48 protein-coding genes and 1 pseudogene (2 of these 49 only partly in view) are annotated in these 57,458 nt (G+C 71.2%); 24 read left to right on the top strand and 25 right to left on the bottom strand.

The window, feature by feature from the left end; all coding sequences use genetic code 11:
* Positions 1–542 carry the 3' portion of an ankyrin repeat domain-containing protein gene (locus ACIQCZ_RS11805; protein WP_402282155.1) on the top strand. Its footprint begins 199 nt before the window's first position, so only the last 542 of its 741 coding nucleotides appear in the window; its start codon lies beyond the left edge, outside the window; it ends in the stop codon at positions 540–542.
* 61 nt (positions 543–603) lie between these two features.
* Here the strand turns inward: ACIQCZ_RS11805 and ACIQCZ_RS11800 are convergent, their stop codons facing one another.
* The 4 genes and pseudogenes from ACIQCZ_RS11800 to ACIQCZ_RS11785 all read right to left on the bottom strand — a co-directional run bounded on the left by ACIQCZ_RS11800 (position 604) and on the right by ACIQCZ_RS11785 (position 5,163).
* On the bottom strand, positions 604–1,314 hold the full coding sequence (locus tag ACIQCZ_RS11800; protein WP_402281629.1) for a GntR family transcriptional regulator: 711 nt from the start codon (positions 1,312–1,314) through the stop codon (positions 604–606).
* A gap of 149 nt (positions 1,315–1,463) precedes the next feature.
* A complete protein-coding gene (locus ACIQCZ_RS11795) occupies positions 1,464–2,765 on the bottom strand; it encodes an amidohydrolase family protein (protein WP_402281628.1) in 1,302 nt (433 codons plus the stop codon).
* 84 nt (positions 2,766–2,849) lie between these two features.
* Positions 2,850–3,525 (bottom strand): annotated as a pseudogene (locus tag ACIQCZ_RS11790) (amidohydrolase family protein).
* A 708-nt stretch (positions 3,526–4,233) separates the two neighbouring features.
* Complete coding sequence (locus ACIQCZ_RS11785) at positions 4,234–5,163, bottom strand: TIGR03619 family F420-dependent LLM class oxidoreductase (RefSeq protein ID WP_402281626.1); 930 nt, start codon at positions 5,161–5,163, stop codon at positions 4,234–4,236.
* A 269-nt stretch (positions 5,164–5,432) separates the two neighbouring features.
* Here ACIQCZ_RS11785 and ACIQCZ_RS11780 point away from each other — a divergent pair, with 269 nt between their 5' ends.
* The gene (locus ACIQCZ_RS11780) at positions 5,433–5,825 is read left to right on the top strand and encodes a hypothetical protein (RefSeq protein ID WP_402281625.1); all 393 of its coding nucleotides are present in this window, start codon (positions 5,433–5,435) and stop codon (positions 5,823–5,825) included.
* A gap of 190 nt (positions 5,826–6,015) precedes the next feature.
* Positions 6,016–6,561, top strand: a complete 546-nt coding sequence (locus ACIQCZ_RS11775) for a YciI family protein (protein WP_402281624.1) — start codon at positions 6,016–6,018, stop codon at positions 6,559–6,561.
* A gap of 243 nt (positions 6,562–6,804) precedes the next feature.
* Here ACIQCZ_RS11775 and ACIQCZ_RS11770 read toward each other — a convergent pair whose 3' ends face one another.
* Positions 6,805–8,259 (bottom strand): glyceraldehyde-3-phosphate dehydrogenase, encoded by a 1,455-nt coding sequence (locus ACIQCZ_RS11770; protein WP_402281622.1) that lies wholly within the window; start codon positions 8,257–8,259, stop codon positions 6,805–6,807.
* A gap of 363 nt (positions 8,260–8,622) precedes the next feature.
* Here ACIQCZ_RS11770 and ACIQCZ_RS11765 point away from each other — a divergent pair, with 363 nt between their 5' ends.
* Both ACIQCZ_RS11765 and ACIQCZ_RS11760 read left to right on the top strand, forming a co-directional pair.
* Positions 8,623–9,063: a hypothetical protein gene (locus ACIQCZ_RS11765; RefSeq protein ID WP_402281620.1), complete on the top strand. Its 441-nt coding sequence runs from the start codon at positions 8,623–8,625 to the stop codon at positions 9,061–9,063.
* 654 nt (positions 9,064–9,717) lie between these two features.
* Positions 9,718–10,050, top strand: coding sequence for a hypothetical protein (locus tag ACIQCZ_RS11760; protein WP_402281619.1), 333 nt, complete (start codon positions 9,718–9,720; stop codon positions 10,048–10,050).
* A gap of 67 nt (positions 10,051–10,117) precedes the next feature.
* On the opposite strand, the gene ACIQCZ_RS11755 is transcribed toward ACIQCZ_RS11760, so the two are convergent.
* Together ACIQCZ_RS11755 and ACIQCZ_RS11750 are read right to left on the bottom strand one after the other, a co-directional pair.
* Complete coding sequence (locus tag ACIQCZ_RS11755; RefSeq protein WP_402281617.1) at positions 10,118–12,193, bottom strand: SpoIIE family protein phosphatase; 2,076 nt, start codon at positions 12,191–12,193, stop codon at positions 10,118–10,120.
* A 375-nt stretch (positions 12,194–12,568) separates the two neighbouring features.
* The gene (locus tag ACIQCZ_RS11750) at positions 12,569–13,087 is read right to left on the bottom strand and encodes a transglycosylase SLT domain-containing protein (RefSeq protein ID WP_402281616.1); all 519 of its coding nucleotides are present in this window, start codon (positions 13,085–13,087) and stop codon (positions 12,569–12,571) included.
* 616 nt (positions 13,088–13,703) lie between these two features.
* Here ACIQCZ_RS11750 and ACIQCZ_RS11745 point away from each other — a divergent pair.
* Positions 13,704–14,204, top strand: coding sequence for a nucleoside deaminase (locus tag ACIQCZ_RS11745; RefSeq protein ID WP_402281615.1), 501 nt, complete (start codon positions 13,704–13,706; stop codon positions 14,202–14,204).
* Positions 14,205–14,463: 259 nt separating this feature from the next.
* Here the strand turns inward: ACIQCZ_RS11745 and ACIQCZ_RS11740 are convergent, their stop codons facing one another.
* Positions 14,464–15,093, bottom strand: coding sequence for a ScbR family autoregulator-binding transcription factor (locus ACIQCZ_RS11740; RefSeq protein ID WP_402281613.1), 630 nt, complete (start codon positions 15,091–15,093; stop codon positions 14,464–14,466).
* Between the two features lie 576 nt (positions 15,094–15,669).
* Here ACIQCZ_RS11740 and ACIQCZ_RS11735 point away from each other — a divergent pair.
* On the top strand, positions 15,670–16,365 hold the full coding sequence (locus ACIQCZ_RS11735) for an HAD family hydrolase (protein ID WP_402281612.1): 696 nt from the start codon (positions 15,670–15,672) through the stop codon (positions 16,363–16,365).
* A 632-nt stretch (positions 16,366–16,997) separates the two neighbouring features.
* Here ACIQCZ_RS11735 and ACIQCZ_RS11730 read toward each other — a convergent pair.
* Genes ACIQCZ_RS11730 through ACIQCZ_RS11715 form a run of 4 tightly spaced genes read right to left on the bottom strand, consistent with a single transcriptional unit; the run spans position 16,998 to position 20,411 of the window.
* Positions 16,998–18,242, bottom strand: coding sequence for a cytochrome P450 (locus ACIQCZ_RS11730; protein ID WP_402281610.1), 1,245 nt, complete (start codon positions 18,240–18,242; stop codon positions 16,998–17,000).
* The gene (locus ACIQCZ_RS11725) at positions 18,239–19,192 is read right to left on the bottom strand and encodes an amidohydrolase family protein (protein ID WP_402281609.1); all 954 of its coding nucleotides are present in this window, start codon (positions 19,190–19,192) and stop codon (positions 18,239–18,241) included. The genes ACIQCZ_RS11730 and ACIQCZ_RS11725 overlap by 4 nt, the downstream gene beginning before the upstream one ends.
* Positions 19,189–20,076, bottom strand: coding sequence for an NAD(P)-dependent oxidoreductase (locus ACIQCZ_RS11720; protein WP_402281607.1), 888 nt, complete (start codon positions 20,074–20,076; stop codon positions 19,189–19,191). Before ACIQCZ_RS11720 ends, ACIQCZ_RS11725 begins: the two co-directional genes overlap by 4 nt.
* Positions 20,073–20,411, bottom strand: a complete 339-nt coding sequence (locus ACIQCZ_RS11715; protein ID WP_376222165.1) for an antibiotic biosynthesis monooxygenase family protein — start codon at positions 20,409–20,411, stop codon at positions 20,073–20,075. Before ACIQCZ_RS11715 ends, ACIQCZ_RS11720 begins: the two co-directional genes overlap by 4 nt.
* A 682-nt stretch (positions 20,412–21,093) precedes the next feature.
* Between ACIQCZ_RS11715 and ACIQCZ_RS11710 the strand changes: the two genes are divergently transcribed.
* Positions 21,094–21,654: an SDR family NAD(P)-dependent oxidoreductase gene (locus ACIQCZ_RS11710; RefSeq protein WP_402282153.1), complete on the top strand. Its 561-nt coding sequence runs from the start codon at positions 21,094–21,096 to the stop codon at positions 21,652–21,654.
* A 171-nt stretch (positions 21,655–21,825) separates the two neighbouring features.
* Here the strand turns inward: ACIQCZ_RS11710 and ACIQCZ_RS11705 are convergent, their stop codons facing one another.
* From ACIQCZ_RS11705 to ACIQCZ_RS11695, 3 genes are all read right to left on the bottom strand, one after another.
* Positions 21,826–22,176 carry a zf-HC2 domain-containing protein gene (locus ACIQCZ_RS11705; protein WP_402281606.1) on the bottom strand — a complete coding sequence of 117 codons (351 nt, stop codon included), beginning with the start codon at positions 22,174–22,176 and terminating at the stop codon, positions 21,826–21,828.
* A 632-nt stretch (positions 22,177–22,808) separates the two neighbouring features.
* Positions 22,809–23,504 (bottom strand): response regulator, encoded by a 696-nt coding sequence (locus ACIQCZ_RS11700; protein WP_402281605.1) that lies wholly within the window; start codon positions 23,502–23,504, stop codon positions 22,809–22,811.
* Entirely contained in the window at positions 23,476–24,663 is a 1,188-nt protein-coding gene (locus ACIQCZ_RS11695; protein ID WP_402281604.1) for a sensor histidine kinase, read from the bottom strand. The genes ACIQCZ_RS11700 and ACIQCZ_RS11695 overlap by 29 nt, the downstream gene beginning before the upstream one ends.
* An 848-nt stretch (positions 24,664–25,511) precedes the next feature.
* On the opposite strand from ACIQCZ_RS11695, the gene ACIQCZ_RS11690 reads away from it, so the two are divergent.
* Complete coding sequence (locus ACIQCZ_RS11690) at positions 25,512–27,068, top strand: hypothetical protein (protein ID WP_402281603.1); 1,557 nt, start codon at positions 25,512–25,514, stop codon at positions 27,066–27,068.
* Positions 27,069–27,277: 209 nt separating this feature from the next.
* Here ACIQCZ_RS11690 and ACIQCZ_RS11685 read toward each other — a convergent pair whose 3' ends face one another.
* The 3 genes from ACIQCZ_RS11685 to ACIQCZ_RS11675 form a co-directional block, all read right to left on the bottom strand.
* The gene (locus tag ACIQCZ_RS11685) at positions 27,278–28,051 is read right to left on the bottom strand and encodes a LuxR C-terminal-related transcriptional regulator (protein WP_402281602.1); all 774 of its coding nucleotides are present in this window, start codon (positions 28,049–28,051) and stop codon (positions 27,278–27,280) included.
* A 31-nt stretch (positions 28,052–28,082) separates the two neighbouring features.
* Entirely contained in the window at positions 28,083–29,786 is a 1,704-nt protein-coding gene (locus ACIQCZ_RS11680; protein ID WP_402281601.1) for an amidohydrolase, read from the bottom strand.
* 480 nt (positions 29,787–30,266) lie between these two features.
* A complete protein-coding gene (locus ACIQCZ_RS11675) occupies positions 30,267–30,833 on the bottom strand; it encodes a GNAT family N-acetyltransferase (protein ID WP_402281599.1) in 567 nt (188 codons plus the stop codon).
* 57 nt (positions 30,834–30,890) lie between these two features.
* Between ACIQCZ_RS11675 and ACIQCZ_RS11670 the strand changes: the two genes are divergently transcribed.
* Positions 30,891–31,493 (top strand): TetR/AcrR family transcriptional regulator, encoded by a 603-nt coding sequence (locus ACIQCZ_RS11670; RefSeq protein ID WP_402281597.1) that lies wholly within the window; start codon positions 30,891–30,893, stop codon positions 31,491–31,493.
* Positions 31,494–31,683: 190 nt separating this feature from the next.
* On the opposite strand, the gene ACIQCZ_RS11665 is transcribed toward ACIQCZ_RS11670, so the two are convergent.
* A complete protein-coding gene (locus ACIQCZ_RS11665) occupies positions 31,684–32,433 on the bottom strand; it encodes a TioE family transcriptional regulator (protein ID WP_402281596.1) in 750 nt (249 codons plus the stop codon).
* A 58-nt stretch (positions 32,434–32,491) separates the two neighbouring features.
* On the opposite strand from ACIQCZ_RS11665, the gene ACIQCZ_RS11660 reads away from it, so the two are divergent.
* Positions 32,492–33,694 (top strand): erythromycin esterase family protein, encoded by a 1,203-nt coding sequence (locus ACIQCZ_RS11660; protein WP_402281595.1) that lies wholly within the window; start codon positions 32,492–32,494, stop codon positions 33,692–33,694.
* A 336-nt stretch (positions 33,695–34,030) separates the two neighbouring features.
* Positions 34,031–35,404: an FAD-dependent oxidoreductase gene (locus ACIQCZ_RS11655; RefSeq protein ID WP_402281594.1), complete on the top strand. Its 1,374-nt coding sequence runs from the start codon at positions 34,031–34,033 to the stop codon at positions 35,402–35,404.
* 90 nt (positions 35,405–35,494) lie between these two features.
* Here ACIQCZ_RS11655 and ACIQCZ_RS11650 read toward each other — a convergent pair whose 3' ends face one another.
* The 6 genes from ACIQCZ_RS11650 to ACIQCZ_RS11625 form a co-directional block, all read right to left on the bottom strand.
* Positions 35,495–36,763: a ricin-type beta-trefoil lectin domain protein gene (locus ACIQCZ_RS11650; RefSeq protein WP_402281592.1), complete on the bottom strand. Its 1,269-nt coding sequence runs from the start codon at positions 36,761–36,763 to the stop codon at positions 35,495–35,497.
* Between the two features lie 523 nt (positions 36,764–37,286).
* Positions 37,287–37,955, bottom strand: a complete 669-nt coding sequence (locus ACIQCZ_RS11645; protein ID WP_402281590.1) for a hypothetical protein — start codon at positions 37,953–37,955, stop codon at positions 37,287–37,289.
* A 215-nt stretch (positions 37,956–38,170) separates the two neighbouring features.
* On the bottom strand, positions 38,171–40,318 hold the full coding sequence (locus ACIQCZ_RS11640; protein WP_402281589.1) for an AAA family ATPase: 2,148 nt from the start codon (positions 40,316–40,318) through the stop codon (positions 38,171–38,173).
* The gene (locus ACIQCZ_RS11635; RefSeq protein WP_402281588.1) at positions 40,315–41,019 is read right to left on the bottom strand and encodes a DUF4255 domain-containing protein; all 705 of its coding nucleotides are present in this window, start codon (positions 41,017–41,019) and stop codon (positions 40,315–40,317) included. The genes ACIQCZ_RS11640 and ACIQCZ_RS11635 overlap by 4 nt, the downstream gene beginning before the upstream one ends.
* The gene (locus ACIQCZ_RS11630; RefSeq protein WP_402281587.1) at positions 41,016–44,168 is read right to left on the bottom strand and encodes a hypothetical protein; all 3,153 of its coding nucleotides are present in this window, start codon (positions 44,166–44,168) and stop codon (positions 41,016–41,018) included. The genes ACIQCZ_RS11635 and ACIQCZ_RS11630 overlap by 4 nt, the downstream gene beginning before the upstream one ends.
* 456 nt (positions 44,169–44,624) lie before the next feature.
* Complete coding sequence (locus tag ACIQCZ_RS11625) at positions 44,625–45,350, bottom strand: response regulator transcription factor (RefSeq protein WP_376214932.1); 726 nt, start codon at positions 45,348–45,350, stop codon at positions 44,625–44,627.
* Between the two features lie 226 nt (positions 45,351–45,576).
* On the opposite strand from ACIQCZ_RS11625, the gene ACIQCZ_RS11620 reads away from it, so the two are divergent.
* The 12 genes from ACIQCZ_RS11620 to ACIQCZ_RS11565 all read left to right on the top strand — a co-directional run.
* Positions 45,577–46,869 (top strand): hydrolytic protein, encoded by a 1,293-nt coding sequence (locus ACIQCZ_RS11620; RefSeq protein WP_402282151.1) that lies wholly within the window; start codon positions 45,577–45,579, stop codon positions 46,867–46,869.
* A gap of 723 nt (positions 46,870–47,592) precedes the next feature.
* A complete protein-coding gene (locus ACIQCZ_RS11615; RefSeq protein WP_402281585.1) occupies positions 47,593–49,122 on the top strand; it encodes a phage tail sheath family protein in 1,530 nt (509 codons plus the stop codon).
* Positions 49,123–49,161: 39 nt separating this feature from the next.
* Positions 49,162–49,602, top strand: coding sequence for a phage tail protein (locus tag ACIQCZ_RS11610; RefSeq protein ID WP_351083593.1), 441 nt, complete (start codon positions 49,162–49,164; stop codon positions 49,600–49,602).
* Positions 49,599–50,093: a hypothetical protein gene (locus ACIQCZ_RS11605; RefSeq protein WP_402281584.1), complete on the top strand. Its 495-nt coding sequence runs from the start codon at positions 49,599–49,601 to the stop codon at positions 50,091–50,093. The genes ACIQCZ_RS11610 and ACIQCZ_RS11605 overlap by 4 nt, the downstream gene beginning before the upstream one ends.
* Positions 50,090–50,248, top strand: a complete 159-nt coding sequence (locus ACIQCZ_RS11600) for a DUF6760 family protein (protein ID WP_003966147.1) — start codon at positions 50,090–50,092, stop codon at positions 50,246–50,248. The genes ACIQCZ_RS11605 and ACIQCZ_RS11600 overlap by 4 nt, the downstream gene beginning before the upstream one ends.
* A 2,587-nt stretch (positions 50,249–52,835) precedes the next feature.
* Positions 52,836–53,231 (top strand): hypothetical protein, encoded by a 396-nt coding sequence (locus tag ACIQCZ_RS11595; RefSeq protein ID WP_402281583.1) that lies wholly within the window; start codon positions 52,836–52,838, stop codon positions 53,229–53,231.
* 54 nt (positions 53,232–53,285) lie between these two features.
* Positions 53,286–53,711, top strand: a complete 426-nt coding sequence (locus ACIQCZ_RS11590) for a phage tail protein (protein ID WP_351083600.1) — start codon at positions 53,286–53,288, stop codon at positions 53,709–53,711.
* A 61-nt stretch (positions 53,712–53,772) separates the two neighbouring features.
* Positions 53,773–54,495, top strand: coding sequence for a LysM peptidoglycan-binding domain-containing protein (locus tag ACIQCZ_RS11585; RefSeq protein ID WP_402281581.1), 723 nt, complete (start codon positions 53,773–53,775; stop codon positions 54,493–54,495).
* On the top strand, positions 54,492–56,258 hold the full coding sequence (locus ACIQCZ_RS11580; protein WP_402281579.1) for a VgrG-related protein: 1,767 nt from the start codon (positions 54,492–54,494) through the stop codon (positions 56,256–56,258). Before ACIQCZ_RS11585 ends, ACIQCZ_RS11580 begins: the two co-directional genes overlap by 4 nt.
* Positions 56,259–56,317: 59 nt before the next feature.
* The gene (locus ACIQCZ_RS11575) at positions 56,318–56,635 is read left to right on the top strand and encodes a PAAR domain-containing protein (protein WP_402281577.1); all 318 of its coding nucleotides are present in this window, start codon (positions 56,318–56,320) and stop codon (positions 56,633–56,635) included.
* Positions 56,632–57,054 (top strand): GPW/gp25 family protein, encoded by a 423-nt coding sequence (locus tag ACIQCZ_RS11570; protein WP_402281576.1) that lies wholly within the window; start codon positions 56,632–56,634, stop codon positions 57,052–57,054. Before ACIQCZ_RS11575 ends, ACIQCZ_RS11570 begins: the two co-directional genes overlap by 4 nt.
* Positions 57,054–57,458, top strand: partial view of a putative baseplate assembly protein gene (locus ACIQCZ_RS11565; protein ID WP_402281575.1) — the beginning only. The gene runs 1,557 nt beyond the window's last position; 405 of the gene's 1,962 nt are visible here — the first part of the coding sequence; the start codon lies at positions 57,054–57,056; its stop codon lies beyond the right edge, outside the window. The genes ACIQCZ_RS11570 and ACIQCZ_RS11565 overlap by 1 nt, the downstream gene beginning before the upstream one ends.

Below are 57,458 nucleotides of genomic sequence, written 5' to 3'. Positions count from 1 at the left end.
CCGTACGCGATGCCATCGAGCGCGGTGCCGATCCGGAGACCCGCGACGAGCACCGCCGCACGCCTCTCCTGCTGGCCGTCACCGGCGACCACGTGGCAGCGGCCCGCCTCCTCGTCGAGGCCGGAGCGGACCCCGACGCGCTGGACCAACAGCACGACACACCCTGGTTGGTGACCGGCGTGACAGGCAGTGCGGCCATGGCGCGAATCCTGGCCGCCGCCCGCCCCGACTACACCGTCGTCAACCGGTACGGCGGCACTTCCCTCATCCCCGCGTCCGAGCGCGGCCACGTCGACTACATCAGGGAGGTCACCACCAACCCCGGGATCGACATCGACGTCGACCACGTCAACGACCTCGGCTGGACCGCCCTCCTGGAGGCCGTCATCCTCGGCGACGGCGGCCGGGATCACCAGAAAGCGGTCGAGTTGCTCCTCGACGCGGGAGCCGACCGGTCCCTCTCCGACAGGAACGGTGTGAGCCCGCTCCAGCACGCCCAGCAGAAGGACTACACCGAGATCGCACGGATGCTGCGCGGGTAGGAACGTCCGCATCCGGGCTCGTGAGGGACCGCACCGCCCGACGAGCGGCATGGCGGATTCCTCAGGCGCCGGATGCGGAGGTGACGGACCTCAGGGCGAGCTCTCTGCTCTTGCGGACGTGGAGCAGAGTGATCGCCCCGGCGGCCTCGACGTCTCCCGCGGCGATGCGTTCGTACATCTCACTGTGCTGCGCGCGCATGGGCGCGGGTTCCGTGTTCAGCCCGAACAGCAGGCGCAACTGCCCGTTCAGCCGCTGCATGAGCTGGGCCAGCAACGGGTTGTCCGCCAGCGCCACGATCCGGTCGTGGAAGGCGGTGCCCGCGTCGTTCTCCCGGGTCCGTTCCCCCGCTGCCGCGGCGGCCTCGGCCTGTTCCAGTGCGACCCGCAGGGCCGCCAGGTCAGCGGCCTCCCCGGTCGAGGAGAGGGCCACGCGGCGGGCTGCGAGGCGCGATGCCTGGATGGCCAGCGGCTCCCACACGTCGTACAGATGCTCCACATCGGAGCGCTCCAGCCGGCGCACCCGCACGCCGCTGTGCGGCAAGAGGTCCAGCAGACCCTCTTCCACCAGCGCCCGCAGCGCCTCGCGAACCGGCACCCGCGACATCCGAAGGTCCTCGGCGATCTCGCGTTCCACCACACGGGCGCCCTGCGCGTAGCTGCCGTCGATGATGCGTTCCCTGATGGCCCGGCGCGCGAGCTCGCTCAGTGGCGTGCGCGGCGCAGTGGCCGACGGCTCTCCTCCGTCGTCCTGCCGGTCGGTGCTTGCCGTCACGTACGGCGTCCTTTCTGTGCCCTCTCGTCCGCCCCGGTGCCCACGAGTCGCTGAGCCCTCGCGGACACCGGACACCCCGTCACCCTATGCGGGTGGCCGGGCGACGGGGCGCCGCCCGGTGCGGGACGGCGGGACGGCGGACGGGGCGGTCAGGTCAGCTCGCCGTCACGCGCCACCACGCGGCCGCCGTGCACCACCAGGTCCCGTGCGGGCATGTCCACCAGCACCTGTGGCAGGCACTCGGCCCGCATCAGGACGAAGTCGGCCGGGGAGCCCGGCGAGAAGTCGGCGCGGGGCAGCCGCATGACATCGGCACCACCGTGCGCGCCGACCTCATAGCAGGCCGCCAGCTCCTCGTCGAGGCGCACATCCGTGACCCAGCCGAGGAGGTGTGCCCGATGGAGCATGTCCGCGTTGCCGAACGGGCTCCAGGAGTCGCGCACCCCGTCCGATCCGAGCCCGACCCGTACGCCGTGCTCCCGCAGTTTCGCGATCGGCAGGACGAGCGACTCGCTGGGCGCCACGGTGGTCAAGGAGATGTCCAGGTCACCGAGGTCCTCTGCCATTGCGGCCAGTTCGGTGTCGGAGAGGCCCGGCAGGCAGAAGACATGGCTGACGGTCACCCTGCCCTGCAAGGACAGGGTCCGGGTTCGGTCGATGATGCCGCGCAGCACCGTCAAGCCCTTCTCGCCCCGGTCGTGCAGATGGATGTCCACGCCGACGCCGTACCGCTCCGCAAGGCCGAAGACGAGGTCCAGCTGCTCGTCCATCGCCTGGTCGAAGCTGATCGGATCGATCCCGCCGATCATGTCCACGAGCCCGCTCCGAGCCGCCTGCTCGAGCAGTGCCGCCGTGCCGGGAGCACGGACCACGCCATGCTGCGGAAAGGCGACGATCTGCACGTCGAGCGCGTGCTCGAGCCGCTCGCGTGCCTGCGCGAGTCCCTCCACGCAGGTCAGTCCGTAGGCCGGGGCGATGTCGGCGTGTGCCCGCATCGCACGCGTCCCGCGGGTCACGGCGTGCGCCATGAGCCCGTGGGCCCGCTCTCCCACCGTCCGGCGCTGGCTGCGGAACAGTTCCACGTCCTGGGCCGCGAAGTCGGCGATGGTGTCGGCCGGTTCGCGCGAGACCCATGGGCCGCCCCACGTCGTCTTGTCGGGATGGATGTGCGCGTCCACCAGGGACGGCAGGGCCATGCGCCCACCACCCTCGATCACCCTGGCTCCCCGGGGGGCCTGTTCGCCGCTGATCCGGCCGTCGACGACGGTGAGATCCACGGGTTTCACCGCGCCCATCGGCCGTACGTCACGGAAGATCACCGCATTGCCGGGACGACTGCGAGGGCCGGCCTGTGCGGACGGTGCGGCGGACAGCGTGACACCGGCGCCCGCGAGAGAGGCGGCGCCGGCCAGGACACCGCGCCGGGACATCGGGGAGGGAGGAGGCGTCATCAGGATTCCTTCGGTTCGGGGAGAGACAGCGGCAGAGGCCGCGCCGGGTCGTCGGCGACGGCCCATCGGCAGAGACACGAGGTCTCAGAAGCGGAAACGAGAGGCCTTGAGGGCAAAGCCCGCTCGCACCACGTGCAGTGGCGTTCTGAGCACGGACACGTCGGCGAGCGGATCGCCGTCCACCACGATCGCGTCACCGGCGAAGCCACGGGCGAGACGGCCCACCGTCCTTCGAAGACCGAGGAGTTGGGCGGATCGGGTCGTGGCCGCCCGGATCGCGTCGAGCGCCGAGAGGCCCGAAGCGCGCATCAACTCGACTTCGCGACCGATGGGTTCGATCCTGCCGCCGGAGGAGTCCGTGCCCGCCGCCAGGTTCACCCCCATCGAGTGGGCCCCTCGCACCGCCCATGTGTGCGTCCACGAGTCCGGGCAGCACCCAGCGTCCGTGCGCCTCCAGGCGGGGGGCATCGTCCGGGATCTCGATCCGGGCCCGCGCCCCGGCCTCGCGCATGACGCCCGCACGGATCACGACGACGGCGTCCTCGGTGACGTCACCGGTCGCCGGGTCGAGCAACGTGCCTCCTTCGATGACCAGGTCGCCCACACGTGCGGCCGCGCTCCCCGGGGCGATTCCGGGTGCCGCCGCCGCGGACGGGGCCGAGGACAGGGCCGCGGCGGTGCCCGCCAGAGCGGCGGCCCCGGCGAGCACGCCGCGCCGCGTGACACGGCTGGGCGGGGGCGGTGCGGAATCGACACACATGGCGGGCTCCTCGATATGAGATGTACGGCCGGGCCAGTTTGTATACCAAGACATGTTACGAGACAAGATCTCGCACAGTAACCCGACAGAAATGCCCGATAGATCACTTACGCACAGCCCCTGCATCGCTTCTCGGTATACAACGGAGCGCGGCAGTCCGGCACGCGCGGCAACAGCTGGGGGCGACCACGGGCAGGGGTGGCATCCGACTGACAAAAGGGCGGCTGGAAGAGCCGCTACGGAGTGCGCATCGGACGGATCTCGCCCGGCGCCGGGCAGCGGTGACGCCTGGGCGTTGTCCCGACCGCCTTCCGTCCCTCGTCCGCGTGCGCCGCAGCGCGACGTGCGCTTCTGCCGCGATGGCCCGGTCGATGGTCCGGTCATGCGGCCCGAAGGGGGAGATTCCGCCGTACGCGGGAAGGAGGCCGGCCGTCACAGTCGCGCGGAGAGGCCGTGGGGGCATCAGAGGAGGGGCAGCCGCCGAGCGGTGGTGAGGGGCGCCCGGCCCGTCGGGCTCCGCACAGCGTGTGCGGGCGGTTCGAGGGCGTGCCGGCACGAACCCGTCGCCCCGGTACCCCTTCGATCGCGCCTCGCGACCGGTACCGGCACCCGGATCGGGCTCGTCAACGAGGCCGGCCGCGTGAGGTCGCGTGAGGGTGTCCGCCTTGTCCCCGCCGGGCAGCGGGCCCGGACACCCTCACGCCTCGGTCAGACGCCCGCGGCGCGCGCCGCCTCGTAGACCTCGGTCGCCACATCGATCAGTTCCGCGGCGTCACGCGTCGCGCCCTGGAGGTCCAGCAAGAACTCCGGTACGCCCGTTTCCGCATGCGCCACCAGGTCCTCGACGATCTGTGCCACGCTCCCGTGGAAGGGCTGGCGGCCCGCGCCCTCGATCGGCTTGGCGCTGTAGCGCGCATTGGCTCGGGCGCAGACGTCGAGCGGACGCTCCCGTCCTCGCTCGGCGGCCATGTCCTGAACCCGCTGCCACTGTTCGGCCAGCTGAGCGGCTCCCGCGGCCACGGGCATCCAGCCGTCCGCCCGGTCCACCAGCCGGCGGTTGGCACGCGGGCTGTTCGCGGGCAGGTAGACGGGAATGGGACGCACCGGCTTGGGGCCGACCTCGGACGGGGCGATGGTGGTCAGCTCGCCCTCGTAGGAGACGGGGTCCGGTCCCCAGACGGCCGCGCACACGTCCAGCAGTTCGTCCAGGACCGCGCCTCGCCTCTCGAAGGGCGCGACGGAAGCGGCCGCGTACTCGTCCAAAGACCATCCCGTGCCCAGGCCCGCGACCACTCGCCCACGGCTCGCCACATCCAGTGAGGCGAGGGAACGGGCCAGTTGGAACGGCACGTGCAACGGCGCGACCAGGACGCTGGTCCCGAGCCGCGCCCGGTCGGTCGCGGCGGCGGCCAGCGCAAGGGTGACCAGCGGATCGGCGACACTGCGATACTGGTCGGGCCACGGCAGTCCCGGCACACCGTACAGCCCCTGGGTCGCGGGCTCGGGAAACAGGACGCGCTCGAAGACCCACAGACTCGCGTACCCGGCCTCCTCCGCCGCGCGCGCGACGGTGGCCACATCGCGTCCGATGTCGTACTGCTTCATCTGCGGGAGACCAAGACCGAGTGAGACCGTCATGTACGCACTCCTTCACGATGACCATGGGGCAACTACCGTAAGGTACCCACTTGTTCCTTGCCCGGCGCGCGTTCAAGCGTGTCGGGGCCCGGTGGGGCGGACGGCCGACCACATGTTTCCGGGACCGGCCCGAGTGTGCGGGGCTCGTGCGCGTCCGCCCGTGCTCTCCCCGGCGGATACCGGCGGACTACGCTGAGGCGTCGGGTTCTCGGCCACCGGGGCACGGGCTCCAGCTGGTGGTCCTTCAGATGCCAGGGGGAGACGAAGCCATGACCACCGACCGGCGCACAACGGAGTGGACGGCCGCGCTGCACCGCGCGACCGCGCTCACGAACCGACGCGTGATGACCTCCTGGGACGCGATGCGCATCCGCGCGATTCTGGCCGTCGCTCTCTATGTCCTGGCGATCCGCGATGCCGTCCCCGCCGACCGGGTGACGCTGGACAGCCTCGGCCGGCTGCTCGCGGACCCGGACCACCTCCACGACACGGTCGCGGAACAGACGGGCGGCCCCGCGGACCCCGCTGCCGAGGAGTGGGCCTGGCTCAACACACCGCTGCGCATGTGCTCACACGTCCCGGAGTCACCGACGCCCCGGACCAGTCTGAACGCCTGTCTGGACGAAGCCCGCCTCCGCGTCGAGCGCGCGCTGAATCCCTGAGGGCTGTCCCGTTCGGAATCTCTGAGGACTGTCCCGTTCGGATCGTGCCGGGCTCGCGTGACCCGGGGACCCGGGGACGCGGGGACGCGGGGACGCGGGGACGCGCTCAGCCTGTCGGGTGAGGCTGTCGAGCGGTCACCGCAGTGAAACCCGCTCGACTCGGAGATCTCCGCGAAGCGACTCTATGGGCATGGAGTTCTTCTGCTACCACCGCGACCGTCCCGGCTCCGCACCTCTGCGCGACGCGCTGTTGGAAGACCATTGGTCCTACATGGACCAGTACGCGAAGGAGATGATCGCGCGGGGCCCGACCTTCGTCGGCGACACACCCACCGGCAGCGTGCACATCGTCGATCTGCCCGATCCCGCCGCCGCCCGCGCGTTCGCCTTCGCCGAGCCGAACCACCAGGCCGGTGTGTACCGGGACGTGCTGCTGCGACGGTGGCACAACACACTCGGGCGCACCATGTGGGACTTCCCCGGCGGCCGGACCGGTGGCGACCGGTATTTGGTGCTCGGCTTCGGCACGGGGCATGCCGCGGACCTCGCAGCGCCGCCCGACCGCGACGAGCTGATCGCCTACGGGCCGATGCTGTCCGACGACGGTTCCGCCTGGCTGGGCACGGCGGCGTTGGTCCGGGCACCGGACCCGGGCGCGGCTCGCGCCGTCCTGACCCCGGACCGGTACGCCGACATCGAGGTGCACGACTGGCAGTTCGGCGGGCGGCCGTCATGACCCGAGGACGTTTGGGCCGAGATCATCGCCGAAGCGCCGCCCTTCGCCCGGGATCCTCGTGATTCACCCGCACCCGCGGATGCATCGGTCCGGCACACGCCGGTGGATCCGCGGGTTCACGCCGAGGGGTGTTCGGTTCCTCCGCAACCCACGAGGCGACGGCCCGGTACTCCGAAGGTGCCGCTGAGCGAAAGCAGTACCGGACCGACGCCATGGACGTGCGCGTGCGTCGAGGCGCCGGGATCAGACCGCCGGGGCCGGGTAGGTCGGGTACTCCACCCCGGAGACGTGCTGGACGACGCGGATGACCTGGCAGGAGTAGCCGAACTCGTTGTCGTACCACAGGTAGAGGATCGCGTTGTCGCCCTCGACCTTGGTGGCGCCCGCGTCGACGATCGACGCGTGGCGCGAGCCGATGAAGTCGCTCGACACCGCGTCCGGGGCGGTGGTGAAGTCGATCTGCCGCTTGAGCGGCGATGTCAGCGACACATTGCGGAGGTAGTCGAGGACCTCCTCGCGATCGGCCTCACGGCCGAGCCGCAGGCTGAGGATCGCGATCGAGACGTCCGGCACCGGGACGCGGATCGAGCTGCCGGTGATCGGCGCCTTGAGCTCGGGCAGAGCCTTGGCGACGGCGGAGGCGGCACCGGTCTCGGTGATGACCATGTTGAGCGGCGCGGAGCGGCCACGCCGGTCGGCCTTGTGGTAATTGTCCAGCAGGTTCTGGTCGTTGGTGAACGAGTGGACGGTTTCCACGTGGCCGCGCAGCACGCCGTACTCGTCCGCCATCGCCTTCAGCGGCGGGACGATGGCGTTGGTGGTGCAGGAGGCGCAGGACAGGATCTGCTCGTCCGGCTTGATCGTCTCGTGGTTGACGCCGTGCACGATGTTGGGGACGTCACCCTTGCCCGGCGCGGTCAGGACGACCTTCTCGATCCCGGGGCGCAGGTGGTTCGACAGGCCCTCGCGGTCACGCCACTTGCCGGTGTTGTCGATGAGGATGGCGTCCTTGATGCCGTACGCCGTGTAGTCGACCTCCGACGGGTCGTTGGCGTAGATCACCTTGATCTCGTTGCCGTTGGCGACGATCGTGCTGTTCGCCTCGTCGACGGTGATCGTGCCCTGGAACTGGCCGTGGATGGAGTCGCGGCGCAGCAGCGAGGCGCGCTTGACGAGGTCCTCGACGGCCCGGCCGCCGCCCCCTCGGACGACGATGGCACGCAGCCGCAGACCGTTTCCGGAACCGGACTTCTCGATGAGCAGCCGGGCGACGAGACGGCCGATGCGGCCGAAGCCGTACAGGACGACATCGCGTCCCTCGCGGCGCTCGATCTTGTTGGCACCTGTGGCGCCGGCGACGGCCTCGGCGGTGAACTCCTCGACCGAGAGACCGCGGTCATCGGTCTTGAACGTCGCGGCGAGCATCCCGATGTCGATCTGGGAAGGGCCGAGATCCAGCGTGGTGAGAGCCTGCAGGAAGGGCAGAGTCTCGGTGACCGAGAGCTCCTCACCGGCGATCTGGCGGGCGAATCGGTGGGTCTTGAGGATGCTGACCACCGACTTGTTCACCAAGGAGCGGCTGTGAAGCAGGACCGTGACATCCCGCTCCCGGTGCAGTTTCCCAATGATGGGGATCATCGACTCCGCGATCTCCTCGCGGTTCTTCCAGCTGGTGAACGAGTCCTCGTTGACAGTCACAGATTTATCTTTCGAGCTAGGCGGCGCTCATATGGTAACCCCCTGGCACTTTGATCATTCAAACGGTGTCGCTCTATCGGAATGCGGCGACCGCGCCTCGCGTCCGCTCCGGGGCCGTGAGCAGTCGTCGCGCAGGCGGAACGTCGTGTCGGCGCCGACCGGAGGGCGGCCCGGACAGCCGCGCGGTGCCCACGCGGCTGTCCCTCCGGATGATGCGTGGGGCCGGTACGCGCGACGCAGCGGAACGACCAGACGTTCGACAACTGGGTGACATGGGTGAACCTGTCACTCATGCGGAGGGACCGGACTGCCGCTGCCCCCTCGTGGATGTTCCCCTGTACCAGGCATCACAGGAGGCTCCACATGACGCCCATCAGCGGCGGTACACAACAGCGGGCGGTACATCGCGCCGTGTGTACGGCCGCGCTGATCGCGTTGGTGATGCTGATGCACGGAGCGTTCATCTCCGTCCCGGCGCCCGACTCCCGGACCGGTCACATGCACGGCGCCCCCGTCCTTCACGCGGTGCCGACGATCGGCACCGCAGCCGCCGCCGTCGGATCAGCCCCGGCGGAACTGCCCTTCGCAGCAGCCTCCGGTGGTCACGGCGAGGGCCACGGGTGGCGGTCGGGCACCGCTTCGCCCTGCAAGCCGCGTCATACCGCTTCCACGGCCACCGCGGTGGCACCCGATTCCGGTTTCGGCGGCGTGCCCCCGGTGACCGGGTGTCATGGATGCGTGCCCGAGCCCGTCGACCGGGCGGGCCCGACCGGTACTCCGACAGGTCTCGTACTGCGCTGCTGACCGGCTCCGGCCGTGACCCTCTCGTACCTGCCGCGCTCCCCGCGAGTGGTACGCGAGGTGCGGCCTGCCGTCGTCGACACCCACGTCATGTGACCCCGCAGGAGATCCGACATGCCCGCAGACGCCTTCGCGGCCGTGAGCGCACTGGTACGTGCCGAAGCGGCCCGCCGTCCCGCCCCTGCTTCCCCGGCTCCCTCGGCGCCGGACGACTCACATCCCTTCACGACGCCGGAGCGTCGAGCGGATCGCCCCGCCCCGAACCCCGCTCCGGCGCGGCCGGATCTCCCGCCCTCCCCGCGTCGGGCGGCGGGACTGTTGTCCGGCGTGCAGCGTCGGCTGCTGGCACTGCTCCGCTGAAGCCGGGGCGGCCGGCCCGGTCCTCCCGCTGGGCTCGAACGTCACCCGTGCTCCGTGTGCCCGCACAGGGGCGAGCTGACGTGCAGTCATCCATCAACGTGCCCGTGGCGCCGACGGAGTACCGGCGCCGCGGGCACCATTTCCCGTGACCACGACGGGATCCGCTTCGGCCCTGCTTCCCGCCCGCGGGGCGCATTTCTCGCCGGACATCCCGACTACCCGCACGAAACGGTCTTCGAGGACGAACGCCACGTGGCCTTCCTCGACCGATGGCCCACGCTTCCCTGAAAAGTTTTGGTGGCACCGCAGGCTCACATCGACCATGTCGCCCGCGATCCGGACGAGACGGCCCACTCCCGGCTCTTGCTCGTCGTCCGCGAGATCGCTCTCGCGACCGAGGACGTCCATGACTCGATGAGAACCTGTCTGTACAGCCTCGACGGTCAGCAGGGGAACGCCCATCTGCACTGGCACATCGCGACGTTGGCTCCTGGGGTGCCTTACGAGCAGCAGCAGTTCCACGCCCTGATGGCCGAGCACGGTGTCCTGTCCCCGTCGGCCCGGGAGACGGCCGATGCGGCGTCGCGTCCGCGCAGAGCCGTCGCCGGGCGTGGACCCCTCGGGCCGTAGCGGTGAGGGGCGGCCGTCCGGCCCGAGGCGGCGCGGAGCCGTGCGAGGGGCACTCCTCCTCCGCGGATCACGGACATGGTCCGGGCCGGGCGATGAGCACCGCCACGTCGTCATGGTCGTCCGGATCACGCAACGCGTCCAGGAGCCGGTCGCAGGTCTCCTCCAGAGAGCCGTCGGCACCGTCGAGCACGCGCAGCAGGAGGTCGAGGCGCGCGTCGATGGCGTCGCGGCGCGTTTCGACCAGGCCGTCGGTGTAGAGGACCAGTTGATCACCGGGACGCAGCGGCACGGTGGCCGCTTCGAAGGGGACGCCGCCGACCCCGAGAGGTGCGCCGGAGGGCAGGTCGAGCAGTTCGGGATGGTCGCCGGCGGGTGTCAGAGCAGGGGGCAGGTGCCCCGCCGCAGCGATGCAGCACGAGTCGTTGTGCGGGTCGTATTCGGCGTAGATGCAGGTGGCGATGGAGGGCTCCAGGCCGGCGGTGATCTTGTCGAGGTGTTGCAGCACCCGATCGGGCGGGAGACCCAGGTCGGCCAGAGTGGCGGTGGCGGTACGCAGACGGCCCATCGCAGCAGCCGCGTCGATCCCGCTGCCCATCACGTCGCCCACCACGAACGCTGTCCTGTCCTCGGCGAGGGGGATGACATCGAACCAGTCTCCCCCGACCTCGGTGGACGTCCCGGCGGGTTGGTAGCGGGTGGCGATCTCCAGGCCCGGTGGCGGCACCGGCCGCGGGAGCAGGCTGCGCTGGAGCGTCACCGCCGTGTTGCGCACGCTCTGGTAGAGGCGCGCGTTGTCCAGGGACACCGCGGTCCGACCGGCCAGTTCACCGGCCAGGGTGACGTCTTCCGCGTCGAAGGGCAGCGGATTGCGACCGCGCATGAGACCCAGCACACCGAACGCCCCTTCCTGGGCGGCCAGCGGTACCGCGAGATACGAGTGGATACCGGCACTGGCCAGGACGGCGGCGGCACCGGCGTCACGGGCGATGCGTGCCAGGTCCCACTCCTCCACCTGACTCACCAGGACGGGGTGCCCGGTCCGTACGCATTGGGTGGGCAGCCGGTCGGCGCCGTAACTGACCGACCGGTCGGCCGCGCCGGCGGCGCGGGCCGCCTCGGTGAGGCCGGCGGCTTTGACCGCGAGGGTACGGAAGAGCGCCGGGCCGCCGACGGGATTCGCGGGCCGGCGATCGCCCAGCGCGGAGTCCAGTACGTCCACGACCACGACATCGGCGAGCTCGGGCACCACGACATCGGCCAGTTCGCGGGCTGTCTGCCGCATGTCCAGGGTGGTACCGATGCGGGCCGAGCCCTCGGCGATCAGGGCCAGACGCTGCCGGGCCTGGGCCGCCTCCTTGATCGCGCCGTACCGATCGGTGACTTCCACCACTGATGTGGCGACACCCAGCACCTGACCGTCGGGGCCCTCCAGCCGGTAGACGGAGACGGACCAGGCATGGTCGTTGTCGGGATCGGCAGGAGTGCGGCCGATGGTGTACCTGTCGACCTGTGGAAGTCCGGTCTCCAGAACTTCCCTGACCGCCGCCTCGGACGCGTCGACGCTGACCGAGGGCAGGACCTCGCGGAATCCCCGGCCGATGTGGTCCTCGGCCGACATGCCGTGCATGCGCTCCATCGCGGGGTTGACGGCCACATAGCGCAGATCGGTGTCGAGAACCTCCAGGCCGATCGGTGACTGGGCGATCAGTTGCGTGGACAGCGCGACGTCCCGCTCCACCTCACGCAGCTTCGTGGCGTCCGTGGCGACAGCCAGGGCGTGAAGGTCTCCCCGCTCCGTCGTCGGCCGGGCACCGTGGAGTTCCACCAACCGTGTGCTGCCGTCCTTGTGCCGTGCGGGGAAGACGGCGGCCCAGCCGCGGCCGGTCTCCAGCATCCGCTCGCACTTGCCGACCACCAGGTCCCTGTAGCGTTCATGGACCAGCAGCGGCGCCGCCCTCCGGCCCAGCACTTCTTGCGCGGAGTAGCCGAACAGTTCCTCGGACTGCGGGCCCCACAACACGACCCGCCCGGAGGCGTCCAGCACCACCACGGCCACACCGAGAGCGTCCAGTACGCCGCTGGGCCGCTCCAGCCGGGGGCCGGACGAATCGTTGCCGGCATCGAAGGTTCCCGCTCCGCTCATCCCGGGCGCTCCTTCCACCTGCCGGCGCGACGCACCACCGGCGCCGGGCCCGAGACTGCGGCTTCGGCTGCGGCGCCGGGACGGTTCCCCGTGCCTCCCTGGTGCTTCCATAGTCCCCCGAGACGACCGCCGACGCACCGCACCCCGCCCAGGTCGTGATCGCGCACAGCCCTCCGCGGCGGGACACCGGAACCGCGTCTGAACGCACCCGGTCCCGCGACGGCCCGGATGCCCCACGTGGACGGGCGGGTTCGTCCGCACGGCCCGTGCCTCGGGGCGGCCGGTCGCCCGCGTGGCATGCCGAAGGACCGGCATGGGCAGCGTCGGTGCTGCCGTGCCGGTCCTGGCTCACGCGGTGGGTGTGGAGTTCGCCGCTCAGTAGGCCGAGTTGACGTTGTCGATCGAACCGTAGCGGTGGGCGGCGTAGTTGGCGGCCGCGGTGATGTTGGCGACGGGGTTGGTGAGGTCGTGCGCGGTGCCGCCGACGTGGTACGCGTTGAACGTCGGCTGGATCACCTGGAGCAGACCCTTGGACGGCACACCGTTGCGGGCGTTGACGTCCCAGTTGTTCTGGGCGTTCGGGTTGCCGCCCGACTCGCGCATGATGTTGCGGTGCAGCCCCTCGTAACTGCCCGGGATGCCCTTGGCCTTCATGATGGCCAGCGACTGCTTGATCCAGCCGTCGAGGTTGTTGCCGTACCCCTGGCCGCCCTTGCCGTCGGCGGTCGAGACCTTGGCCACGGAGGCGCCCACCGACTTCACCTCGGCGGCCTGGGCGGAGGTGGACGTCAGGGTGAGGGCGGCCGCCGCGGCACCCAGGGAGGCGATACCGGCGACGGACAGGGTACGGATACGGGCGATGCGGGAGGTGCGGGACTGCGTGTGCGTGGTCATACGGAAGGAACTCTCCAATGCGGGGACGTCACGTGGTGCCGGCCGTCTCGATCACGGCGGCCTGCGGAGCGGAGCCCCGCCGTGCGGGCCGGTGCGATCCGGTCCGACGCGATCCGTCCGGCCCGGTCGCGGTCTCCCGCAACGACAGCCATGGTTAACGCCCGGCCGAACCCGACGCAAGAATGTGACGTACTACCCAAATTAGGAGCAATGTCCGAAATTAACCACTTTGAGGCTTTTCGCCGCTGTTCCAAGAGCTCCGCTCCTACTAATCGCTCTAGGATGTGACGTGGCTCCTATGGGTGGCATCACATTCAGCGAGCCGGAACCGGCCCCCTGCGGAGCCCCGGAAGCACCCGAGCGGAGGCAGACGAGCGGGACATTTCCCCCTCCTGCGGACCAGGCCGGACGGCCACGTCCACGGCGCCCTCTCCCCTCTCGGGTGGGGCGGCGCACCAGTGTCCGGCGCGCCCGTACGGAATCCCTTGTCGCGGGTCCATGGACGCCGCCGATCGCCGCGATGGCTCACATCTCTTGGACGCCGCAGGTCGGGGCCTGACACGGTGAGTCCCACGGCCGCGTGGGCCCGATCCCGCGCACGTGAGAGGAGCGAGTCGTGTCAACTGTCGAACTGACCGGTGCGGAACACCAGCATCTGGAGCGAGCCGTGGGGCTGGCGGCCGAGGCACTGCGGGCCGGGGACGCACCTTTCGGCTCCGTTCTGGTGAGCGCCGAAGGTCAGATCCTCGCCGAGGACCGCAATCGCGTGAACAGCCTCGGCGACAGCACACGCCACCCGGAGTTCGAACTCGCCCGTTGGGCCGCCGAACACCTCACGGCGGACCGGCGGGCCGAGGCCACCGTCTTCACCTCCGGTGAGCACTGCCCCATGTGCTCGGCCGCACACGGCTGGGTCGGCCTCGGCCGCATCGTCTACGCCCATTCCGCGACCCAGTTGACCCAGTGGCTGACCGAGCTGGGCGCGCTGTCGTCCCCGGTGCGTTCCCTGGCGGCCTCCGACGTGGTGCCGGGCCTCGTGGTCCAGGGGCCCGTCCCCGCCCTGGCCGAACGTCTGCGAGAAATGCACCGGACCTTCCACCTGACGTCGCTCGGGTGACGTGTTCACGAGCCCTGTCGACGCGGGGTCGCACCTCGTCCGGAATCGGCTTTCAGGACGGGGCCGGGCCGACGAGGCAGGCGGTGCGGGCCACGACCGATCGTGGACGCGGCCCGGCCCGCACCCGGGCGGGCGGAGGCGGCACACGGTCGCCGTCGACGCCGTCGAGCACACCGGTACCCGATCGACCCCTGCCCGCGTCGGCGACATACGAACTCTCGGCGGCGGCCGAAGACCGTGCGGGAAGCGCCGTTCGCCGTCACTCGGGGCAGCGCGCCCGCGCCCGTGCGATCAGGGCGGCAGGGTCGGGGCGCGCCTGCAGCGCGTGCAGAACGAGAAGCCACCACTGGTGCAGCCGGGCCGCGAGCACCCGCTCCCCCGCCACCTCGTCGGTGAGGCTGTACAGGCCGAAGAAAGCGCACACGAGTGTCGTGGCAGTGCTCGACGGCTCGACGCCCTCGGCGAGTTCCCCCTTGACGCGGGCATCGGCGAGCAGCCTTGTGACGGCCGCGGTCCAGGCGGCGAAGGGTGCGGGCACAGCCGCGTCGATGCTGTGGCGTTCGGCCCACAGCCGGGCACCGGCGCGGGCTATGACGTCCTCGCGCAGAGCTCTGGCGACTTCGAAGCTCAGGGTGACGAGCTTCTCCAGCGGCGGGACTTCCGGGGCCGCGTAATGTCCGGCCAACTGCGGCCATGCGGCGAACTGTTCACGAACGACGGCGAGGGCGAGCTTCTCCTTGCTGGAGTAGTGGAAGTAGATGGCTCCGCTGGTCTTCCCCGAACGGCCGCTTATGTCATTGATACTGGTGCCCGCATACCCCTGTTCGAGAAAGAGCTGCGCCGCGGCTTCCAACAGGGATCTCCGGGTAGCTCGCGCCCTGTCCTGCACGTATGTTCCACCTTCGATGATGTGCGCCGTTCAGGCGACGCAAGGGAGTGCCACACCCGCGCACTCACGGCCCCACACCGCCGGTCGCGGAATTCTTATTATTCTTCGACCGTGCGTACATGTGAGTGACATCGGGGAAGTCCGCCCTCCCGCGCAGGCTCATTTCTGCACCGCTCCGCCACCACATGGGCACATAGAGGCCAATTAAACCGAGCTGCGCAAATAACGAGCGAATTGTCCGCATTTCTGGGGAGCCGTAGAGCCCCCATCGGCCTCACCGCACCTCGCACCCACTTCGTGATCGGCCTGCCCCAAAACACTCGAAATGGTGATTGCGCACTTCTTCTCCGCGAAATTAACGTAATGAGCACGATGTTTTCGGGCTCGCTCCACAGGGCGGACGGCGCTCTGGGCAGCGGGCTTCACACGGAGGCGAATGGACCGCCTGCGCACGCGGTCATCGATTTCCCCTCGACATCCATGTCCCAGCAGTCGAGCGCGTCTCTCCCGCAGTCCGACATCTCATTCATCCCGCGGAAGACCGGGGTCGGCGCACTCTCCGAGAACGGCAGAGAAATGACAGCTGATCGCATCCTCAACTGGTCCCCGGCCGCCATCGTCTTCGATTGCGACGGAACTCTGATGGACACCGAACGCCACTGGCAGGACGCCCGTATTCGCGCCTTCCAGGAATTCGGCCTCAAGCCTCCGGCCGGTTTCGCGGAGCGAGCGAAGGGAGTGCACTACACCGAGTGCGGAAGCCTCATGGCCCGGGAGACGGGCAAACCCGAGCTCACGGGGGCCCTGACCGATTCACTGCTCCGGCATTTCATGGCGCTGGTCGCCGCGGACCCCGTCACCATGCCGGGCGCGGCGGCTCTGGTCCGGCTGGCAGCCTGTCACCTGCCGCTCGCGGTGGCCAGCAACTGCCCACTGGAGGTGGTGGAGTCCTGCCTGCAACGGGCCTCGTTGCTGGATCGCTTCGACCACATCGTCGTCGCGGGCGACGCATTACGGCCCAAGCCCCATCCGGACGTCTACGCCGCCGCGGCGGAGCTCTGCGGCGTGCGCCCTCAGGACGCACTGGCGGTGGAGGACTCGGTCACCGGGATCGAGTCGGCGCGGAGGGCCGGCCTGCGCGTACTGGGTGTCGGGCCACGCCCTGCCGGCGAAGGACAGGACCGGGCCGACCTGTGGGTCGACGCCCTGAGCGACCCCGGGTTGGTGACCTGGGCCCACGCTCGGATCGTGGAGGCCGAGCCCCGCGCCTGAAGCCGGCTGCCGGTGCCGTGGGGCACGAGCAGCCGACACCCCGGGGACGGCTGCCCGTACTCGGCTCGGCCCCGCCCCGGTTCGCGAACCGGGGCGGGGCCCCGCCCACGGCCCGGTCCGTCCTGCGCGTCCTTCGGCAGGCTGTTGTCCTTCTCGTGGTCGTGGGCCTTCTTCCACCGGGTGTACGTCTTTCCGTCGACCCTGAGGACGTCCTTCCCCAGGTTCTTCAGGCGGTCGCCGTAGCCCGCGCTGTCGAACTTCTTGCCGGACGCGGTGACCATGAAGTCCCTCACCGCGACGCCGGCGATCGCCGTGTCCTTGCAGTTATTGACGAAGCGTCAGAGTCGTTCGATTCACCAGGCGTTCGGGGGCCGACACATCGGCGCGACACGAACCCGAGCAGAAAAACGGCACGAGCCGACGAGCAGCCGCCTTCTGCGATGACCAGCCTTATTTCAGAACGAGTCGGCGCAAGCCACCGAGACCGCCCGCCCGCGCGGAGGCCACTTCGACCGGCATCCGGCGACGCGTGGGACAGCCGTCAGGGAGACGGACGCGTTCGTGTGGTGGTCGACCGTGCCGTGAGCGAACGCGCGGCGGACGAACGCATGCCGGTCCCTTCCGGCTGCCGGTCACGGCATGGCGGGCTCAAGCACGACAGGCAGCTCCGCGAGGCCTCGGAAGGCCGGGAACGGAACCTCCATCCAGAGCGCCTCACGCGCGGGGTCCGCCAGAGCGGCCCTCGGGAATCGGCCGAACAGGCCCGTGAGAGCGAGTTGCGTCTCCAGTCTGGCCAGCGACGCTCCCAGGCAGTAGTGGATGCCGTGGCCGAACCCCAGATGGGCGCTTTGCGGGCTCTTGGGGCGCGTCACGTCGAAGGCGTCCGGTGCGTCGAACTTCCGCGGGTCGCGGTTGGCCGAGCTGAGCGCGATCTGCACCAGGGAGCCCTTCGGAATCCATGTCCCGGCGATCTGCACATCCTCGGTCGCGAAGCGGAACGTCGCGCTCTCCACCGAACCGTCGTAGCGCAGCAGTTCCTCCACCGCCGGCCCGATCAGCTCCGGGTTCCGCTGCAGGGCGCGGAGCTGCTCGGGGTGGGTGAGGAGATGGTGGACGCCGTTCCCGATGAGATAGGCGGTCGTCTTGTGCCCCGCGAACATCAGCAGGAACGCCGTCGAGATCAGCTCCTGCTCGGTGAGGCCGCCGTTCTCGTCCCGGGCCTCGACGAGCGCGCTGAGCAGGTCCTCCCCGGGACGGCTGCGCTTGCGCGCCAGGAGATCCGCGAAGTACGCGTGCAGGCCCTCCTCAGCCATCTGCTGGGCCTGCTTGGCCTCCTTGCCGAACCCTGTCTGCGCCACCGTGGTGGACAGGCGTTGCAGCTCCGGCCGTTCTTCCTGCGGCACACCGAGCAGTTCGCAGATCACGATGATCGGCAGCGGGAACGCGAACGCGGGCAGCAGGTCCACGGGTTCGCGGGTGGCGCAGGCGTCCAGCAGCGTCTCGACGACGGCCTGGACCCGCGGGCGCAGCGACTCCACGCGGCGGGGGGTGAACGTGGAGCCGACGAACTTGCGCAGCCGGGTGTGCTTGGGCGGGTCGGAGTTGAGCATGTGGTCGTCCAGCGCCACGGACGAGTCGCCGAAGATCCTTCGGTAGGCGTCCATGGCCCCGTACATGTCCTTGCTCAGCCGCGGATCCGACAGGGCCGCACGTGCGTCCTCGTACCGCGTGATCAGGTACGTGTCGATGCCGTGCGGCGGCCGCATGGGGCAGACGGGCGCCGTTTCCCTGAGGTCGGCGTAGACCGGATGCGGGTCCCGCCGGAACTCGGGGGTGCACCGCTCGGCTGCGGCGACCGGATCGTCCACGGTGGTCACGGCCGGCTCCGGAGGTCGAAGAGGGCCTCGGCGTTGCCACCGAGGATGCGCTGCTGGGACGCCTTGTCGACGGGCAGCTTCTCGATCATGCGCAGGAGCTCCTCCAGCGGTACGGACATCGGCGGCGAGTCCGTGCCGAACAGCATCCGCTCCGGCCCCAGCACCTCCGCGTTGAGGCCCAGGTGCGCCGGGCTGAACGTGCTGGTGTCGACGTACATGCGCTGCAGCGCCCCGCCCGGGTCCGCCGCCGGGGCGTCGGGCTGCGTCGACGGTGCGCCGGCGCCCCAGTGCCTGGGACGTGCCGCCGTCTGCAGGCGTTCCGGCAGCAGCGCCATCGCGCCGCCTCCTGTGGCACCGATCAGGCGCAGGCCGGGATATTTGTCCAGCCACCCCGCGAACGCGATCATGGCCATGCCCATGGTGACATCCCCGAACCGGCCGATCTGTTCGACGAAGCCGAAGTCGTCGACCCGGTCCGTGCCGATCGGTTCTGCCGGGGCGTGCACCAGGACCGGCACTCCCGTCTCGGCGGCCAGCGCGAAGAAGGAGTCGGCGCGCGGGGAGCCGAGCAGTTCGCCGTGGACGCTGGAGGTGGTGATCAGGCCGACGAACGCGGGGTCCTCCAGTGTCTCCCGGACTCCTTCCAGGTGGTCGTCGTCACCGAACGGGTTGGCGTACACGTACCCGCGCAGCTGCTCCGGGAAGGAGGCGATCAGGCCCGACATCCAGCTGTGGAAGCCCCTGAGCCGGTCTCGTGGTTGCGCGTAGTTGTCGACGCCCGGGACGCGCGCCATGGCACCGGCGCCGACCGGACTGCCGATGATGGTGAGGTCGATGCCGGCTCGGGCGCGGGCGGCGAGCATGCCGTCGACGTCGGTGAGGCTGGGCGGCATGGGAAAGCGCCGTGCGGCATCCGGCGGGGACAGGTGTCCATGGATGTCGATGATCATGTGTGTGTTCCCTGGTTCGGTGCGAGTGCGTGGACGACGGCGACACAGTCCTCGTCTCCGTGTCCCTGGTCGGCGGCGCGGACGTGGGTCTGCGCGGCTGCGGCGACGAGTGGAAGCCGCAGTCCGGCCGCGGCGGCCTGGTCCGCGGCGAGCAGGAGGTCCTTGGCCATCAGGCTCAGCCGGAAGTCGGGCTCGTCGAAGCGCCCGGCCGCCAGTCGCTTGGACTTGAACGCCATGACGGGCGAGGCGAATCCGCTGCCCGCGATCGTGCTGAGGACGAGCTTCGGGTCGAGCCCGGTGACGGCCGCCAGCTCGACCGCCTCGGCCAGGGCCTGTACCTCGATCCCCATCAGCAGGTTGAGGAGCAGCTTCATCCGCATGCCGGAACCGAGTTCGCCGAGGTGGACGACCTCCTTGCCCAGCAGTTCGAGCAACGGCCGCCCCGCGGTGAAGACCCGCTCCTCGCCTCCGACGAACAGCCGCAGATCACCGCTGCGGGCGTGTTCGCGGTTGCCCAGCATGCCGACGTCCAGAACGGAGTCGATCTTGCTGGTGAGACGGACGACCTCCTCCGGTGCGACCGTGCTGGCGCAGACCAGGGCGCCTGGGTACGGGCTGCCGGTCAGGATCCCGTCCGGTCCGTGCAGCACGGTGGCGAGGGCTTCGCCGTCGGTCACGGTGCAGATGGCCGCGCTCGTGCCCTCGACGGCATCGGCCGGATGCGTCGCGGCGACGGCGCCGGCTCGGGCGAGCGGCTCCGTCCGCTCCGCGGTGCGGTTCCAGACCCGGACCTCGACGCCCTGGTCGAGAAGCCGGGTGGCCAGGCCGGTGCCCATCGTGCCGAGGCCGAGGACGGCGACGGGGCCGGTGACGGGCTGCGTCATGACTTCACCCCCACGGTCTCCTGGATGACCCGGTACCGCAGCGACTGGGTCTGATCGACCCAGGCCCGCAGCGGAGCCAGCAATGCGCGGTGGTCCTCGCCCTGTTGCCAGGCGAAGAAGTGCTCGGGCGTCTCCCACTCGCTGGTGATCACCCACTGCCGGGAGTCGTCGAGGGGTTCTCCCAGCCGGTCGATGATGTGCCCGGGGACGCTGGCGACGGACTTCCGTATGCGCTCGTACGCGTCGAGGAATCCTTGCTCACCGCCCTCGATCACGTGGACCGTGTACACGACGGACAGTTGGTCGGCCGAGCGGCCGTTCTGCTCAGGGCGCATGTCTCCTCCTGGAAGACGGGATCCGGCGGATCACGACTTCCACAGATTCATGGCTCCCGTGTCCGGGCAACTCCGAGGTGGGGACGGCGCCAGTGGGGACAAGGGACTTCGCTGGCCCGGTCGGGTGAGGTCAGTCGGGTCCGCCCGGAGACGGTCCCGGCGTCTCAACGCCGCATCGGCACGGAGCGGATGCGCCGAAGCCGCACCGTCCATTGCGGCGAACGGGGCGAAGGTGCTCCGGTCGGTCCCGTACCGCTCACGCGGGTCCGGACCACGGGCGCAGCGAGCACCTCGGCCCGAGATCGTCGACGCGCGGTACCGGCCGAAGCGGACCGACGGAGAGGGCCGGGCGAGCGGACGTTCATCGGTGGGCGGCCCCGTGGGTGTCGGCCCTCTGCCGGTGGCGGCACGGGCCGCCGGCGGGGACGGGGCTGAAGCCGCCCGGCTCCCGTGCCGGTGGACCCCCGCGGTCACAGCACTGGAGTGACCGCCATGAGTGATCGCTCCGGGTCCCGGACCGTTTCACCGGTGCTGCTGGGCGCGGGTGGTGGTGACGGCGACTGGCTGCCCGTCACTGCGAATCGGGGGCCGCCGTCTTCCGGAGCGCGGACGGCACCCGCTACGCCAAGTGCGTAGCCGCCGCCGGGGCGGCCGATCTGAGGGGCGAGCGTGACCGGATCGCCTGGCTGACCGGCCAGGGCGTCCCCGGGCCGCGGGTGCTCCGCCATGGTCGGCAACGCCGGCGTGTCCGCCAACGCGCCCTCCCTCGACCTCGAACTGGACCGCTGGAACACCGCGTTGGACGTCAATCTCACCGGCGCCTTCATCTGCGCGCGCCGCCGCCCGCATCATGCGCGAGGGCGACGGGGGCGTCGTCCTCACCACCTCGTCGATGTACGGGGGGACCGCCGGGCCCGAACGTGCGGCGTACTGTGCGACCAAGGCCGCCGTCGCCGCTCTCACCAAGGTCCTGGCCGTCGAGTGGGCCCCGTTCGGGATACGCGTCAACGCGCTGGGGCCCGGATACGTCGAGACCGACCTGGTGACCCGGCTCGCCGCCGCCGGACGGCTGGACACGGAGGCGCTTCGCCGCCGCACTCCTCGGGGCCGCCTCGGCCGCCCGGAGGACTTCGCCCATCTCGCCCTCTTCCTCGCCTCCGGCGTGTCCGCGAACATCACGGGCCAGATGGTGGTCAGCGACGGCGGCTGGACGGCCGACGGCTGTGCGGTGGCGCCGGGCTGAAGGTGCCCGGCGGGGAGGCTTCAGCGGCGGCCGCGCGGGGCCCGCGGTCCCGAACGGGCTGCAGCACGTCCCTCGGGCCCGACGAAGAGGTCCGGGCACCGCTTCCAGGGCGGTGGCACCGCTCCGGAAGCGGTGCCCGGACCGCCCCCGCACTCGTCGTCGCCTTCCTCGTCAGCTTCGGACGCCGATCGCCGCGGTCCTGCTGACCCACTGGGAGAGGGTGAGCTGTGTGGCCCCGGTCGTACGGACCGGACCGCGCCGGCAGGGTGCCACACGGTGGTGTTCCGTCCGGCCGTCCTCGCACGCCGCCTGCTGCCGGCCGGTGCTGTCGGCGAGGGCCTGGCGGAGCAGGAACAGATGTGCGGGCACGGCTTCGCTGCAGTCGTACCCCGCCCGGCACGTGGAGCAGGTCGCCAGGTGAGCTCCCACCGCGATCGCTTCGTCGGCCGCCGGGACGGGGATGTCGTGTCCTTCGGCCGGTCGTTCACTGGTCTTACGGCCGTTCCTGGTTGCAGTAAGCATGAGAGGGTCCTTCCTGTGCCGAGGTGCCGAGGTGCCGAGGTGCCGAGAGTGTCGGGGGGCGCCGAGGTGCCGGTAGCGCGGGCATCGCGGCCGTGAGGCCGGTCGGGAGTGTGGTGGCTGCCGCTTCTTTCCCCTCGCCTGGTTCAGACGTCGCGTCGCACGAGAGGCTGGGCACCGATGCCGGGGTGGGCGGTCGCGTGCGCGGCGAGGAGTGGCCGACGTGTCCGCGACGGAGGAACGGGGCCGCTCGACCACGGAAGAGGGAGGCGACGCGGGCCGCGGTCCTCGATACGAGGACGACATCCGCGGCGGTCGTCGGCATGGGCGGTCTGCGGGGAAACACGGGGAGTGCGGCCCGCTCGGTCGCCCGTCCGGCTGCCCGTGGCCACCGTGGCGGCGAGCAGAGCGACCGGCACACGGGGAGCGGTGTGCGGGCCGGTCGATGCGGCGCCGTATCGCTTGGTCGTGCAGTGGGCTTCGATCATGGCGAAACCTCCGTTCGCCCTCTCACCTTCGCCCAGGAACGACCCTTCGCACATCGTCCCCCCGCAGCGATTCCCGCCTACCACGGCTGCGGTATCCGGTACTCGTCCCTACGACCGGAACCCGCACGCGCCTGCCCCCGCGGTCGCTCACACGGATGCCTGTGAGGGCCCTGATTCCGGCGCCGGACTGACCAGGCCGCACTGATAGGCGATGACGACGAGCTGGGCCCGGTCGCGCGCCGACAGCTTGGTCATGGCCCGGTTGACATGGGTCTTGGCGGTCAGAGGGCTGACGAACAAATGTTCTGCGATCTCGTCGTTCGACAGTCCCAGCGCCGCCAGCGCCACGACATCGCGTTCCCGCCGCGTCAGGCACTCGAGCCGCTCGTGCACATCCGCCGAACACGGGTCCGGTTGCGCGAGGAAGCGATTGATCAGCGCACGCGTCGCCGCCGGGGACAGCAAGGCCTCACCGACGGCGATCGTGCGGACGGCTTCGAGAAGCTCCTCGGGCCGGGCCCCCTTGCCGAGAAAGCCGCTCGCACCGGCGCGCAGGGCCTCGGCGACGTGCTCGTCGTCCTCGAAGGTGGTCAGGATGAGCACCTTCACCCCGGTGAGGTCCTCGGACTCGCTGATGAGCCGTGTGGCATCGAGACCGTCCATCTCCGGCATGCGGATGTCCATCAGAATCACATCGGGGCGCTCCGCACGCGCCAGCTCCAACGCCTCCTGGCCATTGGACGCCTCCCCCACCGTCTCCATGTCGTCCGTGGAGTCGAACAGCATCCGGAACGTGCCCCGCAACAGAGCCTGGTCATCGGCAAGCAGTACGCGAATCGTCATGCCCGTCCCTTCTCGGCGGTTTACCCATGACCAGTCCGGGACGGAGCGGCAGTTCGGCCATCACGGTGAAGCCCCCCTCCGGGCGCACTCCGGCGAACAGCCGGCCCCCGACCGTGGAGGCGCGCTCACGCATCCCGATCAGCCCGTGGCCGGTCCCCGGACGGGCGTTCCCCCCGGTTCGTCCGTCGTTCTCGACGGTGATCGTCAGCTGCTCGGGGCGATAGTGCAGGACCAGCCGGGCGTGGTCGGCCCCGGCGTGCTTGTGCACATTGGTCAGGGCCTCCTGCACGATGCGGTACGCGGCCAGGTCCACCGCCGGGGCCAGCGGTTCGACGATGCCCAGCCGGGTATGGGTCACGACCAGGCCGGCGCGTTCGAACGACGCCAGAAGCGCCGGTATGCGGGCGAGCCCCGGCATCGGATCACGCGGCGCGACCGGATCGCCGGACTGCCGCAGCAGCCCCACGGTCACCCGCAGCTCGTCCAGCGCGGACCGGCTGGTGTCCCGGATGTCCTCCAGCGCGGCCAGGATCTGTTCCGGCCGTCGTTCCACCAGATGGACGGCCACGCCCGCCTGAGCGTTGATCAGGGCGATGTGGTGCGCGACGATGTCGTGCAGCTCGCGCGCGATGCGCACCCGCTCCGCGGCCACTCGCTGCTGTGCTTCCTGCTCACGCGTGCGCTCCGCGTGTTCCGCCCGCTCCTCCACGGCCGCCACATAGGCACGCCGTGAGCGCACCCCGTCCCCGACGGCAGCCGGCAGAGCCGTCCACGCCAGCATCGCCGCGTTGTCGGGGGCCAGCCATGAGTGCGGATCGCGCAGCACGGCGGCGCCGACGAGAACAGCGGCCGAGACCGACGCCGCCGTCCAGGCGGCACGCCGGCCGGTCAGCGCGGCCACGGTGTAGACCGACACCAGGACCGGACTGATCACCAGCGGACTGTCCCGGAATCCGAGCACCTCGAAGGCCACCCCGCAGCCGACCGCGACGGCCAGTACGCCAACAGGGTGACGGCGCCGCCACATGAGCGCCGAGCAGCCGAGACCGGCCAGCACGACGGCCGGCCACCGCAAGGAGAACTCGTGCTCATGCGGTACGACCGAGGCGGCCACGACCGAGAGCACGAACAGCACGGACACGCCCAGTGCGTCCCTCACACCGCTCCGGGCCCGCGTCCCGCGCCTCCGACCGCTGATCACCGCCATGCAACCACCGTAGAGTCGACGACCGCATCGGGCATCGTGTCGCACGGCGCACGGGCCGCGACGGCCGGCGTCCGCCCGTTCGCCGAACCGGCGGCGGCACACACCGGTTCCACGGCGTGCCGACGGCCCCGCAGGGCCGTTGCCCCAGGGCCGACGCTGCCCGATCCGGTTCCACCACCGGCCCGGACGGGGCCCCTCGCACGGACAGCACCGCGTCCCGCCATCGGAGCGGCGCGGCGCCCGGCGTCCGCGCCTTCGCTCGGCCGTATGCCCAGGAGGTGCTCCACGGTCCGGGTCCGGGCCTGTTCGGGAGACGGACCCGTCCGGTGCCGGTCGTCGTCCGGCCCTGTGCGCCAAGGGCGCTCCTTGGTGCAGGATCGGGAGTGCTGATGCTCCGTTCGGATCGGCCACGACCGCGAGTCCGGCGACCGAACCCCGCCACGGCGGCCGTCAATCCGACGACCACCGAAACGAGTGGCGTCGCATCACCGGAGTTGACGCCCGCCGACAAGGACGTCGCCACCTGGTTCGGGCAGAGGCAGCCGTGTGACCGGGCTGCTGCGCCCCCGTGACCGCGCTTCCTGGGCGGCAGCCCGATGCGGCGGGAGCCGCACGCCGAGGCGCGCGGGGCGGCCTGCGGAGTCACATCCGTCGGCAACGGCCCACTCACCGGTCCCGGTGAGCAGGGCGAGTTCACCGGTCCTCGGGCCGTACGGCCGCGTACGGTGGGCCCGCGGCCGTGCCCGCCGGTCGTCATGGCACGGTGCAGGAGGCGTGGACGCGGCAGAGGAGGAAGACGGATGACGGAGACCACAGTGAGCCAACTGGACGAGCGGGTGCTGGGACGCAGGTGGACGGTGCGTCTGGACGCTGCCGGTCGTGGCAGTGCGGCCGTGCGCGTCTCGTGCAGCCGTCCTTCCTGTGCCGTGCAGCGTCTGCCGTCCGCGGCCGCCGGCCGTGCGGCTGCGGTCGCGCACCTCACAGCTCATCTTCGGGCCGCCCCGACGCCCCGGGTCGATGTGTACTGCGCCTGCAGGGCCGAGGGCTGTCACGCGCATCTCCGTCCCGACGACCGGCATGAGCGTGCCGAGCCCTGGCGGTGCGGCGGGGCGGTGGTCCTGGCCGTGATCACCGACCGGGAAGGACGCTGGTGGCGGGCCTTGGAGTGCTGTTCACGCTGCGCGGCCGCCGCACCCGGCGCGAAGATCGTCGCCACCGCCCCGACCCCGGACACGACCGCCACCGCTCCGTCGGCCGGTGTCCGAGCCACTGCCGACCGCCCGTCGGCCGTACCGGGCGGCAACCCGCGCTTCTCCCATCGTTCCCCGGCCGCGGCCGGTCCGCGGGAGGTGCCCACTCCCCGCTCCGCGGCGACGCGGAGCCGACCCCGACACGGGAAGATCGCGCAGCGGATCATCCCGTACGACCTGCGGCCCGTCGCCCTGCGCGACGAGCTCATCGAGCTCGGCGATCTCTTCCGCGCCTACCAGCAGCGCACCGAACCCGACCTGGCACAGCTCGCCGAGCTCCACACCCGCAAGGCGCGCGCCTTCACCACCTGGGCCGAGGTCACCGGCGACACGCGCCTGCGACTGGACGCCCAACGCGCCGAGCAGGCCGCCACCGCCGCCCGCCTCCAGCACCAGCAGCGCACCGGCCGCAGTGCGGACAGCACCCAGCCGGCGGTGACCCGCCTGCTGACGGGGCCCGCGCAGTGGGAGCACGCACGGTCCGTCCTCGCGCACGTCACCGGCCATACCCCGCTGCCCGGCCCGGAAGCACGCCTGCTGGTGATGATGCTGACCCTGCGCACCGCGCACACCGGCAGCGGCAACCTCGTCGGCCAGGACCTCACCTCGCTGGGCCTGACCGATCCGGAGGACCTGGTTGAGCAGCTGACCGACTGCGGATGGCTGGCCGTCCCCGGCACCGTCGGGGATGTGCTCGCCTCCCGGCCGGAGAGCCCCACCCCCGTCACCGTCCCGTCCCTCGTGCCCCACCCGGACCGTCCCGGCCCGTTCACGTTCGGCAAGAAGATGCGTCCCAAGCTCAGCGGGTGGGCCCAGAAGGTCGTCTCCGACAAGAAGCTCCGCAAGACCCGGGCCACAGCCGGCACCCGGCTGCTCGCGCTGATGCTGGCCACCCGAATCACCGCCGACGGACGGCTCGGCCCCTGCGGCCAAGGCGTCGGCCTGGAATCCCTCGCCTCCTGGTGCGCCGCTGGTCCCGGCGAGCTGCAGGACCTGGTGGACCAGCTGACCCGAGCGGACTGGCTCACCGAAGCCGTCGTCACCGACACCCACCTCACCGGCCGGCTGACCGAACGCGTCCTCCCCCTCACCTGCCCCCTCGCCTGAGGGCTGTCCCGGGCCCGGTCGGGGTCGGGGCCGGGGCCGCCATTGCGCGATCTGCGCCGGGCTGTCGGCCACCGGCCCGCAGCCCGGATCCCCACCGATCGACGGGGAATTCCTGTGCTGGTCCCGGCGAAGCGGGCCGTCCCCGCGAAGCGCGCCGTCCCCGCGAAGCGCGCCGTCCCCGCGAAGCGCGCCGTCCCCGCGCGCTCGCGTCAGTGGGACGGCTCGATTCCCCAGGCGGCGGCCCGGGCGGCGGCGGCCGCGCGGTTGGGGAGGTCGAGCTTGGCGAGGATGTGCTCGATGTGGGTCCCCACGGTGCGCGGCGTGATGTACAGCCGCTCGGCGATCTCCCGGTTGGTACGGCCGGCGGTCAGTTCGGCCAGCACCTGGAGTTCCCGTGGCGAGAGTCCGCCGGGCCGCCACACGTCCGGGCGCCGCACGTCCGAGGCGATCCCCTCCGTCGGCAGGCCCGCGTGGGGGTCGACGGCTGCGGCGAGGGCCTCGGTGAGCAGGGTGACCACGGCGCGCGCCGGGTCGGGCGCGCGCCGCGGCCGGCGGGTGCTGACATTCAGCATGCCGACGTACCGGCCGTCGGCGGCGAAGAGACACTGGGCCACGCCGTCCTCGATGCCGAGGGGGCTCAGCACCTTCTGGAAGCCCGGGGATGCTGCCAGGAGCTGCCGGGGGACGTCCCTGAGCCAGAGACCGCCTCGGGCCGGGCTGCGGAGCACGGGGAACACCGGGTCGTGGTGGAGGCAGGTCTCGATGTAGGCCGTGGCGTCGTCCGGGTAGCTCCCCGCCAGGGTGGTGTGGCGCCGGCGCAGCGGATCCCACCGGGCCAGTGAGGCGTGGTCGTACTCCATCACCTCCGACAGCGCCGTCAGGACCGTGTCGACGCCCGTCGCGCCGCTCGTGGCGCTCCTGGCGGCCTCACGGACATGGACGGCCGCGTCCAGGATGTCCGCCCCGCTCCGCTCCGCCGCCATCCCCCAAGGATGATCATGTGCCTGGAATACGTCAATCGCGAAGGGTGTCGTGCACGACCTGCCCGTCCACGACGGTGAGGACGACGGGCATCTCCGGTATGTCGTGGGGGTCGACGGTGAGCAGATCCCCGTCGAGCACGCAGAGGTCGGCGGCCTTGCCGGGCTCCAGGGAGCCCTTCCAGTCCTCGGCGAAGTCCTGCCAGGCCGCGTCGATCGTGTACGTACGGATCGCCTCGGCCAGGACGATGCGCTGCTCGGGGCCGCTGACCCGGCCGGCGGCCTTCGACTCGCGCAGCAGCATCGTGGCGACGCCCTGGCGCCAGTCCGGGTACGTGACGGGGGCGTCGGACCCGCTCGCGACCCGCACGCCGGCGTCGATGGCATCGCGGTAGGGCCATGCGTAGGCGGCCCGTTCGGCACCGACGAACTCCTCCTCCATGTCGGCGACGGTCCACTTGATGGTGGGGTTCATGTTGACGCCGAAGCCGTGCTCGGCCAGCACCTTCATGCTGTGCGCGGTGAGGAAGTCACCGTGGATGACGTAGTGACGGGCGTCGGGCCGCGGGTGCTCGGCCATGGCCGTGGCGAAGGCATCCGCGACGGTGTCGATGGCTCGGTCGCCGGTGACGTGAACGCCCAACTGGTGCCCGGCGGCGTGGGCGTGCCGGATCATGGCACCGATCTCGTCGATCCGCTCGGCGTCGGTCTCGCCGCCGACGCACAGGGAGCCGCAGCCACCGCCGACGTACGGCTCGTGCATCCAGGCCGTCTTGTTGGGGACGATGCCGTCGGCGAAGACCTTGACCCCGTGGATCGCCAGGCGGCGCGGATCTGCGTCGCCGGAGTCACCGAGGGCGGTGAGCGTGCGGGCGAACTCCTCGGCTGTGCTCGCCATTCCGGTGGGCAGGAGCAGGACGCCGACGCGGGCGGTCAGTTCGCCGTCGGCCAGCAGCCGGCGATAGACGTCGAGGGTCTCCGCGCCGAGCGCGCCCCGCATGATGCCGTCGCCGCCGGGGCCGAGTCCGGGCTCGGTGTAGCTGGTCACGCCGAGCCCGGCGAGCGTGGCGAGGGCCGACCTGATCGCGTCGGTCCGCTCCTGCCGGCTGAGCGGCGGCAGCGCGTTCTGGACGAGGGCCTGGGCCCCCTCGTGGAGCAGCCCGGTCGGCTTCCCGGCCTCGTCCACGACGATGGCCCCGCCGGGCGGTGCGACGGTGTGCCGGTCGATCCCGATCAGCTCCAGCGCCTTGGAGTTGACCCAGGTGGCGTGCCCGGAGAAGGAGTAGAGGACGACGGGGTGGTCCGGGCTCACTGCGTCGAGGTCGCTCCGCGAGGGCAGCCGCGACGGATCGGCGACGCACTCGTCGAGGTAACCGGCGTCCCAGCCGTGCCCCGTGATCCACTGCCCGCCCGGAACCCGCCCGACGGCCTCCCGTACCGCCTCGGCCACGTCTGCGAGAGAGGACACGGCGGGATGGCCGAGCTCGACGGAGAGCGGCGGCGTCGCCATGCCGAAGGCGCACCCGTGCAGATGGGAATCGTTGATGCCGGGAAGCAGCGTCGCCCCCCGCAGGTCGACGACGCGGGTACGGGGTCCGACGAGCGGCGCGACGTCGTCCCGCCCACCGACGGCACTGATGATCCCACCGGTCACCGCCAGGGCCGAGGCGACGGAGAACTCCGCGTCGACCGTGACGACCCGCCCACCGAAGAACACCAGATCCGCATACGTGGTCACAGAATTTCCCTTCGAAAGCGGGCGCAGCACGGCTACCCGCGAACAATCTCCCGAGGACTATGACCGCGCCCCCGCGCTCCGCACATCGGTCGTCCCACCGATACGGGCTCGCGCAGAGGCAGGCTGACGGCCGGCTCCCGACGCCGGGAGATCCGGCACAACCACGCCTTGTGCGCACCATCCCGACCGAAGTCGCCGGGGGCGATGTTCTCGGTGTCCCGGCCCACCCGTGATCGGCCGTTGAACTCGGCCCCGCAGGCAAGCGCGCCGTCCGGCGGCACCCTCCTGTCCGGGCACCCGTCACTGAACGCGTCCGTCGGCGCTCAGCCGGCCGTTCGGTCCGAGTGAACCGGACGCCGCCCCGCCGCCATGACACGAGCGATCCGGCCATCGCGCAGAGCGTTGCCCGATGGCCGGATCCGAACCGACGGCGGCCTCGCGGGGCCGAGAAGACTTCACCTTCGGACGGCGACCGTGCTCTCAGCTGTGCGTGACCGACGCGGAGGGACTGTTCCATTCGTCGCGGAGGAGCGACCAGATCTCCTTGTCGTGCCGCTCGCCACGGTACGGATAGCGTTGCCGCAGCACGCCGTCGCGGGTCATGCCGAGCCTGCGCGCAGTCTCGATACTGCGGGTGTTGCCCGCGGCGGCCCACCACTCGACCCGGCTCATCCCGCGTTCACGGAAAGCCCAGTCGATCAGGGCGCGCGAAGCCTTGACCACCAGGCCGTGCCCCTGCCCGGCGGCCTCCAGCCAGCAGCCGATCTCGCACACACCGGAGCCGGCGTCGAAGGTGGTGAACATGACGCCGCCCACGAGCGTGCCCTCCAGCCAGATGCCGTAGATCCGGGCCGCGTCCTGGGCCTGCTTGTCCGCGTACCGCTGCAGGACCGCCGTGGCGGACTCGAGGTCGGTGCTGAGCGTCGCCCACGGTATCCACGGGTCGACGTGCGGCCTGGCGCGGTCGATGTGGGCGAGGAACTCCGGCGCCTGCCATGGTTCGAGGGGACGCAGTTGAGCGCGGTCGTCCAGCGCGAGCGTGAACATGAGTGCCCCAATCTGTTCTAGGTACATAACGAGCGTTCGGTATGTAAGCTAACACGCATGCCACCAGCACGAGGAGACCGGGAAGCCCGCCGAGAAGACGTTTCCGAGGCGGTGTGGAAAGTGCTCGGAGAGAAGGGGTTCAACGGCCTTACGCTGCGTGCCGTCGCCGCCGCCATGGACGTTTCGACCGGCATGCTCATGCACTACTTCCCCACCAAACGGGCCCTGGTGATTCACGCCCTGGGCATCCTGGAGAAGCGCACCGCGGAACGTCCCCGCCGTGAGTGGCCGGCCGCGGGACTGCCGGCGCTGCGGGAGGTGCTACTGGACATCCTGCCGCTCACCGCCGACGACACCGCGCGCAACCGCATCTGGGTGAGTTCCTGGGACCTCGCCCTGGCCGACGAGGAAGTGGGCACGGCACAGGCGGATCGCTACACGCGTATGCGATCAGCGGTCCGTGCACACCTTGAGGACGCTCGCCGCCTGGAGGAAGTGGCCGCCTCCACGGATCTGGAACAACTCGCCGCCGAGACAGTGGCGTTCGTCCACGGCCTCACCGTCCAGGCGCTCTTCGACCCCGGACGATTTCCCGCAGCCGTGCAGACGTCCATGGTCGACGACTTCCTGCGCAGAACCGCGACCACGCAGGGCGCGTAGCCGCCGGGAGAAGGCATCGGCGCTCGGGCGCCGACGGCCGCGCCCCGTTCGACGGCAGATAATTGACGGGCCGTCATATCCGGAGTCTTCGCTCGTGACCGGCCCGGTCATCGCGGGGACGCACCGTCTCGACGTGGCAGGTGAGCAGAGCGGGGAGCCGAGGAACCTCCCAGCGAGAACGACCGAGGTCTCATCCGCGTCGGCGGAGGTAGGTCTCCAGCTCGGCTGCCCCGGTCAGCATCGCCCGCCCGCGGTCGGACAGCCGACCGCTCCAGTCGCCCAGAGCGGCCTCCAGCGGCTCCAGCCCACCGGCCGCCCGCACCTGGGCGATCAGCGGGGCGATCTGCTCCAACAGGTAGCCGCCCCGCCTGAGTTGATGAGTCAGCCGGGCGTCCCGCACGTCGGCCTCGTCGTAGACGCGGTACCCGGTCAGCGGGTCGCGGCGCGGGCGCACCAGCCCGGCGCGCTCCCATTTGCGCAGCGTCGCGGGCCGGATGCCGAGCTTGTCCGCCAGCGGCCCGATGAACGCACCCTCGGGCCCGGTCACCTCGGCCGGCCCGGACCCCGCACCGGGCTCGGACACGGCGGTGGGCTCCAGGTCTCGCAGGGCCCGTTCCACGGCCTGGAGGGTCCGGCGGTCTTCGAGGAGCTGGGCGTGGCTCTCGTCGATGAGGCGGAACGCCTCCTCGAGGGTGCCCTGGTTCACGGCCCGCATGATCGACGTCGCTCTCTGGTGGCCGTGGCCGGGCACCAGGGCGAGGAACGCGCTCAGGGCGGCCGCGTGCAGTGGCGTATAGGTGCGGTAGCCGTGGGGCGTGCGCCCGGCGGCCGGAAGGATGCCGGCTTCCTCGTAGTTCCTGATCGCCTGGGTGGACAGACCGTGCCCGCGTGCCAGATCAACCGGCCTGAGCCGATCACAGCTTTGAAGGTTTCGTCCCACGAATCCGACGATATCGCGGAAAAGTTTCCACCGAGGGTTCAACGATACCGTTTAAGGCATGGCGACTGACATCAAGGACACCGCCCGTGCCGTCGAGGCTGCCGCTGTCATGAGGCTGCTCCCGGCCCGGCCGCGGCTGCTCGCCCTGGGCGAGCCCACCCACGGCGAGGACACTCTGCTCGACGTACGCAACGAACTCTTCCGGCAACTGGTCGAGCAGGAGGGGTACCGGACGATCGCGATCGAGAGCGACTGCCTGATGGGCCTGGCCGTGGACGACTACGTCACCTCCGGTACGGGCACACTCGACGAGGTCATGGAGCGCGGAATCAGCCACGGCTGGGGCGCCTTTGCGGCCAACCGCGAGCTGGTGCGTTGGATGCGGGCGTACAACGACGGCCGGCCCGCGCCCGAGCGGCTCCGCTTCGCCGGTTTCGACGGCCCACTGGAGATCACCCACGCCGCGAGCCCCCGGCAGGCCCTCACCGCACTCCACGCCTACCTCGCGGCCGAGGTGGACGCGGACCTGCTCCCCTGCACCGCGGAAACGCTCGACCGCCTGCTCGGCACCGACGACCGATGGACCGATCCCGCCGCGATGATGGACCCGACCCAGTCCGTGGGGCGGTCGACCGAGGCGGGTCGGCTGCGGCTGCTCGCCGACGATCTGGTGGCCCTGCTCGACGCACAGACGCCACACCTGCTCGCGGCGACCTCGCGGGACGACTGGGACCGGGCGCGCCTGTACGGGCGCACCGCGACCGGCCTGCTGCGGTACCACCACTCGATGGCCGACACCTCGCCGACCCGCATGACGCGGCTGTGCACGCTGCGGAGTTCGATGATGGCCCACAACCTCTTTGCCCTCGCCGCTCGGGGCCCGGCGCTCATTCACGCCCACAACTCCCATCTCCAGCGGGAAAAGAGCACGATGGCGACGTGGGACGGGCCGGTGGAGTGGTGGGGCGCCGGTGCCCTGGTGAGCGCCCAGCTCGACGGAGGCTACGCCTTCGTGGCCACGGCGCTCGGCACGATCCGCCACCAGGGAGTGGACACCCCGTCCCCGGACACCGTCGAAGGACTCCTGTACGCGCTCCCGGAGGACCGCTGCGTCATCGACGCCCCTCGGCTGGCCGCCCTGCTCGGCACCACGCGGCCCGCGCCCCGCGTATCCCCCTGGTTCGGCTACTCCCCGCTCGACCCGGCCCACCTGGCGGGCACCGACGGGATCGTGTTCGTCAAGGACGTCCCGCAGACCTGAACACTGACTCCCCAACACCGCCGCCGGCGCGTCGGAGGCAGTACGGGGCCTGACAGACAGTCAGGCCCCGGCAGCCTGCACGCGGGTGCAGCCTCACGGTCTCTCTCCGCAGGGGCACCACCTCGGGAAACGGTTTCTCGACGTCCACAGGGCGCGGCGGCGTAAGGCGGGCCACGCCAACAGGGCACGAGAGAACCGCCTCGCACGGACCAGGAGAACGAGGGCCGGCCGCACCGGCCGCCGCCGCGCCCCGCCCCACGAAGGACGCCGCCGGTTCCGGACCGGAGATCGCCAATCAGTAGGATCGTTCCGCAACACGACGCGAAGGGGAGATCGGTGGCGCGGGTTGCGGTGATCGGCGGGAGTATCAGCGGGCTGGGAACGGCGCTCATGCTCGGCCGACGAGGCCACACGGTCACGTTGTTCGAACAGGACGCGCGACAGGCCGAAGAGGACCTGGACCGGGACTTCTTCCACTGGAACAGACCCCGAGTCCCTCAGGCCGGCCATCCCCACTCGCTGCTCGCGCCCGTCCGCGCCGTGCTGCGCGCCGAGGCCCCTGATGTCTACACGGACGTGCTGGCACGGGGAGCCCGGGAGTACCACGAGTTCGACTGGTTCGGTGAGCATCCGCCGCATCGGGCCGGCGACGAGGACCTGGTGACCCTGCGCACCCGCCGCATCGTGCTGGAGGCCGCCCTGACCGCGGCCGTGCGGCGGGAACCCACCATTGAGGTGCGGCGAGGCCGCCGGGTGCACGCCCTCACCCTCCGGGAGGGCCGTCCTGCCCGGGTCACCGGCGTGCAGGTGGGCGCGGAAACGCACCGGGCGGACCTCGTCGTCGATGCGTCCGGTCGTCGCTCGCCGGTGCCCGCCTGGCTGATCGCGGCCGGATGCCGCCCGCCCGTGGTCGACAGCCACCGCACCGGGATCGCCTATTTGTGCCGCTGGTACCGCCTGCGCTCCGACGGCCCACGTGACCCCGGACGGGTCAGGACCGGCTCGGCCGCACCGTTCGCGCTCGCCGGCGTCTTCCCTTCCGACAACGACACCTTCGCGGTGAGCCTGGTGGTCTCCACCGGTGATCCGACCCGCGGCGCGCTCGCCGACCCTGCCGTGTTCGAGGCCGTCGCCCGCCGCTTCCCCGCGACCGCCGCCTGGCTCGACCTGGCCCCCGAACCGCACTCCGCCGTCCTGGCGATGGCCGGCCTGGACAACCGCTGGACCGCCCTCGCCGACGATGACGGACCCGTCGTCACCGGCCTGGTCAGCGCCGGGGACAGCCTCATCCACACCAACCCCACCTTCGGTCATGGCGCGGCCCTCGGCCTGCGTACCGCCCAGCACCTCGCCACCCACGCCGACCGGATCGCCGCGGACCCCATGAGCTACCACACGTGGACGACAAAGGCCCTCCGCCCGTGGTTCGACACGCAGGTGACGACCGACCGCAACAACGGACAACGCCTCGCCGACGGCTCACCACCCGCAGATCGGCGGACTGCCGCCCTGGCCGCCTGCGCCTTTGACGATCCCGTCGTCATGAGAGCCCGAGCCCAGGTGCGCCATCTCCTGCGACTGCCCGACGACGCCTACGGCACCGACGAAGTGGACCGACACGTCACTGCCTGGCTGGCCGCCCACCCGGACTTCACGCCGAAACACGACGGCCCGACCCGGGAGCAATGGGATGCGCTCATCCCGCGCTGAGGGCTTGCCCGGCACCTCGCCTTCGGCGCTCAGTGCCGGCAGGCGAACGTCTGCCGGCACTGGGGGGCGTGATCATCACGCACGGCGGCTTCACCCACCCCACTGCCAGTACTGTTCGGGCCGGGGCGGCGCGCTGCAGTCGGAGAGGGTCAGCCGGGGGCTGGGGTGGTCCCGGGCGTTCCAACGGGCAGGTAGCTCACGGTCGTCCTGGTACAGGCAGCGGTTGCCGCTGTTCTCGATCCGCCAGGCCGTGCGCTTCCACGTCGGGCTCTTCCAGGGCACGCGGGTCCACTGCTGGTTCGCGCTCCCGCCACGACACGGTTCGAGGTCGACCCCCGGACCGCCGGCCGTCAGGCAGGAGTCCGGATCGCTCCGGAGCCCGATCGTGCCGTCCCGCCTCATCCCCCATCGCTGCCCGGCGGAGCCGTCGCACGCGTGGATGCGGACCGTTCGGGGCCCGGCCCCCGGTGAACCGTCTGCCGCGTCGAGGCACTGGGCCGGATCCGGACCGGTGAAGTACGTGGTCCGGCCGATGTCCCCGAGGATCTCACCAGGCCGTGGAGAGCGATGGACCTGTTCGTACTGCCGGTGGATCCACAGTTTCCAGTCCTCTTTGAGCGATCCGTGATACGGCGGCACCTTCGCGCACCAGCCCGTGGCCCGGCACTGGCGATTGGCGATGTACCAACGCGCCACCTGCTCCTTCTCCGCTGCCTGTCCGGGAGTGAGGTTCGCCTTCCTCGCCGACATCGTGTACGCGAGGTACGACGTGACGGGAACGCCGAGGGCGTAGCCCACGCTCCTGAAGTACCGGGCCCCGATGCCGTGGTCGCTGTGGTCGACACCACCGCCGAGACCGAACGCGAACGACGCGTTGTCGTGATCCATGGTCAGGACACGTTCCGCACGACTGCTCCTGACCAGGGTGGAGAGTGTCGCGAGCAGCCTTTCCTCGCTGTAGCTCACGCCGCCCAGGAACCCGGAGACACTCTTCTTCCTTCCGTCGAAGAGCTTGAGCACACTGTTCGCGTCCTGGCCCTGCGGAAGCCCGTCGTGGAGATCGAGGAAGGTCAGCCGGACGTCGGCGCCGCGGGGTCGGCCGTCGAGCAGGAACGACCGGACCCGGACGTCGCCGGCCTGCACATCGGACTGTTCCCAGTCATCGGCCGCTCCCGCCATCGACGCATAGGCCGCCCGCACCCCGTACTCCCTGCGGTCCACGTACTCCAGCGCCTTGACACGATCGGCGATGGCATCGTCCCCCGCGGTCAGATAGACGGTGTGGAGCGGGCATCTCTCCCGGATGGTCCGCATGATCTCCGGGTTCATGAAGAACAGGTCGTCGTCCGGATGTGCCACGCCCACCAGGGTGCGACGGCATGGGGACGGGTCCTTCTGCTCCTTCTGCGACGTGGCCGCCGGACCGGGGCCGGAGGGCGGGGCCGGTTCGGAGGAGCATCCGGAGCCGGACAGGGCGCAGAGTGCCATGGCCACAGCCAGTGCGCGGTACGTGCGTCGCGGGCGACGGCGACTCCCCCTGCCCGTCGACGGTCTGGCGCCCATCCGTGGCCTCCTCCCGCACCGAGTGCACCTCCAGCGGATGATCACCGCACCGGGGTGCACGGAACCAGCCGACGCGCCGCGAGGCACACCCGGTCGGCGGTCCGACACGACCCGCGGAACGCCCGCGGGAGTGCCCGGAAGTCGGTGTGCTCCGACCGGCCCGGAACTGACGCCGCCCGGTCGTCGCCCCCGTCCCGTCGGCGCCGCTCCCGCGCCGCTCGTCTCCCGGGCCGGAGCGGAACCGTGGCCGGCGGCAGTCCCTGAGCCGACGGCCGATCACGCTCTCCCCCGGCGAGCCGGCACGCCGCGCCGGCCCTTGTCAGAGTCCGAACCCCGTGATCACCCGCTCGGCGAGATCGTCCTCCGTCATCGCCGTCCCGACCTCGATGGTGCGCAGTCGGAGACGTTCGGTTTCCTCCCGAAGGCGTTCGGTGAACAGGTGATCGCGTCGGGCGATGTTGCGGTCGGCCCGGTCCGGATCACTGGTCCTGTGTGTGAATCGCCCACCTGGTGCGGCCCGTCCCCCGATGGCGGTCCGGCGGAATTCGGGGGTGGGAAGGAGCCAGACGGCGTGGTCAGGAACGGCAAGAAGAGGTTTCACGAGGTGTGGCAGCAACCGGAAGCCCTCGACGACGACACCGGGCTCAGGCGGCAGCCGAAGGAGGTCTTCGACGATCAGGTCGAAGCCTTCGCCTCGAAACCAGTGGAACGTCTCAAGCATCGTTTCCGGAGATCGGTTCACCCATCGCTCGTCCATGTCCATGGCGATGAACCGGTGCAGTAAGGGGGCCTCCTCGCGTGTGGTCCGCCGCGCGTGATCGCCCATCACGTCGTCGGTCGCGTAGAGACGCCATCCGTAGCGATCCGCGAGCCGGCGGGCGATCGTCGACTTGCCCGCGCCGCTCCCGCCGCCGATCCAGCGGACGTGCCGCAGCCGGGGAGCGAGCTCTGCGGCGTAGATCCTCTCTTCGAACCGTGCGGGTTTCATCCTTCTCCTGACCGGTGCGTCGGCTGAGCTGACGAGGCACCAGCCTCGACCATGCCCGCGCGCTTTCCGCACGCGCGTGCCGGAACTCACTCTCCTGCACACGAGCACGAGCGGGATCGACGGCCCGCAGGTGGCGTGCCGGTCGGCCTCGGTGTGCCAAGCATCGCAGGGCCCGGGCCCCGGTTTCCCGAGGGGCCCGAATGCCGGCTCGGCCCTCAGCTCAAGGAGCTCCGACCTCCGTCGCGGCGCTGCGCACGGTCCAGCCAGGGGCCGAACTCGTTCTCCAGGACCAGCCGGCCGAGTTTGCGGTACTCCTGGAGCACGGCCGAGACGATCTGCTCCATGCCGAGCGGTCTCCCGGATTCGGCCGCCTGGTAGGCGGCGGTCACCGCGCAGGCGCGGATCGATCCGCCCGCCAACTCGAAGCGCTCTGCGCACAGTTCCAGGTCGAGTCCCGCGTCGCGTGGGACCGCCGTCCCGAGGCAGCGGTCCCACAGGGCCAGTCGCTGTTGCGCGTCCGGCATGGGGAACTCCGCGATGATGTCGAGGCGGCGGGTGAAGGCCTCGTCGAGATCGGCGCGCAGATTGGTGGTGAGTACCGCGATCCCGTCGAAGGACTCGATCCGCTGGAGCAGATAGGCCGACTCCACGTTGGCGTGGCGGTCGTGCGCGTCCTTGACCTGCGAGCGCTTCCCGAAGATGGCGTCCGCCTCGTCGAACAGCAGGATGCCGTTGACGTCGGATGCCTCGACGAAGATCCTTTCGAGATTCTTCTCGGTCTCACCGATGTACTTGTCCACCACGATGGACAGATCCACGACGTAGAGCTCCATGCCGAGCTCCGACGCCACCACCTCGGCGGACATGGTCTTGCCGGTGCCCGACTCACCGGCGAACAACGCGACGACCCCCCGCCCGCGGCCACCGCCCGGCCGCATGCGCCACCGGCCGAGCACCTGCTCGCGATGGCGTGCGCGCAGGGCGAGTTCGGACAACTGGTGTCGGGTCGCGGAGGGCAGCACGAGGTCGTCCCAGCCGACCGCGGGCTCGATGCGACGGGCGAGCCGTTCGAGCCCCGCGCCGTTCTGTGCCCGTACCGCCGTGCGCAGGTCCCGCGCGTCCACCGGACGCTCCTCCAGAACAGCCAGCCGGGAGGCGACGGCGGCGGCCTTGCGCACCTGCTCGGAGTCGAGCCGGTAGGCAGTGGTGGTCTCGATGAGTCCCTCGTCGGGCGGCACGTTCTCGGCGGGCAGCCCGACGGAAGTGCCTGCATCGGTGAGTGCGCGGCGCCACTGCCGCGCCACGTCCGCGGGGCCGGGCGGCAGGACACGGACCGGAACCGGGCTCTCCCTGGTCCACAGGGGGTCCCAGTTCTTCTTTCCGTACGCGATCAGGGGGGCACCGCTGACCGCCGCGCAGAGGCTGCCGAGCAGCCGGGCCCCCTCGGGCCGCTCGGGGGCGAGCGCTTCGAGCGGTCCGAGGACGACGCCGCCGTTGCTCAGCCGGGCCTCGGCCGCCAGGGTCCTCACGAGTTCCGCCGGTTCGGGAGCGATGGCGAACGCCGGGACGTCGACCACCAGCGGACGACGCCCTGCGGCGCGAAGCGCCTCGACCGCCAGTGCTCCGGGGTCGCCGCCCCGGTCGAGCAGATGCACGAGGCCGCTGCCCGAGTCCAGCGCCGCCGCGACCCGCAGTTTCTCAGGTCCCGTGTCCGTCTCCTCCTCGGGTCCCGCCACCCGGACGAAACCGCGGAGCCTCCCGTCCGGCTCGTCGTCGCCGAGCAGGTACGCGGTGATCCGGTCCGGCACGCGCAGCACCCGCGACAGCAGCGGACGGTCGGCCTCCAGGACCTCCAGCAGCCCGCTCGCGACCAGCGGCGCGGACGGCGAGAACCGGAAGCGGCCGGAGCTCGCGGCGGGCAGCCCGCAGAGTTCGAGTGCCAGGCCGATGGCCGGCCTTCGCCGGGTGAGGTCGTCGTTGAGGTAGCCGTAGAGCCGTTCGAACCGGATGTCGATGTCCGGCGCCATCGCGACCAGCAGAAGCTCGACGTCCAGCGGCACCAGGCCGAAGTTCTCGGCGAGCCCACGGATCCGGCTCCCCGGCGGGGAGTGCGGCGAAGGCTCGAAATCGTAGGGCGGTACGGGCGAGAACGCGTCGCGGGACGCCAGGATCCGCTCGGCCGCCTCGGGGGTGAGGTACTGCCCCCGGTACGGATCGTCCGGTTCCGGGTCGATGGCACGCCGGTCCGCCACGGCCTGCCTGACCCGCCGCTCGACGTGCCCCAACCGCTGCCAGAGGTCCTCGACGGCCGCCGTCGGGGTGCCGGGCGGTTCGAGGACGGTACGGGTGCCTTTCGTGGTCATCGAGCCCCGCCTCCGCGCCTGCGCCGACCGGGCGGCAACTGCCGTTCACGTTCGGCTGCGAAGCCCTGCCCGCCGGGGTCGGACGCCCCTTCGTAGCGCAGTCGACGCCCCGGTCCCGTCCCGTCGCCGTCCCGCGCGGGCGCGGCCTTGACCACCAGTCCTTCGGTGACCGGTGGGCCGGCCGAACTGCGTTCACCGGCCAGCGGCGCCCACACACGCAGGTCGATCGCGGCCTTGAGCTCACCGCCGAGCGCGGACCACACGTCCGAGGCGGACGGCCGGTCGGTGCCCGGACCCGCCGCCTCGATCTCCACGGTCAGCCCGAGCTCGGCGAGGCTGCCCGTGTGCATCCGGGCGGGCAGGACGTCCGACCGCACGAGGCAGCGCAACACCTCGGAGAGCAGGCGGTGTTCGTCCTGCGGGCGATTGGTCCAGGCGGTCACCAGATAGGTCAGCTCGAACCAGCGCGGCGGGGTCCGCCAGCCGACGACCACTCCTTGGTCGTCGTACTCCTCGGCCGTACCGGTACGGCGACGGGCCGCGTCCTCACGGATGCCGTGGAGGAAGACGCTCACCGTGGGGGCGTTGCGCCGGGCGGACCAGTCCTTCGTCGGTGCGTCGAAGACCAGGTCGACGCCGTTCTCCTGGAGGCCGGCGTCGACCAGCAGCAGCCGCAGCCCCTCGTCGACTTCGTGGATCATCTGCGCCCCACCTCGTCCGGCGGGACGATGGTGCCGCTGACCACCAGGAAGGGTGTGGTGACCGGGCTGAATCCCGGTCCCTCGGCGGTGATCGTGCGCGGTCCCGTCTCGTCCTTCACCAGAATCAGCAACTGCGCGATGAACGTTCCGTCCCGGCGCGGGACGGTGGGCGGGGCGGTTGCCGTGATCCCGGGCTTCCAGGTGAGCTTCACCGGTGCTCCGGGCGGGAAGTCCTTGCCCCGGACGGAGGTGACGAACCCCGGTTTGCCGACGGCGGGCACCGCGACGATACGGGGCTGGAGAATGCGCAGCGGGATCCTGGAGACGTTGTCACCGGGGTCGGCGTCGGTACCGGTCGTGGACAGCCTTCCCGTGACGGTTGTTCTCAGCGCCCGGTCCGGCGAGAGCACGACGCGGACGACCGTGGAGGCTCCCGGTGCCAGGTCGGGCAGCGTGCACACTCCGGCGGCGCAGCCCGCCGGAAGCGGACCCGCCGGGATCCGCGCGGGCAGTCCGAGTCCGAGCCGCAGGCCGGTGGCGAGCGCGTTCCTGCCGTTGCGCACGGTGTACGTCACCACCACCCGGCCTCCGACGTAGCCGGGGCTGGGCTGTGCCCGCACCACCACGCCGGGCCCCGCCTCGGGTTCGGGCGGCGGCGGGACGGGAGGCCGGGGCGGTGTGGGCGGCGAGGTCGACGGCGACGGGGTGGGTGTCGGCGGCGCGTCCTGGACCGGGACGATCGTTGTGGTGGCGTTGTCCGTGGGATTCGGGTCGACCACGGCTCCGTCGACCGACCAGCCGATCTGCTGGTCCCCCGTCGTCACGCCGGTCAGCCGGGCGGTGACGTCCACCCCGGCCCCGGGCCGGAGAACGCCCAGGTCGCACTGCGGCGCCCCGGTGGCACAGGACCCGGCCGGGGTGGTGAGTTCTTCCAGGCGCACACCGGGCGGGGTGTCCACGGTGAATGTGGTGCCGGGCGAGGGTGCCGGGCCGTGGTTGGTGACGGTGACCGTCACCGATACGGAGGAACCGACGTCCACCGCGGGTCCGGTGGGCGGTGCGGTGAGTGACAGGTCGACGGACTGCTGCACGCTGGGCTCCTTCTGACGCCCGGTCAGTCCGTTGTCGAGCGGCTTCAGTTCGCCGGTGGCGAGGTCGAGTACGGACAACTGCTCCGGGGAGTTGGCCGCGAGCGCTCTGCGTGAGCTGAGCACCAGCCGTCCCGCGTCCGGCGACCAGGCCACGTCCCGGGGCTGGAAGGGCCCGGTCAGCGAGGTGTCGGGAATCTCCTGGCTGCATGCGTCGGGGTTGTCCCGCTGGACGGACGGAAGCACGACCCGGCACCCGCCGCCGGTCAGCGAGGTCACAAGGATTCCGGCGCGCTCATTGACCCTGCCCCCGCCGTCCTTGCGGTTGAAGGCGAGCGTCCCGCCGTCGGGGGAGAACGCGGGGCTGTCGTCGATCACCTTGCATTCGCCGGGGCACGCGGTGACGCTGAGGTCCCGCTGCTGGTCGAGCGCGTACACCGGCACGGTCCAGACGTGCTTGATGCCGCCGAGGCCCCGGATCACGTGGTTGCGGGTGAATGCGAGGGTGGTTCCGTCCGACGACCAGGTCGGCTGCGCGTCGCCGCCCGCCGACTGCCCGTCCGGCGGCACGATCCGGCCGGTGATCGCTCCCGTGGCGACGTCCGCGATGAGAATGCTGCTCGGCCCCGCGGCCCCGCCGACCCCGCCGGGCGAGGTCCTGGTGAACGCCAGCCTGGAGCCGTCCGGCGAGAAGGTGGGGTCGGTGTCCCAGTCGAGGGCGCCGCGTCCGGCGAGCGGCATCGGTGCCGCGTTCAACCCGTCGGCATCAGCCATCCAGATGCGTTCGATGCGCCCGGCGTCCGAATCCTCGAAGCGGGTCACCACGATGCGCCTGCCGTCCGGTGTGTAGTTCTGCCGCTCGGTCCACGGGTCGTATCCCTCCGCCGGGTTGAACAGCGGGTCGGCGGCGGGGTCGGTGTTCGTACGGGCGGCCGGGTCCTCGCGCAGAAGGGTGAGCCCGAGGTCCCGCGGGTCCGAACCGTCCTGTGCGACGTCCTGGAGCGTCACGTCGTTCGCCGCCGAGGCGGTCCTCCGCGCGACGACGGCGGTCCCGGAGTCCGGGGTGCCGAGCCAGGCGGGCGATTCGACCTCGCGGTCCTCGCCGAGCACCGTCCGCGGTTCGGTGTCCGTGAAGGCGGTCGCCCGGTAGACATGGTCGAACTCCTTGCACCCGCAGGTCGTATCGGGGCTGAGGAAGAGCAGGTCGTTCCCGTCCGGCAGCCAGGCGGCCGAGCGGGTCCGCCAGTCGGTCTGGACACCGGCCAGCAGGGGGCGGTCGGTCCCGATGCCCTCGGTCGCCCGGAGCCGGGGTCCGGTCTCGTCGTCCGTCGTGAGGGTGTACGCGACGAGAGCACGATGGGAGTCGTCGTCCACCGGGTTCCACACCGGCTCGGTCGCGTCGCCGCCCGGGGCGTCGCTGATCCGGGTCACCCCGCCACCGGACACGGCCCGTTCGTATATCTGCCGACCCCGAACGGGATCGCCGTCAGCGGAGTACGCGATCCGGGAGCCGTCCGGGCAGAACGTCGGGGAGTTCTCGTCGGCGGCGGTGTCCGTCAGCCGTCGCAGGCCGGAGCCGTCGACGCCGACCGTCCACAGATCGCGCTGGACCGAGTCGCCCGGCCCCGGCTCCGCGGAGTCGAACACCACGGTCCGTCCGTCCGGGGAGAGTTCGGGGTGTGCGGCGTCCCGGTCGGTGGTGAGCCTGCGGACCGCTCCGTCCGCGTCGCGCACGTACACCTGCGGTCGGGCCTCGTCGCGCAGGCTGGTGAAGACCAGCACGTCACCGCGTACGGAAGGATCCTGGTCGTAGTGGGCCGGTCCGGGGCCGAACAGCGGGGCACTGGTCTGCGGGTCGGACACCCGGCCGAGGCTGCGGTGTTCGGTTCCGGCGAAAGCGATGCGTCCCGCGTCCGCCGGGACGTCGTCCGCCGCGGCCGCGAGTCCCGGCGCGTCCTGCGGGGCGGCGGAGCCCGCCACCAGCAGCGGCGCCAACAGCACCACGACGCCTGTCAGCCGTCGCAGCCGCGTATGCCTCGCCGGGCCAGCAGTGCCGGTCACGGCCCACCTCACAGTCTGGTTGGTGACTCTCCCTCACAAGCATCGCGTGCGCGGGGGAACCAAGAACAGGCCCGGAGGACCCGGAGCGGGGGAAGCGGCCGCTGCCCTTTGCGGCGGCCTCTCCCCCCGGCCTTCCTTCCCGGACACCTGCCGGGCTCCCGCGCGGCGACGTTCGTACGTCTTCGCGTGGGAGCCCGCGACGGGACCGGGGCCTCGTGTTCGGATCACGCCGGGCTTCCGTGCCCCGGTGCCGCCCCTCGCTTGCCGATCCGGGCCGATCCGAACGAAAGACCCCAGTGCCCCTCCCGGCAGGCTTTGCCCCGTCGCGCCGTCCAGCACGCACGCTCGCGGCGTCGCCCAAAAATCCTGGAGCTCCGCTACAAGGACTTCCGGCCGCCTTGCCATCGCACGCACTGGACGACACTCCTCACGGGGCAAACACTGCCGGTCACGGCACTAGATGAGTCCGTGGCGCATGGCGTAGCCGACGGCGTGGGCCCGGTTGCGCAGTTCGAGCCGTGTCGCCACCTCGTGCAGGACGTTCTTGACGGTGCGTTCGGAGTACGAGGTCTTCTGCGCGATCTCCGCGGTGCCGAATCCCTCGGACACCAGCCTGATCATCTCCGCCTCCCGTGTCGTGAGGGTGGAGAGCGAGAGTCCCCGGGGGTCGAGGACCGTGCGCTGGAGGCTGCTGACGTGGTCGAGTAGCTTTCCGAGCAGGTCGCCCGGCAGCACGCCTTCACCGTTCGCTATCGCCGTCACCAGGTGGACGAGACGGTCCTGGTCGGCCTCTCCGCGCCTCAGCACGGCCGCGACGCCGCACTCGATCATGGTCTGGAGCGCACCCGATTCGAAGAATCCGACGACCAGGCCGGTGCGGGTCGTGGTGTTGCGCTGGAGACGCAGCAGGAGCTGGATGGTGGGCTCGTCCACCATGTCCACCACCACTAAGGAGACTTGGGCCCGTTCGGCCTCGGACTCCGCCAGCAGTTCTATCTCCGGCCGTGGGCGCAACTGGTGCACCATGCCGGTCTGGAGGATCAGGTCCTCCGCGTACACGGCCACGGAGACCCTGCCCTCGGCAGTCCTCCCGGCGCCGCCCTCCGCAGAGCGCTCGTGTGCAGCGGGCCTGCGGTACTGACCGCGTTCCGCCGCTCTGTTCTTCGTGTCTGTCGTCGTCATCGTTCCGTGCTCGTCTTTCTCAAGTGCTTCCGCCCGATGTGCCTTTCGCCGTTCTCACCCGCTCCGGTCATCGGCAGGGGGACCGGGCCCGGGGAGGGGTCGCGGGGACACCGTGCCGTTGGGCCGTCGGGGCACCACCCCTGCCCGCTCGTTGCCCTCGCGTCTCTGCTGCACGACCACCGAGGCGGATTAACGTCGCATCGTGACCACATCTGCCGAACTCGAAATGTCCACGGTGACGGTGTCGCCCGGCGCCGAGGCGACGACGACCCTGACCGTGCGCAACGACGGCGACATCGTCGAGGCCTACACGCTCGAAGTGGTCGGCGACTGCGCCGCGTGGAGCACCGTGGAGCCGGCGCGTGTGTCCCTCTACCCGGGCACCTCCGAGGTGGTGACCGTACGCCTCGCGCCGCCCCGGTCCCACGAGGTCCGGGCGGGCGAGATACCCCTGGGTGTCCGCGTTCTGCCCACGGAGCGCCCCGAGTCGGTCGCGGTCCCCGAGGCCACGGTGGTCGTCGAGCCCTTTCACGAGCTCCGGGCGGAGCTGGATCCGCGGCGACGCCGCGGCTGGCTGGGTGCCCGGTTCCGTACCTCGGTACAGAACATGGGGAACACCGCGGTCGATGTCGCTTTCACCGGCAAGCAGGCCGGCGAGGATCTCCGCCTGGCGTTCGTGCCGGGCCAACGGCGTCTGGAACCGGGCGAGTCCGCCGAGGTGCGCCTGCGGGTACGGGCCCGGAAGCTGATCTGGTTCGGCGAGCCGGTCTCCTGGCCGTTCGAGGTCGAGGCGGCCGAAGGTGCCGGGGTGGACACCGGCGGCGATGGGACCGGACGGACCGAGACGCTGTCGGGCGAGTTCGCTCAACTGCCGGTGCTGCCCAAATGGTTGCTGATCGTCCTGGCCGCGCTGCTCGCGCTGCTCATCGCGTGGTTCGCACTGGTCCGGCCCGCGGTGCGGAGCACGGCGAAGCAGGCGGGCACCGAGGCCGCGCAGAAGGAGAGGGCCCGCGACGAACAGCCGGGGGCGACCCCTTCGGGCGGCACGGGCAACCCGGCCGGTGGCCAGGGGCAAGGGGCCGGTCCGGGCGAGTCCACCGCGCCGGGAAGCTCCGGTACGGGCGGTTCCAATTCGACGGCGGGCGCGGGCGGCGGGAGCACTCAGCAGAGCTCGGCGACGATCGACGTGCAGACCCGGGCAGGGGCCGGGAAGGAGGGGACGTACCGGGTTCCGCAGGGGAAGACGTTCGGCGTCACGGACATCGTGGTGGCCAACTTCCAGGGGGACGAAGGGGTGCTGACCATCTCCTTCGGGGAGCGGAAGATCACCACCATCGCTCTGGAGACCTTTCGCAATCAGGACTATCACTGGGTCACCCCCATCCAGATTCCGGAGAACGCGACTGTCACCGCTTCCGTGACCTGTGCCAAACCTGGCACTCCGGCGACCGGAACTCAGGCTTCCAGGTGCCATCAGGTACTCAATGTCAGCGGCATACTGAGCGATCTCGCACGGTAGGAACAACAGCGCCGAACTTCCCGATTCCCCTCTGCGGGACGAGAACAGCAGAAATCCCGACCGGGGGGAACCCGGCTTGCCGGTCTTTGGCGGATCCCTTCCCCCGCGCATCCCGCGGGGCCGGGTCTCCCGAATCCCCGCGGGGCCGGGCCTCCCAGAATCCCCGCAGCGCCGCCGACCGGCGGGGAAGGCAGGCTGCCCGGGGACGGACCGATCCCCGCTGAGCCGTCGCCGACGCCTTCGGGCGGGACGCCGGGAGGTCCGGTCGGCGCGGCCCCGGGCGGTCCGACCGCGGACAACCCGGCCGCACAGTCAACCGCGTGGCGAATTCTGGCTGAAATTAATCGCCGAGGCATCGATTCCCCGACCACTGTGATCATTGACAGCCGCTCCGGGAATCCCGGGGAACGGGGAGATCACACACGCCGGCATTCACCGGCGCCGGACATCCGCCGGTCCGGCGAATCCCTCGTCTCCGAACCGGCCAGAACCTTCCGTGTATCCGGATTCCGTCTCGCCCTTGCACGACCGAACCGGGAAATGCGTCGAGCCGAGGATTGCGACGCCTGCCGCGAACGGTCCGCTCGGGGAAGCGTTCCCTGTCGTCCGGGTGCCTGGAAAGGCAGCGTCCTTGCCCCGTGCCCAGGACTTTGAGGCCTACTGTCCGCCGCGGCCGCGGGGCAAGACTGAACGGCGACCGAATGACCACCCGAAGGAGCGAGCATGCCGTCGTACCTCACCCCCGGTGTATACGTGGAGGAGGTGCAGTCCGGAGCGCGGCCCATCGAGGGAGTCGGCACCGCGGTCGCAGCCTTCGTCGGTTTCGCACAGACGGGCCCCTTCCACCGGCCGACACTGGTGACGAGCTGGGACCAGTACGTGCAGACCTTCGGCACCTTCGTCGCCGACACGTACCTGACGCTCGCCGTCCACGGCTACTTCGCCAACGGCGGCGGCGCGGCCTACATCGTGCGCATCGGCGGCGTCGCGCAGGACTCGGCGCAGGGATCCGCACCCGGAGCAACCCCGTCGGTCGCCCTCGGAGGTTTCCTGGTCTCCGCGCGGCCCGGTACGGGTGGGGACCTCTCCGTGGAGGTCGCCGACGCCGAGGGCGAGAACCCTCCGGAGGACCGGTTCCGGCTGCTGGTGCGGCAGGGCGGCAAGGTGGTGGAGACCTTCGACGTCTCCACCCGCAAGAGCGTCAAGGGCTACCTGGTCACGCAGGCCCGCCAGTCCAAGCTCATCGAGGTCACCGAGCAGCCCGGGGAGGCCCAGAGCCGCCCCGGGAACCAGAGCCTCTCCCTCGCGCCCGCCGCTGCCGCCCCGGGAACCGGAGTCGCACGGATCGACCCGGCCGAGTACGTCGGTGACGCCGCGGCCCGCACCGGGCTCGCCGGCCTCGAAGCGATCGACGAGATCACGATGGTCGCCGTTCCGGACCTGATGAGCGCCCACCGGCGCGGGGACATCGATGCCGAGGGCGTCAAGACCGTGCAACTGGCGGTGATTTCACACTGTGAGCAGATGGGCGACCGGGTGGCCGTCCTGGACTCTCCCCCGGGCATGAGCGCCCAGCAGGTCCGCACCTGGCGCAACGACGACGCCGGGTTCGACTCGCGCTACGCGACCGTGTACTACCCGTGGCTCAAGGTCCTCGACCCGGCGACCGGCCACAACTCCCTGGTGCCGCCGAGCGGTCACGTCGCCGGCGTCTGGGCGCGCAGCGACGGTGAGCGCGGGGTGCACAAGGCCCCCGCCAACGAGGTCATCCGCGGTGCGCTGGACCTGGAGCTCAGGCTCAGCAAGGGCGAGCAGGACCTGCTGAACCCGATCGGCGTCAACTGTGTGCGCGCCTTCCCCGGGCGCGGCATCCGGATCTGGGGCGCGCGCACCCTCTCGTCCGACCCGGCCTGGCGCTACCTCAACGTACGCCGCCTCTTCAACTACCTGGAGGAGTCGATCCTCCTGGGCACCCAATGGGTGGTGTTCGAACCGAACGACGACCGCCTGTGGTCGAGCATCCGGCGCAACGTCACCGCCTTCCTCACGGAGGAATGGCGCCGGGGCGCCCTCTTCGGCCGCACGGCCGAGGAGGCGTTCTACGTCAAGTGCGACCGCGACAACAATCCGCAGGAGTCGATCGACCTCGGCCAGGTCGTGTGCGAGATCGGCGTGGCGCCGGTGAAGCCCGCGGAGTTCGTGGTCTTCCGTCTCGCACAGTTCTCCGACAGCACCAGCCTCGTCAACGAGTGACCCGGCAGGGTCCGCAAACGGAACAGGTGACACAGAGTCATGGCAGAGGGCGACGCTCTTTCCACCCACGTCTTCGGCGTGCAGCTCGGCGGCTACCTCGTCGAGTCGATCCAAGAGGTCAGCGGTCTGACCGTCGAGGAGGAAGTCGTCGAGGTCCGTCAAGTGACCGCCGAGGGCAAGCAGATCATCCGCAAGCAGCCCGGCGCACGCCAGGCGGGCGAGGTGACGATCACCCGCGGAATCGACCAGAGCAGCGAGTTCACCAACTGGATCAAGGAGACGCTCAACAAGGGGGCCGTCGACACCGCGCGCCAGAACCTGACCATCGAGATCAAGGACTCGAAGGGTGACACGGTCCGGCGCATCCAGCTGATGCAGGGGTGGGCCAGCAAGTGGGAGGGCCCCTCGCTGAAGGCCGGCGAGTCCAGCGCGGCCACCGAGACGGTCACCATCACCTTCGAGGAGATCGTGGTCGAATGAGGCGCAGGACCGTTACGTCGGGTGGGCTCGACGACGTCCTCGACGGACTCGTGCCCGCCTCGCCCGCCGCACACGAGGAGGCTTCCGCGCCGTCTCCGTCCAAGGCGCGGGACCGGGAGGAACTGCGTACGGAGTTCGATTTCGAGCTTCCGCGCGGATACGTCGACGACGAGGGCCAGGTGCACCGGCACGGCTCGATGCGTCTGGCGACGGCGCGGGACGAGCTGCGTCCGCAGATCGACCTGCGGGTGAAGGAGAACCCGGCGTACCTGTCCGTGGTGCTGCTGAGTCAGGTCATCACCCAGCTCGGCACCATCACCGATGTGCACGCCGGGGTGGTCGAGCGGATGTACGCCACGGATGTGGCGTTCCTCCAGGACTTCTACCGCCGGATCAACAGCGAGGGCCACACGCACGCAGCGGTGACGTGTCCGCTGTGCCACGGATCGTTCGAGGTGGACCTCTCGGGTGGGCGCCTGGGGGAATCGTGACGTACGCGCTTCCCCGCCTGCGGGAGGAGATCGCGTACGTGGCCTACCACTTCCATTGGCAGCGTGAGGACATTCTCGACCTCACGCACGGCGAGCGTCAGCAGTGGGTGCGGGAGATAGCGCGGATCAACACCCGCGTCAACGAAGGCGGGTGATCGTGTGGGGTTCGGGGACTGGTTCCGCCGAGGGGACCGGCAGCGGTCCGTCAGGTCCTCCCCCGGCGGGGCCGAGGCCGGTGGCGGAAGCAGTCCGGTACCGGAGACCGGCCGGGACGACAGCGCGACCGGTCGACGCGACGACGGCTGGGACGGCGGCTGGCGGCAGGTCGCGCCGCCGACGGTGACCGTCGCCCGCTCCTCGATCGGGGTGAGCGACGGGCTGCGGTTCAGGTCCGGGCTCGCGTCGTGGCAGAACGTCGCGTTCGGCGGCGAACTCGGCCATGCCGTACTGCCGTCCGCACCGGTGGGCCTCATCCATGGCGTCGCCCGTCCGGGCGGCGCGCGTGCTGGCTCTCCCGGTGGGCCACTGCTGCTGCGTGCCGCCCGGGCGGGTGCGGACGGGGAGGCGGAGGCTGCGACGGACCTGACACCTGCCTCGGCAGGCGGCACGACGCGCAGCGGCGCAACCGCCGGGAAACCGGTTGCTGCAACCGTCCAGCGGTCGGGCGCCACGGCGTCCCCCGGCACTGCCGGGGGCGGCGCAGCCGCTCCGGAAGCCACTGCGGGGACGGCCCCCGCACAGGGGACGTCGGCCAGGCGACCGGCCGCCACTCCGACGCCGACGCCACTGCACCCGGCACGCACCGGACCGGCACCGGCCGCGTCACAGCAGGCCGGCCCCTCGGCCGTACGTCCGCGACGGACCGCCCCGCCCCTGATCGTCGCGCGGCGTCCGGCGATGGTCCTCCGGCACATCGCCGGGATCGCGCCGACCGCGGCCTCCGCGCCCGCCGTCCCGGTCACCACCACCGACGTGCGGCAGACCGCACCGGATCGGTCGGGCGGCTCCGGCCGGTCGGTTCCCGCTGCCCCACCGGGCGCCGCACCACCGCCGGACCGCGCCACCTCCCTCCCCGCCACCACGACGATGCGCCCCGCCCTGGGCAATCCCCTGCGGGAACTGCCCGCCGGGGCCGTACCCGCCGGCCCGGCGGGGCGACGCGGGGTGGTGCCCACCGAGCCGGCCGGGCAGCAGGAAGCGGGCATGCCCGTGCTTCAACGGCAGGCACCGGATGCGGCAGCAGCCCCCGCGGTGACCACGCCGACGCCGACGCCGGCGGCGACGAAGCCGTCGGCGCGTCAGCAGCCGTCGGCGCGTCACCTGCCTTCGCCACAGGCGCACTCCCCGAATGCGACCCCGCAGCCTCTGCCGAACCGGTCGGCACCGGATCCGGGACAGGCATCGAGGTCCGGGCCGGAAGGGGCGCACCACCCCGGCGGACACAAGCCGTCGAAACCTTCGGTTCGCCCGGGGTCACGGCAGTCACCGCAGTCACCGCAGTCACCGGAGCCCGACGGGGCCGGCTCACCGGCTCGTACCCGTGCCGGGATCGGCAGCCCCCTCCCTTCCCTTCCGCCGACGGCCAGGCTCCGGAGCGACGCCCCGCTGCTCGGTGACGGCCGTCGGACACAGCCGGGCACCTCGGGATCCCGGCCGGGCACGCCTTCGGCGGGAGAGCCCACGGCGCCCCTGACCTCCGCACCGGCCGGTCCCGCACAGCCGTCGGCACCGCTGAACACTCCTCCCGGGATGCCGGTCCGCTCGTCTCCCGTGCCCGCCCCCTCCACCGATTCCGTACCGGAATCCGCGACTGTCCGGCGCACGGTGGACACCATGCGCACGGGCACCCCTGCCACCGCCCCTGGCCCTTCGGCTCCCGCCGCGCCGGTACGTGCCCGGAGGATCGCACCGCAGCGGGAGGGAGGACAGCCACCCGGGCCCGCCGCCGGGACCAGCGGGCAGTCGCCCACCGTCCAGCGGTCGCGGGCCCTGCTGGCGGCCAGGGCCCTGAAGGTGAGCACCGGCACCGGTGAGGGCTTCTCGGCGCCGACGGCGACGGCGGGCAGTACGGCACGGCCCGTGGTGCCGGCCACCTGGCGTCGTGACGTACGGCAGCCGGGGTCCGATGCGCCGTCACCGGGACACGGGAGTTCGGGAACCGCGGAGCACCGGACGCCATCGGCCGCGGCGCCCCGGCGGACAGCCCCTCCCCCGCGCACTCGTCCCGTCGAGTCCTCGCCGCCGCGCCGGACCCGTGCGGCCGGCTCGGCACCGGCGCCCCAGGGACCGGCTCCCGGCGACACCGTCCAGCGTTCCGTGCCCGGGAACCCGACGCGCGGCACTGCCCGGAGCGCGGCACCCTCGGGCCGGACGGCCGCCGGCGATCCCGGTCGTGCTCCGGTGTCCGGCGCCGGCCCGACGGGTCGCCGACCGCCGGCCGGCGGCTCGTTCCTGCGACTCGTACGGCGCTCGGCACCCGGCGGCGCGACGGCGCCTGCGGCGCGGCTGCTCGGCGCGCACCGGCCGGAGCGGCCGGAGGGGGAGCCCGCGGAGCCACGCTCCGCCGGCCTCGCCGGACCACGGTCCCCGGCGCCTCGACCCGCACCAGCCACCCCGTACGCGTCCCCCTCCGCGGCATCCCTGCCGTCCGTCGCCCAGCCGGTTCCGGTCGTGCGCCCGCATCCGCCCGCACCGGCCCGGCCGGGAGCAGCCACCGCACCGGTTCAACGGACGGCGACGCCGGTGGTGCCGGAGTCCGCCGGACCCACCACCACCGGGCCGGTGGCCGGCGACGGTGCTCCACTCGCCGGACCGCCGGGCCTGTCGGTACGGGTTGCGCGACGCGCACCCGCCGCGGCGGCCGGAGCCGTCGAACCCGGGACGGCGGCTCAGGCGCTTCAGCGTCGCGCGGCGGACGCCGGAATCACCGGTGTTCCGGTGAGGGCGGCCCCGGTGAAGCCCGTCGAGCCGTCGCGAAGCGGATCGGCCGACACGGACGCTCCGGCCGCGAACCGGATCACCGGGACGGACATCGAGGAACTGGCCCGTCGTCTGCTCGACCCGGTGAGCCGGCTGATCCGCGCGGACCTGCGCAGAGGACGGGAGCGTGCCGGACGGTTGTACGACGGTCGCCGCTGACGACGGCCCCGCACGGCACGGCACTCGGGAATCGGCAGAGAAGAAGAGAAGCACATGACGGACAACATCTTCGCGACGAGCGTGTTCTTCAAGCTCGTGATCGGGGGCAGTGACCTGGGCGCCTTCCACACCTGCTCGGGGCTGGGCGCCGAGGTGGAGCTGGAGCAGTACGCCGAGGGCGGGAACAACGACTTCACCTGGCAGTTGCCGGGGCGGATCACCTGGACCAACATCACGCTGACCCGCCCGGTCACCGCCGACACACTCAAGATCGCGCGGTGGCTCAACGAGACGATCCAGCGGGTCGAGCGCAAGGACGGCGAGATCGTCGCGCTGCGTCCGGACCTCAGTCGGATCATCAGCTGGCAGGTGCACGGCATCGTGCCGGTGCGCTGGCAGGGGCCGTCCTTCGACCCCGCCAGCTCCCAGGCGGCGGTCGAGACGCTGGAGATCGCGCACGAGGGCCTGGAGCCATCCTGATGCATCGTCAATTCCACTGCCGTGGAACGGCAAAGAGAGAAGCCCGGGAAGGAGGAGCGCCATGTCACCCGCTGTCCGTACGAGCCGTGCCCGCGCCCAGCTGACCATCATGGAACCGCCGTCGGCCGTCGGCGCCAGGCCGGGCGGGAACCTCGCCCGGCTCACGTTGCAGTTCAATCCGGCGAAGCTGTCGCTGAGCAAGAGCACCGAGTGGCGCCGTACGCCGTCCCGGATGGCCGGGCAGTCCGCGCTGCCCGAATTCGTGGGCAGCGGGCCCCGGGCGTTGTCCCTGGAGGTCTTCCTGGATGCCACGGCCACCCATGACAACTCGGTGGAGAAGGCGGTGGAACAGCTGATGCTGGCCTGTGTGCCCACCCCGAGCAGCCTGGCCCGCAAGACGCCCGCCAGCCCCTGGGTGCGCTTCGACTGGGGCACGTCGAAGACGACCTCGTTCGACGGCGTGCTGTCCAACCTCTCCGTCTCGTACACGTTGTTCGACGTCGACGGGAAGCCGTTGCGCGCCACCTGCTCGCTGTCGATCGAGGAGGCGAGCGTCGACCCGGCCGGCCAGAACCCCTCGTCGGGCTCACGGGAGGCACGGCGTACCCACCGGGTCGTCGTCGGTGACAGCCTGCCGCTGCTCGCGTGGCGGGAGTACGGCGATGCCACCGCGTGGCGCACGATCGCGGACGCCAACGACATAGACGACCCGATGCAGTTGATCCCCGGCAGGGAGCTGGTCGTGCCAGGACTGGAAGATCACACCTCGGAGGGAGGCCGGTGACCGCCCCGGGACGCTCCTTCGCCGCCGACCCGATCGTCGAGGCCCCTGGTGAACTGCCGGCGGCCTGGGCGGCCCAGCTCGTCAGCTGCGTGGTCGACGAGAACGTCGGCCTGCCGGACACCGCCGTGCTGATGTATCGGGACCCCGATCACAAGCTGCTCACCGCCACCGGTCTCACCATAGGCACGCCGCTGAAGATATCCGTGGTAACCGTGCAGGAGCGGGTGCGCGAGCGGCTGTTCACCGGTGAGGTCACGGCGGTCGAGCTGGACAGCGACACCACCGGTTCGTTCACGGTCGTCCGGGCGTTCTCCAAGGCCCACCGACTCCAGCGCGGACGGAAGGTGGTGGCCTACCGCAACATGAGGACCGCGGACATCGTCCGCAAGGTCGCCGCGGGCGCCGGGCTCGCCTGCGGAAGGATCGAGGCCGCGCCCATCACGTACAAGCAGCTGACCCAGCCCAATGTCTCCGACTGGGAGTTCCTCCAGTACCTCGCGGGCGAGAGCGGCGCGCACGTGCGGGTGGACGACAAGGGCCTGTTGCAGTTCGTGAAGGCGAAGCCCGCCTCGTCGGCGCCCTCGCCCGCCACTTCGGCCACCCGGCATCCGATGGTTCTGGAGTACGGACGCAACCTGCTGGCCCTGCGGGCCGTGCTGACCGGCGCGGACGGGGCGGACAGTGTGGAGGTGCGCGGCTGGAACGTCGACACCAAGACGCGGCTGGTGGCCCGCGAGCAGTCCGTCCGCAGCGACACCGTGTCCCCCGGGATGAGCCCGTCGCTGGCGGCCGGGGCATTCGGCGCGAACGCCCGGATGACGGTCACCGACACTCCGTACCGGACCCAGGCCGAGACCACCGCCGTGGCCGGTGCGGTGGCCGCGTCGGTGAGCTCCGGGTTCGGCGAGATCGAGGCGGTCGCCGAGGGCAACCCCCGGCTGCGGGCGGGCGAGCCGGTGGCCCTCGGCAACGTCGGGCCCGCGTTCGCCGGGCGCTACACGGCGACCGCCGCGCATCACGTCCTCGAACCGAACGGCGGCTACCGCACGACCGTGGTGGTGAGCGCGGCGCCCGACCGTTCGCTGGCGGGACTGACCAGCGGTGCGAACGCACCCTCACGCGGCCCACGCATGCCGGGTCTCGCGATCGGCGTGGTCACCGACATCCGCGAGGGGAAGACCGAACGGGGCTGGGTCCGGCTGAAGTTCCCCTGGCTCGACGACACCTATGTGACCGACTGGGTCCGTACGGTGCAGTGGGGCGGCCAGGGCGGCGGCGGGGTGTTCAGCCCCGAGGTCAACGACGAGGTGCTGGTCGGGTTCGAGCAGGGGCTCCTGGACAGCCCCTACGTGCTGGGCGGCCTCTACAACGGGGTCGACAAGCCGTCGCCGCACGACGTGCCGCTGGTCGATCCGACCAGCGGCAAGGTCAACCGCCGTTCGCTGGTCTCCCGTTCCGGCAACCGGCTCGAACTGCTGGACGCCCCGCGCGGGCCGTCCGGTGTCCGGCTGGCCAGTGGCGACAAGCGGCTCGACGTCACGCTGGACGAGCGACGGAGCGAGATCGCGCTGAAGGTGTTCGCCCCCGGCGGTACCCGGGTGCTGAGCTCCGTGATCCTCTCCGCATCCGGCATCACGCTCGACGCGGGTACGGGTGAGGTGAACGTGAAGGGACGCTCGGTGACCGTCAACGGCAGAACGGGGGTCACCGTGGACGGCGGACTGCTCGCCGTCCTCAAGGCCAAGCTCATCCGCATCAACTGACACCCCCAGGCCGCCCGACAGCGGCAGAAGTCCCTTTCACAGCAAGGAGCACAGCGACCATGCCCCCCGCAGCCCGCACGGGCGACACCACCGTTCACGGCGGCCTCATCGGCACCCCGCCACCGGGTGCCGCGGCCGTGGCCACCGTGCTGATCGGCGGCAGGCCGGCGGCCGTCGTCGGCAGCCTGCACGTGTGTGTGGTCCCCCCGCACGCCGCGCTCGGGCCCGGAAACGTCATCCTGCCCAACCCCGCCGCCGCGGCCACCGGCCCGGTGCTGATCGGCGGGCTGCCTGCCGCCCGCATGCGGGACAGCACCAGTTGCGGCGCGGTGATCACCAGCGGCGCGCCGGACGTCCTGATCGGGGGCCCGGTGTGAGCGGCGGCTTCATCGGACGCGGCTGGGGCTTCCCCTTGCGGGTCGGCCCCACGGGCGGCATCGGCATGGTCGAGCGGGACCAGGAGATCGAGGAGGCGATCGGGCTGATCCTCGGCACGGCACCGGGCGAGCGGCCGATGCGCCCGGAGTTCGGCTGCGGCATCCACGACTACGTCTTCGCACCCGGTGACGGCGCCACCGCCGGGCGCGTCGCGCACGAGGTCCGCACATCGCTGGAGCGCTGGGAGCCTCGCATAGAGGTGACCGACGTGGTGATCGCGTTCGACGCCGTCGAGGAGGGCACCTTGTACATCGACGTGCACTACACCGTGCGCGCCACGAACGACCTGCGCAACCTCGTCTTCCCCTTCTACACCATCCCCTCCTCCGAGGGCTTCGAGGAAGCGGGAGTGCGCTGATGGCCCTGCCCTCACCCAATCTGGACGACCGGCGTTTCCAGCAACTCGTCGACGAGGCCAAGCGGTACGTCCAGCAGCGCTCTCCCGAGTGGACCGACCACAACGTGTCGGACCCCGGGGTCACGCTCATCGAGACGTTCGCTTACATGGTCGACCAGTTGCTGTACCGGCTGAACCGGGTGCCGGACAAGAACTACTCGGCCTTCCTCGACCTGCTGGGCGTCACACTGTTCCCGCCGACGGCGGCGCGGGCGGAGGTCGACTTCTGGCTGTCGGCCCCGCAACCGGAGACCGTGCTGCTCCCGGCGGGCACGGAGGTCGCCACCTCGCGCGGCGAGGCCGAGGAGGCGGTGGTGTTCTCCACCCCCGACGACCTCTCCATCGTGCCGAGTTCGCTGTCCCGG

This window comes from Streptomyces sp. NPDC093149 (assembly GCF_044754145.1).
GTDB lineage: Bacteria > Actinomycetota > Actinomycetes > Streptomycetales > Streptomycetaceae > Streptomyces.
The sequence above is the reverse complement of the archived record's forward strand: the minus strand, read 5'-3'. Positions and strand labels throughout refer to the sequence as shown.

What these genes read in the sequence shown, in the direction of transcription:
- ACIQCZ_RS11715 (WP_376222165.1), bottom strand. Translation starts at nt 20,411, where the DNA reads ATGCGCCCTGAGCAGAACGGCCGCTCGGCCGACCAACTGTCCGTCGTG.
- ACIQCZ_RS11765 (WP_402281620.1), top strand. Translation starts at nt 8,623, where the DNA reads ATGACGCCCATCAGCGGCGGTACACAACAGCGGGCGGTACATCGCGCC.
- ACIQCZ_RS11720 (WP_402281607.1), bottom strand. Translation starts at nt 20,076, where the DNA reads ATGACGCAGCCCGTCACCGGCCCCGTCGCCGTCCTCGGCCTCGGCACG.
- ACIQCZ_RS11670 (WP_402281597.1), top strand. Translation starts at nt 30,891, where the DNA reads ATGCCACCAGCACGAGGAGACCGGGAAGCCCGCCGAGAAGACGTTTCC.
- ACIQCZ_RS11705 (WP_402281606.1), bottom strand. Translation starts at nt 22,176, where the DNA reads ATGCTTACTGCAACCAGGAACGGCCGTAAGACCAGTGAACGACCGGCC.
- ACIQCZ_RS11620 (WP_402282151.1), top strand. Translation starts at nt 45,577, where the DNA reads ATGTCCACGGTGACGGTGTCGCCCGGCGCCGAGGCGACGACGACCCTG.
- ACIQCZ_RS11755 (WP_402281617.1), bottom strand. Translation starts at nt 12,193, where the DNA reads ATGAGCGGAGCGGGAACCTTCGATGCCGGCAACGATTCGTCCGGCCCC.
- ACIQCZ_RS11690 (WP_402281603.1), top strand. Translation starts at nt 25,512, where the DNA reads ATGACGGAGACCACAGTGAGCCAACTGGACGAGCGGGTGCTGGGACGC.
- ACIQCZ_RS11635 (WP_402281588.1), bottom strand. Translation starts at nt 41,019, where the DNA reads ATGATCCACGAAGTCGACGAGGGGCTGCGGCTGCTGCTGGTCGACGCC.
- ACIQCZ_RS11640 (WP_402281589.1), bottom strand. Translation starts at nt 40,318, where the DNA reads ATGACCACGAAAGGCACCCGTACCGTCCTCGAACCGCCCGGCACCCCG.
- ACIQCZ_RS11605 (WP_402281584.1), top strand. Translation starts at nt 49,599, where the DNA reads ATGAGGCGCAGGACCGTTACGTCGGGTGGGCTCGACGACGTCCTCGAC.
- ACIQCZ_RS11725 (WP_402281609.1), bottom strand. Translation starts at nt 19,192, where the DNA reads ATGATCATCGACATCCATGGACACCTGTCCCCGCCGGATGCCGCACGG.
- ACIQCZ_RS11645 (WP_402281590.1), bottom strand. Translation starts at nt 37,955, where the DNA reads ATGAAACCCGCACGGTTCGAAGAGAGGATCTACGCCGCAGAGCTCGCT.
- ACIQCZ_RS11785 (WP_402281626.1), bottom strand. Translation starts at nt 5,163, where the DNA reads ATGACGGTCTCACTCGGTCTTGGTCTCCCGCAGATGAAGCAGTACGAC.
- ACIQCZ_RS11660 (WP_402281595.1), top strand. Translation starts at nt 32,492, where the DNA reads ATGGCGACTGACATCAAGGACACCGCCCGTGCCGTCGAGGCTGCCGCT.
- ACIQCZ_RS11750 (WP_402281616.1), bottom strand. Translation starts at nt 13,087, where the DNA reads ATGACCACGCACACGCAGTCCCGCACCTCCCGCATCGCCCGTATCCGT.
- ACIQCZ_RS11780 (WP_402281625.1), top strand. Translation starts at nt 5,433, where the DNA reads ATGACCACCGACCGGCGCACAACGGAGTGGACGGCCGCGCTGCACCGC.
- ACIQCZ_RS11795 (WP_402281628.1), bottom strand. Translation starts at nt 2,765, where the DNA reads ATGACGCCTCCTCCCTCCCCGATGTCCCGGCGCGGTGTCCTGGCCGGC.
- ACIQCZ_RS11585 (WP_402281581.1), top strand. Translation starts at nt 53,773, where the DNA reads ATGTCACCCGCTGTCCGTACGAGCCGTGCCCGCGCCCAGCTGACCATC.
- ACIQCZ_RS11625 (WP_376214932.1), bottom strand. Translation starts at nt 45,350, where the DNA reads ATGACGACGACAGACACGAAGAACAGAGCGGCGGAACGCGGTCAGTAC.
- ACIQCZ_RS11700 (WP_402281605.1), bottom strand. Translation starts at nt 23,504, where the DNA reads ATGACGATTCGCGTACTGCTTGCCGATGACCAGGCTCTGTTGCGGGGC.
- ACIQCZ_RS11675 (WP_402281599.1), bottom strand. Translation starts at nt 30,833, where the DNA reads ATGTTCACGCTCGCGCTGGACGACCGCGCTCAACTGCGTCCCCTCGAA.
- ACIQCZ_RS11615 (WP_402281585.1), top strand. Translation starts at nt 47,593, where the DNA reads ATGCCGTCGTACCTCACCCCCGGTGTATACGTGGAGGAGGTGCAGTCC.
- ACIQCZ_RS11775 (WP_402281624.1), top strand. Translation starts at nt 6,016, where the DNA reads ATGGAGTTCTTCTGCTACCACCGCGACCGTCCCGGCTCCGCACCTCTG.
- ACIQCZ_RS11735 (WP_402281612.1), top strand. Translation starts at nt 15,670, where the DNA reads ATGACAGCTGATCGCATCCTCAACTGGTCCCCGGCCGCCATCGTCTTC.
- ACIQCZ_RS11610 (WP_351083593.1), top strand. Translation starts at nt 49,162, where the DNA reads ATGGCAGAGGGCGACGCTCTTTCCACCCACGTCTTCGGCGTGCAGCTC.
- ACIQCZ_RS11590 (WP_351083600.1), top strand. Translation starts at nt 53,286, where the DNA reads ATGACGGACAACATCTTCGCGACGAGCGTGTTCTTCAAGCTCGTGATC.
- ACIQCZ_RS11575 (WP_402281577.1), top strand. Translation starts at nt 56,318, where the DNA reads ATGCCCCCCGCAGCCCGCACGGGCGACACCACCGTTCACGGCGGCCTC.
- ACIQCZ_RS11685 (WP_402281602.1), bottom strand. Translation starts at nt 28,051, where the DNA reads ATGGCGGCGGAGCGGAGCGGGGCGGACATCCTGGACGCGGCCGTCCAT.